This is a genomic window from Streptomyces sp. NPDC058295 (assembly GCF_042880655.1).
Lineage (GTDB): Bacteria > Actinomycetota > Actinomycetes > Streptomycetales > Streptomycetaceae > Streptomyces > Streptomyces coriariae.
Genome location: NZ_JBHVYO010000043.1, coordinates 1 through 55,328, shown reverse-complemented (window position 1 = coordinate 55,328; position 55,328 = coordinate 1). Strand labels below are relative to the sequence as shown.

The 55,328-nt window shown below is 72.7% G+C and carries 54 protein-coding genes and 1 pseudogene (1 of these 55 running past the window's edge); 27 read left to right on the top strand and 28 right to left on the bottom strand.

Features of this window, described 5'->3' with window-relative positions; translation table 11 throughout:
- Positions 1-90: the beginning of a GntR family transcriptional regulator gene (locus tag ACFVYS_RS34320; protein WP_314219552.1), read on the bottom strand. Its footprint begins 672 nt before the window's first position; only the first 90 of its 762 coding nucleotides appear in the window; its start codon is at positions 88-90; the stop codon falls past the left edge of the window.
- A 341-nt stretch (positions 91-431) separates the two neighbouring features.
- Here ACFVYS_RS34320 and ACFVYS_RS34315 point away from each other — a divergent pair, with 341 nt between their 5' ends.
- Positions 432-1,262, top strand: coding sequence for an alpha/beta fold hydrolase (locus tag ACFVYS_RS34315; RefSeq protein WP_389508486.1), 831 nt, complete (start codon positions 432-434; stop codon positions 1,260-1,262).
- A gap of 5 nt (positions 1,263-1,267) precedes the next feature.
- Here the strand turns inward: ACFVYS_RS34315 and ACFVYS_RS34310 are convergent.
- Positions 1,268-2,233, bottom strand: a pseudogene (locus ACFVYS_RS34310) (EamA family transporter); the annotation flags it as partial.
- A 47-nt stretch (positions 2,234-2,280) separates the two neighbouring features.
- On the opposite strand from ACFVYS_RS34310, the gene ACFVYS_RS34305 reads away from it, so the two are divergent.
- The 3 genes from ACFVYS_RS34305 to ACFVYS_RS34295 all read left to right on the top strand — a co-directional run bounded on the left by ACFVYS_RS34305 (position 2,281) and on the right by ACFVYS_RS34295 (position 7,106).
- The gene (locus ACFVYS_RS34305; RefSeq protein WP_389508484.1) at positions 2,281-3,717 is read left to right on the top strand and encodes a PLP-dependent aminotransferase family protein; all 1,437 of its coding nucleotides are present in this window, start codon (positions 2,281-2,283) and stop codon (positions 3,715-3,717) included.
- A 194-nt stretch (positions 3,718-3,911) separates the two neighbouring features.
- Positions 3,912-5,498 (top strand): alkaline phosphatase D family protein, encoded by a 1,587-nt coding sequence (locus ACFVYS_RS34300; RefSeq protein WP_389508482.1) that lies wholly within the window; start codon positions 3,912-3,914, stop codon positions 5,496-5,498.
- A gap of 231 nt (positions 5,499-5,729) precedes the next feature.
- A complete protein-coding gene (locus ACFVYS_RS34295) occupies positions 5,730-7,106 on the top strand; it encodes a GNAT family N-acetyltransferase (protein WP_389508502.1) in 1,377 nt (458 codons plus the stop codon).
- Between the two features lie 200 nt (positions 7,107-7,306).
- On the opposite strand, the gene ACFVYS_RS34290 is transcribed toward ACFVYS_RS34295, so the two are convergent.
- Complete coding sequence (locus ACFVYS_RS34290) at positions 7,307-8,530, bottom strand: trans-sulfuration enzyme family protein (RefSeq protein WP_389508480.1); 1,224 nt, start codon at positions 8,528-8,530, stop codon at positions 7,307-7,309.
- Between the two features lie 60 nt (positions 8,531-8,590).
- On the opposite strand from ACFVYS_RS34290, the gene ACFVYS_RS34285 reads away from it, so the two are divergent.
- Positions 8,591-9,082 carry an Lrp/AsnC family transcriptional regulator gene (locus ACFVYS_RS34285; protein ID WP_054240412.1) on the top strand — a complete coding sequence of 164 codons (492 nt, stop codon included), beginning with the start codon at positions 8,591-8,593 and terminating at the stop codon, positions 9,080-9,082.
- A gap of 33 nt (positions 9,083-9,115) precedes the next feature.
- A complete protein-coding gene (locus ACFVYS_RS34280) occupies positions 9,116-10,807 on the top strand; it encodes a DUF885 domain-containing protein (RefSeq protein WP_389508478.1) in 1,692 nt (563 codons plus the stop codon).
- Positions 10,808-10,864: 57 nt separating this feature from the next.
- Here the strand turns inward: ACFVYS_RS34280 and ACFVYS_RS34275 are convergent, their stop codons facing one another.
- Positions 10,865-11,380 (bottom strand): rhodanese-like domain-containing protein, encoded by a 516-nt coding sequence (locus tag ACFVYS_RS34275; protein ID WP_389508476.1) that lies wholly within the window; start codon positions 11,378-11,380, stop codon positions 10,865-10,867.
- A 151-nt stretch (positions 11,381-11,531) separates the two neighbouring features.
- On the opposite strand from ACFVYS_RS34275, the gene ACFVYS_RS34270 reads away from it, so the two are divergent.
- Positions 11,532-11,978 carry an Lrp/AsnC family transcriptional regulator gene (locus ACFVYS_RS34270; RefSeq protein WP_054240409.1) on the top strand — a complete coding sequence of 149 codons (447 nt, stop codon included), beginning with the start codon at positions 11,532-11,534 and terminating at the stop codon, positions 11,976-11,978.
- On the opposite strand, the gene ACFVYS_RS34265 is transcribed toward ACFVYS_RS34270, so the two are convergent.
- The 3 genes from ACFVYS_RS34265 to ACFVYS_RS34255 form a co-directional block, all read right to left on the bottom strand.
- Entirely contained in the window at positions 11,939-14,962 is a 3,024-nt protein-coding gene (locus ACFVYS_RS34265; protein ID WP_389508474.1) for an AAA family ATPase, read from the bottom strand. The two genes, ACFVYS_RS34270 and ACFVYS_RS34265, sit on opposite strands and share 40 nt — an antisense overlap.
- Positions 14,959-16,122: an exonuclease SbcCD subunit D gene (locus ACFVYS_RS34260; RefSeq protein ID WP_389508472.1), complete on the bottom strand. Its 1,164-nt coding sequence runs from the start codon at positions 16,120-16,122 to the stop codon at positions 14,959-14,961. Before ACFVYS_RS34260 ends, ACFVYS_RS34265 begins: the two co-directional genes overlap by 4 nt.
- Positions 16,123-16,271: 149 nt before the next feature.
- Entirely contained in the window at positions 16,272-16,898 is a 627-nt protein-coding gene (locus ACFVYS_RS34255) for a YigZ family protein (protein ID WP_389508470.1), read from the bottom strand.
- 121 nt (positions 16,899-17,019) lie between these two features.
- Here ACFVYS_RS34255 and ACFVYS_RS34250 point away from each other — a divergent pair, with 121 nt between their 5' ends.
- Entirely contained in the window at positions 17,020-18,987 is a 1,968-nt protein-coding gene (locus ACFVYS_RS34250) for an amino acid transporter (RefSeq protein ID WP_389508468.1), read from the top strand.
- On the opposite strand, the gene ACFVYS_RS34245 is transcribed toward ACFVYS_RS34250, so the two are convergent.
- Together ACFVYS_RS34245 and ACFVYS_RS34240 are read right to left on the bottom strand one after the other, a co-directional pair.
- Positions 18,984-19,535: a SixA phosphatase family protein gene (locus ACFVYS_RS34245; protein WP_389508466.1), complete on the bottom strand. Its 552-nt coding sequence runs from the start codon at positions 19,533-19,535 to the stop codon at positions 18,984-18,986. The genes ACFVYS_RS34250 and ACFVYS_RS34245 overlap by 4 nt on opposite strands.
- Entirely contained in the window at positions 19,532-20,290 is a 759-nt protein-coding gene (locus tag ACFVYS_RS34240) for a hypothetical protein (RefSeq protein WP_389508464.1), read from the bottom strand. Before ACFVYS_RS34240 ends, ACFVYS_RS34245 begins: the two co-directional genes overlap by 4 nt.
- Before the next feature lie 112 nt (positions 20,291-20,402).
- Here ACFVYS_RS34240 and ACFVYS_RS34235 point away from each other — a divergent pair, with 112 nt between their 5' ends.
- Positions 20,403-20,810, top strand: coding sequence for a CoA-binding protein (locus ACFVYS_RS34235; protein ID WP_020131683.1), 408 nt, complete (start codon positions 20,403-20,405; stop codon positions 20,808-20,810).
- 50 nt (positions 20,811-20,860) lie between these two features.
- Positions 20,861-22,069 carry a 4-hydroxybenzoate 3-monooxygenase gene (locus ACFVYS_RS34230; RefSeq protein WP_389508462.1) on the top strand — a complete coding sequence of 403 codons (1,209 nt, stop codon included), beginning with the start codon at positions 20,861-20,863 and terminating at the stop codon, positions 22,067-22,069.
- 4 nt (positions 22,070-22,073) lie between these two features.
- On the opposite strand, the gene ACFVYS_RS34225 is transcribed toward ACFVYS_RS34230, so the two are convergent.
- Positions 22,074-22,433, bottom strand: coding sequence for a metalloregulator ArsR/SmtB family transcription factor (locus ACFVYS_RS34225; RefSeq protein ID WP_037736240.1), 360 nt, complete (start codon positions 22,431-22,433; stop codon positions 22,074-22,076).
- A 61-nt stretch (positions 22,434-22,494) separates the two neighbouring features.
- Between ACFVYS_RS34225 and ACFVYS_RS34220 the strand changes: the two genes are divergently transcribed.
- Positions 22,495-23,607 (top strand): cation diffusion facilitator family transporter, encoded by a 1,113-nt coding sequence (locus tag ACFVYS_RS34220; protein ID WP_389508460.1) that lies wholly within the window; start codon positions 22,495-22,497, stop codon positions 23,605-23,607.
- Between the two features lie 2 nt (positions 23,608-23,609).
- Here the strand turns inward: ACFVYS_RS34220 and ACFVYS_RS34215 are convergent, their stop codons facing one another.
- Together ACFVYS_RS34215 and ACFVYS_RS34210 are read right to left on the bottom strand one after the other, a co-directional pair.
- On the bottom strand, positions 23,610-24,167 hold the full coding sequence (locus ACFVYS_RS34215; protein WP_389508458.1) for a YbaK/EbsC family protein: 558 nt from the start codon (positions 24,165-24,167) through the stop codon (positions 23,610-23,612).
- A gap of 43 nt (positions 24,168-24,210) precedes the next feature.
- Positions 24,211-24,783 carry a helix-turn-helix domain-containing protein gene (locus tag ACFVYS_RS34210; protein WP_389508456.1) on the bottom strand — a complete coding sequence of 191 codons (573 nt, stop codon included), beginning with the start codon at positions 24,781-24,783 and terminating at the stop codon, positions 24,211-24,213.
- A gap of 106 nt (positions 24,784-24,889) precedes the next feature.
- Between ACFVYS_RS34210 and ACFVYS_RS34205 the strand changes: the two genes are divergently transcribed.
- Positions 24,890-25,747, top strand: coding sequence for a DMT family transporter (locus tag ACFVYS_RS34205; protein ID WP_389508454.1), 858 nt, complete (start codon positions 24,890-24,892; stop codon positions 25,745-25,747).
- 1 nt (position 25,748) lies between these two features.
- On the opposite strand, the gene ACFVYS_RS34200 is transcribed toward ACFVYS_RS34205, so the two are convergent.
- Positions 25,749-26,540, bottom strand: a complete 792-nt coding sequence (locus tag ACFVYS_RS34200; RefSeq protein WP_389508453.1) for an acyltransferase — start codon at positions 26,538-26,540, stop codon at positions 25,749-25,751.
- A gap of 76 nt (positions 26,541-26,616) precedes the next feature.
- Between ACFVYS_RS34200 and ACFVYS_RS34195 the strand changes: the two genes are divergently transcribed.
- A complete protein-coding gene (locus ACFVYS_RS34195; protein ID WP_389508451.1) occupies positions 26,617-27,144 on the top strand; it encodes a gamma carbonic anhydrase family protein in 528 nt (175 codons plus the stop codon).
- Between the two features lie 10 nt (positions 27,145-27,154).
- Here the strand turns inward: ACFVYS_RS34195 and ACFVYS_RS34190 are convergent, their stop codons facing one another.
- Positions 27,155-27,808 (bottom strand): DedA family protein, encoded by a 654-nt coding sequence (locus tag ACFVYS_RS34190; protein WP_362271667.1) that lies wholly within the window; start codon positions 27,806-27,808, stop codon positions 27,155-27,157.
- 203 nt (positions 27,809-28,011) lie between these two features.
- Between ACFVYS_RS34190 and ACFVYS_RS34185 the strand changes: the two genes are divergently transcribed.
- Entirely contained in the window at positions 28,012-28,425 is a 414-nt protein-coding gene (locus tag ACFVYS_RS34185) for a hypothetical protein (protein WP_389508449.1), read from the top strand.
- 91 nt (positions 28,426-28,516) lie between these two features.
- Here ACFVYS_RS34185 and ACFVYS_RS34180 read toward each other — a convergent pair whose 3' ends face one another.
- The gene (locus ACFVYS_RS34180) at positions 28,517-30,445 is read right to left on the bottom strand and encodes an RICIN domain-containing protein (RefSeq protein ID WP_389508447.1); all 1,929 of its coding nucleotides are present in this window, start codon (positions 30,443-30,445) and stop codon (positions 28,517-28,519) included.
- A 396-nt stretch (positions 30,446-30,841) separates the two neighbouring features.
- Between ACFVYS_RS34180 and galU the strand changes: the two genes are divergently transcribed.
- Positions 30,842-31,780 (top strand): UTP--glucose-1-phosphate uridylyltransferase GalU, encoded by a 939-nt coding sequence (gene galU / locus ACFVYS_RS34175; protein WP_389508446.1) that lies wholly within the window; start codon positions 30,842-30,844, stop codon positions 31,778-31,780.
- Between the two features lie 113 nt (positions 31,781-31,893).
- Here galU and ACFVYS_RS34170 read toward each other — a convergent pair whose 3' ends face one another.
- Complete coding sequence (locus ACFVYS_RS34170) at positions 31,894-32,331, bottom strand: DUF4442 domain-containing protein (protein ID WP_020131696.1); 438 nt, start codon at positions 32,329-32,331, stop codon at positions 31,894-31,896.
- Positions 32,332-32,594: 263 nt separating this feature from the next.
- Between ACFVYS_RS34170 and ACFVYS_RS34165 the strand changes: the two genes are divergently transcribed.
- Positions 32,595-33,644: a hypothetical protein gene (locus ACFVYS_RS34165; protein WP_389508444.1), complete on the top strand. Its 1,050-nt coding sequence runs from the start codon at positions 32,595-32,597 to the stop codon at positions 33,642-33,644.
- A 151-nt stretch (positions 33,645-33,795) separates the two neighbouring features.
- On the opposite strand, the gene ACFVYS_RS34160 is transcribed toward ACFVYS_RS34165, so the two are convergent.
- Positions 33,796-34,587: a spermidine synthase gene (locus tag ACFVYS_RS34160; RefSeq protein WP_389508500.1), complete on the bottom strand. Its 792-nt coding sequence runs from the start codon at positions 34,585-34,587 to the stop codon at positions 33,796-33,798.
- Positions 34,588-34,729: 142 nt separating this feature from the next.
- Positions 34,730-35,911 carry an elongation factor Tu gene (tuf, locus tag ACFVYS_RS34155; protein ID WP_389508442.1) on the bottom strand — a complete coding sequence of 394 codons (1,182 nt, stop codon included), beginning with the start codon at positions 35,909-35,911 and terminating at the stop codon, positions 34,730-34,732.
- Positions 35,912-36,177: 266 nt separating this feature from the next.
- Here tuf and ACFVYS_RS34150 point away from each other — a divergent pair, with 266 nt between their 5' ends.
- Positions 36,178-36,738, top strand: a complete 561-nt coding sequence (locus ACFVYS_RS34150) for a hypothetical protein (protein ID WP_389508441.1) — start codon at positions 36,178-36,180, stop codon at positions 36,736-36,738.
- Positions 36,739-36,742: 4 nt separating this feature from the next.
- Here ACFVYS_RS34150 and ACFVYS_RS34145 read toward each other — a convergent pair whose 3' ends face one another.
- Positions 36,743-37,471 carry a DNA alkylation repair protein gene (locus ACFVYS_RS34145; RefSeq protein ID WP_389508439.1) on the bottom strand — a complete coding sequence of 243 codons (729 nt, stop codon included), beginning with the start codon at positions 37,469-37,471 and terminating at the stop codon, positions 36,743-36,745.
- 49 nt (positions 37,472-37,520) lie between these two features.
- Here ACFVYS_RS34145 and ACFVYS_RS34140 point away from each other — a divergent pair, with 49 nt between their 5' ends.
- The gene (locus ACFVYS_RS34140) at positions 37,521-38,330 is read left to right on the top strand and encodes a TVP38/TMEM64 family protein (RefSeq protein WP_389508437.1); all 810 of its coding nucleotides are present in this window, start codon (positions 37,521-37,523) and stop codon (positions 38,328-38,330) included.
- A 57-nt stretch (positions 38,331-38,387) separates the two neighbouring features.
- Here the strand turns inward: ACFVYS_RS34140 and ACFVYS_RS34135 are convergent, their stop codons facing one another.
- Positions 38,388-39,557: a thiolase family protein gene (locus tag ACFVYS_RS34135; RefSeq protein ID WP_389508435.1), complete on the bottom strand. Its 1,170-nt coding sequence runs from the start codon at positions 39,555-39,557 to the stop codon at positions 38,388-38,390.
- Between the two features lie 134 nt (positions 39,558-39,691).
- On the opposite strand from ACFVYS_RS34135, the gene ACFVYS_RS34130 reads away from it, so the two are divergent.
- On the top strand, positions 39,692-40,162 hold the full coding sequence (locus tag ACFVYS_RS34130) for a winged helix-turn-helix transcriptional regulator (RefSeq protein WP_389508434.1): 471 nt from the start codon (positions 39,692-39,694) through the stop codon (positions 40,160-40,162).
- 211 nt (positions 40,163-40,373) lie between these two features.
- Here the strand turns inward: ACFVYS_RS34130 and ACFVYS_RS34125 are convergent, their stop codons facing one another.
- The 4 genes from ACFVYS_RS34125 to ACFVYS_RS34110 all read right to left on the bottom strand — a co-directional run bounded on the left by ACFVYS_RS34125 (position 40,374) and on the right by ACFVYS_RS34110 (position 44,080).
- Positions 40,374-40,592, bottom strand: a complete 219-nt coding sequence (locus tag ACFVYS_RS34125) for a hypothetical protein (protein WP_389508432.1) — start codon at positions 40,590-40,592, stop codon at positions 40,374-40,376.
- A gap of 613 nt (positions 40,593-41,205) precedes the next feature.
- A complete protein-coding gene (locus ACFVYS_RS34120; protein WP_389508431.1) occupies positions 41,206-41,922 on the bottom strand; it encodes a cupin domain-containing protein in 717 nt (238 codons plus the stop codon).
- Positions 41,916-42,845, bottom strand: a complete 930-nt coding sequence (locus ACFVYS_RS34115; protein WP_389508429.1) for a PmoA family protein — start codon at positions 42,843-42,845, stop codon at positions 41,916-41,918. Before ACFVYS_RS34115 ends, ACFVYS_RS34120 begins: the two co-directional genes overlap by 7 nt.
- Positions 42,842-44,080 (bottom strand): Gfo/Idh/MocA family protein, encoded by a 1,239-nt coding sequence (locus ACFVYS_RS34110; RefSeq protein ID WP_389508427.1) that lies wholly within the window; start codon positions 44,078-44,080, stop codon positions 42,842-42,844. Before ACFVYS_RS34110 ends, ACFVYS_RS34115 begins: the two co-directional genes overlap by 4 nt.
- 425 nt (positions 44,081-44,505) lie before the next feature.
- Here ACFVYS_RS34110 and ACFVYS_RS34105 point away from each other — a divergent pair, with 425 nt between their 5' ends.
- The 6 genes from ACFVYS_RS34105 to lnt all read left to right on the top strand — a co-directional run bounded on the left by ACFVYS_RS34105 (position 44,506) and on the right by lnt (position 49,928).
- On the top strand, positions 44,506-45,381 hold the full coding sequence (locus ACFVYS_RS34105; protein WP_389508425.1) for an undecaprenyl-diphosphate phosphatase: 876 nt from the start codon (positions 44,506-44,508) through the stop codon (positions 45,379-45,381).
- 171 nt (positions 45,382-45,552) lie between these two features.
- Positions 45,553-45,732 (top strand): hypothetical protein, encoded by a 180-nt coding sequence (locus ACFVYS_RS34100; protein ID WP_389508423.1) that lies wholly within the window; start codon positions 45,553-45,555, stop codon positions 45,730-45,732.
- A gap of 92 nt (positions 45,733-45,824) precedes the next feature.
- Positions 45,825-46,880 carry a hypothetical protein gene (locus tag ACFVYS_RS34095; protein ID WP_389508421.1) on the top strand — a complete coding sequence of 352 codons (1,056 nt, stop codon included), beginning with the start codon at positions 45,825-45,827 and terminating at the stop codon, positions 46,878-46,880.
- Positions 46,881-47,007: 127 nt separating this feature from the next.
- Positions 47,008-47,541 (top strand): GNAT family N-acetyltransferase, encoded by a 534-nt coding sequence (locus ACFVYS_RS34090; RefSeq protein WP_389508419.1) that lies wholly within the window; start codon positions 47,008-47,010, stop codon positions 47,539-47,541.
- 131 nt (positions 47,542-47,672) lie between these two features.
- Positions 47,673-48,140, top strand: coding sequence for a nuclear transport factor 2 family protein (locus tag ACFVYS_RS34085; protein ID WP_389508418.1), 468 nt, complete (start codon positions 47,673-47,675; stop codon positions 48,138-48,140).
- Between the two features lie 216 nt (positions 48,141-48,356).
- Positions 48,357-49,928: an apolipoprotein N-acyltransferase gene (gene lnt / locus ACFVYS_RS34080; RefSeq protein ID WP_389508416.1), complete on the top strand. Its 1,572-nt coding sequence runs from the start codon at positions 48,357-48,359 to the stop codon at positions 49,926-49,928.
- On the opposite strand, the gene ACFVYS_RS34075 is transcribed toward lnt, so the two are convergent.
- On the bottom strand, positions 49,846-50,757 hold the full coding sequence (locus ACFVYS_RS34075) for a Gfo/Idh/MocA family protein (protein ID WP_389508415.1): 912 nt from the start codon (positions 50,755-50,757) through the stop codon (positions 49,846-49,848). The two genes, lnt and ACFVYS_RS34075, sit on opposite strands and share 83 nt — an antisense overlap.
- Positions 50,758-50,988: 231 nt before the next feature.
- Between ACFVYS_RS34075 and ACFVYS_RS34070 the strand changes: the two genes are divergently transcribed.
- Positions 50,989-51,501: a DinB family protein gene (locus ACFVYS_RS34070; RefSeq protein WP_389508413.1), complete on the top strand. Its 513-nt coding sequence runs from the start codon at positions 50,989-50,991 to the stop codon at positions 51,499-51,501.
- Between the two features lie 111 nt (positions 51,502-51,612).
- Positions 51,613-52,104, top strand: a complete 492-nt coding sequence (locus ACFVYS_RS34065) for a hypothetical protein (RefSeq protein WP_389508411.1) — start codon at positions 51,613-51,615, stop codon at positions 52,102-52,104.
- Between the two features lie 77 nt (positions 52,105-52,181).
- Here the strand turns inward: ACFVYS_RS34065 and ACFVYS_RS34060 are convergent, their stop codons facing one another.
- The 3 genes from ACFVYS_RS34060 to ACFVYS_RS34050 form a co-directional block, all read right to left on the bottom strand.
- On the bottom strand, positions 52,182-52,682 hold the full coding sequence (locus tag ACFVYS_RS34060; RefSeq protein WP_389508409.1) for a hypothetical protein: 501 nt from the start codon (positions 52,680-52,682) through the stop codon (positions 52,182-52,184).
- A 117-nt stretch (positions 52,683-52,799) separates the two neighbouring features.
- Positions 52,800-53,492, bottom strand: a complete 693-nt coding sequence (ung, locus tag ACFVYS_RS34055; protein WP_389508407.1) for a uracil-DNA glycosylase — start codon at positions 53,490-53,492, stop codon at positions 52,800-52,802.
- A gap of 92 nt (positions 53,493-53,584) precedes the next feature.
- Positions 53,585-55,168, bottom strand: a complete 1,584-nt coding sequence (locus ACFVYS_RS34050) for an ABC transporter substrate-binding protein (RefSeq protein WP_389508405.1) — start codon at positions 55,166-55,168, stop codon at positions 53,585-53,587.
- Between the last annotated feature and the right edge of the window lie 160 nt (positions 55,169-55,328).

The following is a 55,328-nucleotide window of genomic DNA, read 5'->3' as shown; positions in this document are numbered from 1 at the left end:
GGTGAATTCCGAGTCGAGTGCCTCGCTGAGCACGGTCTTGAGATGCCAGTACTTCGGTTCCGGTACCGATTCCAGCTGCGTGGTCCCCACCCTGTCCTCCGCAATCGCCGTGGTCCGGCGGCGTTTTTCGCGCCCTTGTTTATTAAAGGTTGTTGTACTTCTCTGCGACCATAGGGCGGCCCCCACCCTTGGTCAAGACCAATCCTCGGTCCCTCTGGAGGACGACAGGTGTCCGACAGAAAAGCGTTCACGGCGCGTTCGTACGGGCGCGTCTTCGTGACACTCCGGCAAGGTCCGCTTAGTAAAGGGCGCCCCGAGGAGGAGGGGTCGTGCGGTTCACTCTCAGGGGCTACCCGTCGGTAGCTATTGCTGACAAGCTGTCTACGGCGTCCGCCGGCCGGTCCACGGCCCGTCCAGTCGAGGAGCTCCTCATGTCCGCCACCGTCTCCTTCACGGTCCCCTCCCCCAGTGGCCCGCTGCCCGTCACCGTCTCCTACGCGCGCGCGGGCCGGGGCGAGCCGCTGCTCCTGCTGCACGGCATCGGACACCACCGGCAGGCCTGGGACCCGGTGGTGGACATCCTCGCCGCCGAACGCGAGGTCATCGCCGTGGACCTGCCCGGCTTCGGCGTGTCCCCGCCCCTGCCGGACGGACTGGCCTACGACCTGCCCACGACGGCCGCCGTGTTCGCCGCCTTCTGCGAAGCGCTGGAGCTCGACCGACCCCATGTCGCGGGCAACTCCCTCGGCGGACTGCTCGCCCTGGAACTCGGCCGCGAGAAGCTCGCACGGTCCGTCACCGCGCTGTCCCCCGCCGGGTTCTGGTCACAGGCCGAGCGCCGCTACGCCTTCGGCGTCCTGCTCACGATGCGCCAGATCTCGCGCCGGATGCCGCTGCCCCTCGTCGAGCGGATGGCGCGCAGCGCGGCCGGCCGTACGGCCCTCACCAGCACCATCTACGCCCGCCCCAGCCGGCGTTCACCCGAGGCCGTGGTCTCCGAGACGCTGGCCCTGGCCCGGGCCACCGGGTTCGACCAGACCCTGCGGGCCGGCGCCACGGTCCGGTTCACCGACGACCTCCCCGGAGTACCGGTCACGCTCGGCTGGGGCACCCGCGACTGGCTGCTGGTGCGCCGCCAGGGCGTCCGGGCCAAGCGGATCATTCCCGCCGCGCGCCTGGTGCGGCTGCCCGGTTGCGGTCACGTCCCGATGAGCGACGACCCGGCGCTCGTCGCGCGCGTGATCCTCGACGGCAGCCGCTGACGTCCTGGGGGCACGCCGCAACACCCCGGCCCCCAGGGCGACTCCGGCCCCGACAAGGGCGCTCCCCACGCCCTGGGCGGGGCCGTAGGAGCCCGTTCCGACGAGCGGGGCGGTGCAGGCCGCCGCCACCGGGATGAGCCCGGAGAAGAGCGTGGCGCGCTCCGCGCCGATCCGCTGCATGCCCATGTACCAGCACACGAAGCCGACGACGGTGACGACGGCCGCCTGCCACAGCAGCGCGGCGGCCTCCGTGCCGTCCGGCCGCCGCAGCCACGCGCCGCCGTCGATCAGCAGACCGGTCGCCGCGGCCTCGGCCGGCGGCGCCGCCCCCCCCGGGGGGGGCAGCGGCCGGGGGCCGGCCACGCGCCGCGTACCAAACGCAGCCCGGGCGCCGGGCCCGCGCCCGCGGCGACCGCACACACCGTGGCGGACAGCAGCCGTGGCCCGAGAACCCGCAGGACGGGCACGGCCAGCACCGCGAAGCCGACCTCCCCGGCCAGCGCGCAGACCGAGTAGGCGATGCCCGCGCCGTCCGTGCGCCCCCACCCCTGCACCGTGAACGCGCCGACGGCCACCAGCGACGCCCCGGCCAGCACCGGACGGCGGGGCCGCCGTCCCTCCAACAGCGGGACGACGACCGCCACGACGACGGGCGCGCAGCCCACGAGTACGCCGGGGACGGCGGGTTCCGCCGAGCGCTCGGCGGCCAGCACCGCCACGTTGAAGCCGACCATCCCGACGGCCGCGAGCAGCGCCAGGCGCAGCCACAGCCGGCGGGACAGCGCGCGCAGCCGGAGCCCGGCCCCCGCCCCCACCAGGGGCACGAGCAGCAGACAGGCGAGGCCGTAGCGCAGGGCCTGGCCGCCCGCGTACGGATAGTCGCCGAGGACGCTGTTGGCGGTGAACGATCCTCCGACGAGGAGGCAGGCGAGCGCGGCGAGCAGGGACCCGCGCAGGGTGGTCGCGTTCATGAAAGTGACGCTAGGAGCGGCGGCGGTCCCGGTTAAGGTCCACTTCCATGACGCCATCGGGGACCAATCCCGGCCCGCGGCCCGGGTCGGCAGCCTGGGAACTGCTGCTGCCGGCCGTCTCGGCCCCGCCGCGCGCGCGTGGCCGCGCGCTCCAGGCCGCTCTGCGCGACGCGGTGCGCTCGGGACGGCTCGCGCAGGGCACCCGCCTGCCGTCGAGCCGCGATCTCGCCGCCGATCTCGGCGTCTCGCGCGGGCTGGTGACGGAGGCGTACGAGCAGTTGACGGCCGAGGGCTACCTGCGCAGCGGCCGCGGCGCGGGAACCTGGGTGAGCGGCGCCGTCCGGGCGGCCCGGCCACGCGCGCGGGACCTCGCTCCGCGGGCCCCGGGGACACCGGCCGACTTCGTGCCGGGCACCCCGGACCTGTCGCTGTTCCCGCGCGCCGCCTGGGCCGCCGCGCAGCGGGGTGTGCTGGCCGAGCTGCCCCACCACGATCTCGGCTATCCCGACCCGCGCGGGCTGCCCCGGCTGCGCACCGCGCTCGCCGGACTCCTCGCCCGCCGCCGGGGCGTGGTCGCCGACCCGGAGCGCCTCGTCATCGTCTCCGGGGTGGCCCAGGCGACGGCGCTGCTCGGGCTCGCGCTGCACGCGCGCGGGACGGACACCGTCGGCGTCGAGGACCCCGGGAGCCCCCGGCACAGCGCTCTGTACGCGGCGGCGGGTGTCACCGCCGTACCGCTGGCGCTCGACACCGAGGGGCTGGCCGTGGATCCGCTCAGGTCGTCCGGGGTACGGGCCGTGGTGACGACGCCCGCGCACCAGTTCCCCACCGGGATCGCGTACTCCGCGCGGCGGCGCGCCGAACTGCTCGACTGGGCGAGGTCCGTGGACGGTTTCGTGGTCGAGGACGACTACGACGGCGACTTCCGTTACGACCGCGCTCCCGTGGGCGCGCTCCAGGGCCTGGACCCCGAGCGCGTGGCCTACACCGGGTCGGTCAGCAAGTCGCTCGCACCGGGACTGCGGCTCGGCTGGCTGCTCGTTCCCGAGGCGCTGGCCGAGGAGGTCGTGGAGCGCAAGCGGACGATGGACCTCGGCCATCCCACGCTCGACCAGGCGCTGTTCGCCCGGTTCGTGGAGCGCGGCGACTACGACCGTCAGCTGCGCCGCTGCCAGCGGGCCTACCGGGAGCGCCGGGACGCGCTGGTGGGCGCGCTCGGGGAGCACTTCCCCGGGGCGCGGGTGTCCGGGATCGCGGCGGGGCTGCATGTCATCGCCGAGTTTCCGGGACGGTACGGGCCGCGGGAACGGTTCCTCGCGCGGACGGCCGCGGCGGGCGTCGAGGTGCGTGCGCTGGCGGAGTACGCACACGCGCGTGCCGTGCGGGACGCGCGCATCCGTCTCGTCCTCGGCTACGCGCAGATGTCGCCCGCGCGCATCCGGGACGGCGTACGGCTGATGGCGGAGGCCGTCGCGGGCGGGTGACACCGACGGGCGACACGGGCAGGTGACACGGATGGGCGATACCGACGGGCGATACGGGCGGGTGACGCAGGCCGTGCGCGTCGGATCCCGGGTGCGCGCGGTCAGTTGTTCACTTGTGGTTTCCGTGTGCGCTGCGGCGCACCAGTAGTTGTGGCTGTGCACACCGGCCGGTTCCCGCCCCTGGAGGCCCTTCCATGTCACCCAGTCCGTTTCCCGGGCGCCGCAGCGTCCTGCGCGGCTCGCTCGCCGCTTCCGCGGCCCTGACCCTGCCCGCCGCCGTCGGCGCGGCACCCGCTTTCGCGCTGTCCGGGCGGCCCAAGGCGGGTTGGGGTGTGCAGGCCGGGGACGTGACCTCCGACTCCGGGCTGGTGTGGGTGCGCTCCGACCGTCCGGCGCGGATGGTCGTCGAGACCGCGGCCACCGAGTCGTTCCGCGGGGCCCGCCGCTGGCACGGTCCGCTGCTCGGCGCCGGTACGGACTTCACCGGCACCACCCGGCTGCACGGGCTGCCCGCCGGCGAGCAGATCCACTACCGGGTGCTCCTCGCCGACCCGGACGACCCGCGGCGCACCGGGGAGCCGGTGACCGGTACCTTCCGCACCGCGCCCCTCGGGCGTCGGCACGGCGTGCGCTTCCTGTGGTCGGGAGACCTCGCGGGCCAGGGCTGGGGCATCAACCCCGAGCTCGGCGGTTACCGCATCTACGACGCGATGGCGAAGCTCGATCCCGACTTCTTCCTGTGCAGCGGCGACAACATCTACGCCGACGGCCCGATCGCGGCGACCCAGGCGCTGCCCGACGGCACCCTCTGGCGCAACGTCACCACCGAGGAGAAGTCCAAGGTCGCCGAGACGCTCGCCGAGTTCCGCGGCAACTTCCGCTACAACCTGCTCGACGAGAACCTGCGCCGCTTCAACGCTCAGGTGCCGTCCGTCATCCAGTGGGACGACCACGAGGTCCGCAACAACTGGTACCCCGGCGAGGTGATCGCCGACTCCGACGCCCGCTACACGGAGAAGAGCGTCGACGTGCTCGCGGGGCGCGCCCGGCGGGCGTTCGGCGAGTACTTCCCGATCTCGACCCTGCGTCCGGGCGCGAAGGAGGGCCGGGTCCACCGGGTCGTGCGCCACGGGCCGCTGCTGGACGTGTTCGTGCTGGACATGCGGACGTACCGCAACGCCAACTCGCCGGACGACCAGCTCGTGGACCCGCAGGGCATCCTCGGCGCCGAGCAGCTGGAGTGGCTGAAGCGGGAGCTCTCCCGGTCGCGCGCGGTGTGGAAGGTGATCGCCGCCGACATGCCGCTCGGCCTGGTGGTGCCCGACGCCACCGAGGGCAGGGCGAACATCGAGGCCGTCGCGCAGGGCGACCCGGGCGCGCCGCTGGGCCGTGAGCTGCAGATCGCCGAGCTGCTGCGGTACATCAAGCACCGCCGGATCACCGGCACGGTGTGGCTGACGGCCGACGTCCACCACACCTCCGCGCAGCACTACCAGCCCTCGCGGGCCGCGTTCGGCGACTTCGAGCCGTTCTGGGAGTTCGTCTCCGGCCCGCTCAACGCGGGCGCCTTCCCGGCCAGCGCGCTGGACAACACCTTCGGTCCGGAGCGGGTGTTCGTGAAGGCGCCGACCGCGTCGAACGTGTCGCCCGCCGGCGGCTACCAGTTCTTCGGCGAGGTCGACATCGACGGCGGCAGCGGGGAGCTGACGGTGCGTCTGCGCGAGCAGGACGGGACCGTGCTGTTCACACAGGTGCTCCAGCCGGGACGGGTCGGCCAGTAGTCCGCGTCCCGTACCCTCGGACACGTGCCGCGCACCGGCGTCATCCCCTGGTGCGCGGCACAGTCGTGACACCCCGTACGCGGCGTGATCGTAGAAGAATTAACAAAACGGGCATTGGTAACCTTTACCCATCAGTCACAAACCGTTCGTGATCACGCAACACCGTTCCTCCACAGTGGCTGCATGACTCGAGACATGTCTGATGTGACGCGTGCGAAACGCGGACGCCCTGTGCACCACTGGCGACGGGACGTGGTGGAACTCGCCGCGCTGTTCACCGCGGTCGCGGTGGCCGACGGGGTGGCGAACCTGGTCGGCCACGGACCCGACGGTCCGGCGCTGCTGGCCGTCTCCGCGGCCTTGCTCGTCGCTACGGCCGGTTTCCACACCTGGTGGGCACGGCGCCACGGTCACGCGCCCCCCACAGGCGATACCGACGCCCGGCCGCGCTCCGAGGAGCCGCAGGCCGGGCCGTCCGAACTCCCCTCCCAGGTCGCCGAGGAGAGCGCCCTGTGGCGGATGCGGACGACGGTGAAGGACGCCCCGGGGTCACTGGCCGCGCTCTGCGCGGCGCTCGCCGGCCACCGGGTGGACATCCTGAGCCTGCAGACGCACCCGCTGGGCGAGGAGACCGTGGACGAGTTCCTGCTGCGCGCCCCGGGCGCCCTTTCGGCGGCCGAGATCACCCGGGCCGTGGCACGGGCGGGCGGCAACGGCACCTGGATCGAGCGGGCCGACGCCCACGACCTGGTGGACGCGCCGACCCGGGTCCTCGGCCTGGCCACCCGAACGGCTCTCGACGCGGCTGAACTACCCTTGGCACTGCGTCAGTTGCTGGGCCGCTGCACGATCCGTTCGCTGCCCGCCGCGCCGGGTGGCAGCGGCCGTGGGCAGGAGGGCGTGCCCGTGGAGGGCGTACTGGAGGACACCGTGATGCGCCTGCGGGCGCCGGAAGGCGGAGTGATCACCGTGGAGCGGCCGTATCTGCCGTTCACCCCGACCGAGTTCGCCCGCGCGCGTGCGCTGGTGGAGCTGGACGCCCGGCTCGGCCCGCGGGTGCCGCGCGGCCAGGACGTACTGACGCTGCCCGAGGGCAACGCCATCACCGTGCGCCGGGCCGAGCCCGGCGACCTGGCGGCGGCCAAGGCGATGCACGACCGGTGCTCCTCGCGCACGCTGGGGATGCGCTACCACGGGCCCGTCGGCGACGCCGACCGCTATCTCAGGCACCTGCTCAGCCCCCGCTTCGGCCGCACCCTCGCCGTGCAGACCCCGTCGGGGCGGGTCGTCGGCCTCGGTCACCTGCTGTGGGACGGCGACGAGACGGAGGTCGCCCTGCTGATCGAGGACCAGTGGCAGCGGCGCGGCATCGGCGCCGAACTGCTCGGCCGGCTGGTGGCGATGGCCGTCGAGGCGGGCTGCGAGAGCGTCTACGCCGTGACGCAGGCATCCAACACCGGCATGGTCGCCGCCATGCGCGGGCTCGGCCTGCCCCTCGACTACCAGATCGAGGAGGGCACCCTGGTCATCACCGCACGCCTGGACGGCGCCGCGAGCCGGGCGCGGGCAGGCTCCGGGCGGTACGACGAGCGCGTCGCACGCGACTGAGTCACGCAGCACCACGCGGCCCGGCGGTGCGACCACACCGCCGGGCCGTCCGCATACGGACCGCCGTTCACGGACCGCCGTTCACGGACCGCCGTGCCCCGACTGCCGTACACGAACTGCCGCACCCGCATCGCCGTATCCGGACCGCGCTACACGGACCGCCGCACCCGCATCGCCGCCTATCGGTTCGCCGCCCGCGGTCACACGACGGCGGCTCCGCGCCCCGCCGGGGCGGCCGTGGCGTCCGCCGCGCCGAGTGCCCCGCGCAGGTCGTCCCACAGGTCCTCGACGTCCTCCAGACCGACCGAGAGCCGCAGCAGCCGGTCGCTCACGCCCGCGCCCCGGCGCTCGTGCGCGTCCACGATGCGATGGCTGATGGACGCCGGGTGCTGGATGAGGGTGTCGACGCTGCCCAGACTGACGGCCGGGGTGATCAGCCGGACCCCCGCGATCACCTCGTGCGGGTCGCCGTGGACCTCGAAGGCGATCATCGCGCCGCCGATCCGCGGATAGTGGACGCGGGCCACCCGCGGGTCGGCGGCCAGCCGCCGGGCCAGGTCGGCGGCGGTCGCGGAAGCGGCCCGCACCCGCACCGGGAGCGTCGACAGGCCCCGCAACAGCAGATAGCCGGCCAGCGGATGCAGGACGCCGCCGGTGGCGAACCGTATCTGCCTAAGCCGGCCGGCGAACTCCTCGTCGCAGGCGACCACGCCCCCCAGCACGTCCCCGTGTCCGCCCAGGTACTTGGTGGCGCTGTGCAGGACGAGCCGCGCGCCCCGCTCGGCGGGTCGCTGGAGCACGGGCGTCGCGAAGGTGTTGTCCGCGAGCAGCGGGACCGAGCCGCAGGCGTGGGCGACAGCCCGCAGGTCGACCTCGGCGAGCGTCGGGTTGGCCGGCGTTTCGACCATGACGAGACCGGTGTCCGGGCGCAGCGCGTCGGCGATCCCGGCCGGGTCGGTCCAGGTGACCTCCGAGCCGAGCAGCCCGGCGGTCAGCAGGTGGTCGCTGCACCCGTAGAGAGGGCGCACGGCGACAACGTGCCGCAGCCCCGTCGAAGCACGCGCGAGCAGCACCGCGCTGAGCGCCGCCATCCCGCTGGCGAACGCGACCGCGCTCTCGGTGCCTTCGAGACGGGCGAGGGCCGTCTCGAAACGGGCGACCGTCGGGTTGCCCAGCCGGCCGTAGACGGGCGGTCCCTCCGGCTCCGCGCCCGTCGTGGCGAACGCGTCGATGCGGGCGGCCTCGCCACGGCTGTCGAACGACGGGTAGGTGGTGGACAGGTCGATCGGCGGGGCGTGCAGGCCCTGGCGGGCCAGGTCGTCCCGCCCGGCGTGCACGGCCTCGGTGGCCAGTGCGCGGGGCGCTCTCGACGCGGGTCGGCGTACGTCGTCGTACGCGTGCGTGCTCGCTGAGGCTGAGTCCATGGATCGCAGGGTGAACATCGAACGGGGTCGTGTAATCGAACACCGTGCTACGTTCGGCCAATGGCTGAATCCGTCGTACTGGACCCGGTCGATCTCCAGCTGCTGCGGCTGCTCCAGAACGACGCCCGGACCACCTACCGCGACCTCGCGGCGCAGGTCGGGGTCGCGCCGTCGACGTGTCTGGACCGGGTGACGCGGCTGCGCCGCTCGGGTGTGATCCTCGGTCATCAGCTGCGGCTCGATCCGGCCAAACTGGGGCGTGGCCTCCAGGCACTGCTGTCGGTACAGGTCAGGCCGCACCGGCGGGAGTTGGTGGGGCCCTTCGTGGAGCGGATCCGGGGGCTGCCGGAGGCGCTCACCGTCTTCCACCTCACCGGGCCCGACGACTATCTCGTCCATGTCGCCGTCGCGGACATGGCGGATCTGCAGCGGCTGGTGCTGGACGAGTTCACCTCGCAGCGGGAGGTGGCCCGGGTCGAGACGCGGCTGATCTTCCAGCAGTGGGAGTGCGGACCGCTGCTGCCGCCGACGACTTCGGGACAAACCGCGTGACGTGCGCCACTGCCTCGTACGAGGATGGAGCCCATGTCACAGACCAGCAGCCCGCTTCCCCGCGAGGTCGCCGACGCGTATGTCGACGACCTCATCGCCCTCGACCCGGTGACCGGCACCTACCTCGGCGTACAGGAGAGTTCGAGCCGTCTGCCCGACTACTCGCCCGCCGGCCTGGAGGCGCTCGCGCAGCTCGCGCGGGACACCCTGGCCCGGCTCGACGAGGCGGAGCGGAGGCCCGGCGCGGAAAGTGACATCGAGCGCCGGTGCGCACGCCTGCTGCGCGAGCGCCTGACCGCGGAACTCGGCGTGCTCGAGACCCACGAGGGACTGCGCCTTGTGGGCAACATGGCCACGCCTCCGCACAACGTGCGCGAGGTGTTCACCGTGACGCCCACCGAGACCGAAGCGGACTGGGCGGCGGTCGCCGAGCGGCTGCGCGGGGTGCCGGCGGCCCTCGCGGGCTACCGGGAGTCCCTGGCGCTGGGCCTGGAGCGCAAGCTGTACGCGGCGCCGCGGCCGACCGTCACGTTCGTCGGACAGCTCACCGAGTGGTCGGACACGGACGGCGAGGGCCGCGGCTGGTTCGAGGACTTCGTGTCCACCGGGCCGGACGCCCTGCGCGCCGAGCTGGACGAGGCCGCCCGCACGGCGACCGCGGCCGTCGTGGAGCTGCGGGACTGGATGCGGGACGTCTACGCGCCGACGATCGAGGGCGCGCCGAACACGATCGGCCGGGAGCGGTACGCCCGTGCGTCGCGCTACTTCAACGGCACCGATCTCGACCTCGACGAGGCGTACGCGTACGGCTGGGCGGAGTACCACCGGCTGCTCGCCGAGATGAAGAAGGAGGCCGAGAAGGTCCTGCCGGGGGCGGAGACCCCCTGGGTGGCGCTGGCCCATCTCGACGAGCACGGCGCGCACATCGACGGCGTCGACGAGGTCCGCGACTGGCTCCAGGGCCTGATGGACCAGGCGATCGAGCAGCTCGACGGCACGCACTTCGAACTCGCCGACCGGGTACGGAAGGTGGAGTCGCGGATCGCCCCGCCCGGCGGCGCGGCCGCCCCGTACTACACGCCTCCGACGGAGGACTTCTCGCGGCCGGGCCGCACCTGGCTGCCGACGATGGGGCAGACCCGCTTCCCGGTCTACGACCTCGTCTCGACCTGGTACCACGAGGGCGTCCCCGGTCACCACCTCCAGCTGGCGCAGTGGGCGCACATCGCCGGGAACCTCTCCCGTTACCAGGCCTCCGTAGGGCTCGTCAGCGCCAACGTCGAGGGCTGGGCGCTGTACGCGGAACGGCTGATGGACGAGCTCGGCTTCCTCACCGACGCGGAGCAGCGGCTCGGTTACCTGGACGCGCAGATGATGCGGGCGGTGCGGGTCATCGTCGACATCGGCATGCACCTGGAGCTGGAGATCCCGGCGGACTCCCCCTTCCACCCCGGCGAGCGCTGGACCCCGGAACTGGCCGAGGAGTTCTTCGGCGGGCACAGCAGCCGCCCCGCGGACTACGTGGAGAGCGAGCTGACCCGCTATCTGACCATGCCCGGCCAGGCCATCGGCTACAAGCTCGGCGAACGGGCCTGGCTGCTGGGCCGGGAGAAGGCCCGCGAGCGCCACGGGGATGCCTTCGACCTCAAGTCCTGGCACATGGCGGCCCTTTCGCAGGGCTCGCTGGGCCTGGACGACCTGGTGGACGAGCTGGCACAGCTCTGAGACTCGATGCGGGGCCGGCACGGCGGGCCGTCGCCGCGCCGGCCCCGAACGGGCTGGTCAGCAGCCGCAGTTCTCCGCGTCGACGGGCGCCGTGAGCGGATCGGCGGCGCGGCGCTCGGCGCCCTCCCAGGTCTCGTACGCGAAGCCCTCCCGCGCCCAGTACTCGAAGCCACCGAGCATCTCCTTGACCCGGTAACCGAGTTCGGCGAGCGCCAGGGCGGCGCGGGTGGCGCCGTTGCAGCCGGGCCCCCAGCAGTATGTGACGACCGGCACGTCCCGGTCGAGGAGCCGCGCGGCCTGCTCGGCGATGAGCGCGGTGGGCAGGTGGACGGCGCCCGGGATGTGACCCTGGTCCCAGGACTCGGTGGAACGGCAGTCCAGGACGACGAAGCCGGGGTCACCGCCCGCGGCGAGTGCCGCCGCCACGTCGGAGACGTCGGCGTGGAAGGCGAGGCTCGCCCGGAAGTGGGCGGCGGCCTCGGCCGGGGCCGCGGGGGCGACGCGCAGGACGGGGTTGACCGTGGTCGCGGCGGCCGTGCCGGTCATGGCGGTGAGCGGGGTCATGGGGGTCATCGCGGGGGCCCTCCCGTGGGGTTCCGGCTGGTCACTGCTTTCGGCGAGCTTTCGGTGAGCAGAAATCTACGACCGGCGATCCCTCTCCCTGAAGAGGCGTTCCCCGGCCTGAACCTTGCCCCGCCGGGGATTCCCCTGCTATCTCTCGCTCATGACCGCGTATTCCCCGGACGCCACCGACTGGCGCATTCTCGAGGTCCTCCAGCGCGAGGGCCGGGCCAGTTTCGCCGACCTGGCACGTGCCGTGGCGATGTCGGCGAGCGCCGTCACCGAGCGGGTGCGGCGGCTGGAGGAGGCGGGTGTGATCCAGGGGTACGCGGCCGTGGTGGACCCCGAGCGGCTGGGGTTGCCGATCCTGGCCTTCGTGCGGCTGCGCTACCCCAACGGCAACTACAAGCCGTTCCACGACCTGGTGGCCGTCACGCCCGAGATCCTGGAGGCACACCACGTGACGGGCGACGACTGCTTCGTGATCAAGGTCACCGCCCGTTCTATGCGGCACCTCGAAGAGGTGTCGGGCAAGATCGGCGCGCTGGGGTCGGTGACGACCAGCGTCGTCTATTCGTCGCCGCTCCCCAGGCGGCCGCTGGGCCGGTAGCCCCGCTGCCGCACCAGTGACCCCGATCTCCCCTTGACGACCTCCAGCTGGGCGTGGATCCGCCGCCGCAGGTCGGCGACATGGCTGACGATGCCGACGCTGCGGTCGCGTTCGCGCAGCGAGTCGAGGACGTCGAGGACCTCGTCGAGGGTCTGGTCGTCGAGGCTGCCGAACCCCTCGTCGATGAAGAGGGTGTCGAGGCGGACCCCGCCCGCCTCGTCGGTCACGACGTCGGCGAGACCGAGGGCGAGGGCGAGCGAGGCGAAGAAGGTCTCGCCGCCCGACAGCGTGGCCGTGTCCCGCTCGCGCCCGGTCCAGGCGTCGACGACGTGCAGTCCGAGCCCGCTGCGGCCGCGCCCGGCCCGGTCGTCGGAGTGCACCAGGGTGTAGCGCCCCGAGGACATGCGCTGGAGACGGACGGTCGCGGCGGCGGCCACCTGCTCCAGCCGTGCGGCCAGCACGTACGCCTCCAGGCGCATCTTGCGCTCGTTGTCGGCGGAGGTGCCGGCGGTGAGACCGGCCAGCCGGGCCACCCGGTCGTACTCCTCCCGCAGCGGCCCGAGCCGACGGACGCCGTCGCTCGCGCGCGCGGAGAGCTGGTCGAGTTCGGCACAGCGGCGGGCGGCGGCGTCCTGGGCGGAGGCGGCCGTGCGCAGCCGCTCGGCCGCGGCGGCCGCCGCCTGTTCCGCGGCCGCGAGGTCGGCGGGCGGCAGCTGGGCCGCCGCCACGGTGTCGGGTTCGGCGAGGACGGCCCGTACGGCGGCCTCCTCGGTCTGCCGGGCGTCCAGCCGCCGTTGCAGCTCACGGTGGGCGGTGTCGTCGAGGAGGGCGTCGGCGGCGGCCCGCGGGGTGTCGAAGCCGGCCCGGAACGCGGCTTCGTCGAGGCGCCCGTCGGCTGCCTTGAGACGCTCGGCGCTTCCTTCGGCGACGCGGACGGAGTCGGCCGCTTCGGTGAGCCGTGCCGCCAGCCCCTCCAGTTCGGCGGCCCGCGCGGCGACGCTCTCCGCGGACCCCCGGGCCTGCCTCAACTCCTCCTCCAGGGCGACCCGTTCGCGCTCCAGGCGCTCCCGGTGGCCCACCCGGGACGCGGTCCGCACCGCGGCTTCGCGCTGCGCCGCCGTACGGCGCTCATGCTCCTGCTCGGCATGGCGCAGCTCCTCCCGCGCGGGGTGCAGCGCGGAGGCCTCCCGGCGCGCCCGCGCGTAGCTCTCCTCGCCCTCCTGGGCCTCGGCGGCGAGCCGGTCCGTCGGGGTGTCGCCCGCCTCGGCGGTCGCGGCGGCGAGCGCCTCGCGCACGAGGCCGAGTTCGCGTTCGTCCTGGGCGTGCCGTTCCTCCGCGCGCCGGGAGGCGGTGAGCGCCCCTTCCTCGGTCTCACGGTCGACGTGCCCCGCGACCTTGCGGGCGGGCGCGGGGTGCTCGGTGGCGCCGCAGACGGCGCACGGTGTCCCGTCGGCGAGGGTGGCGGCCAGTTCGGCGGCGATGCCGTTCAGGCGCTGTTCCTTGAGGTCGAGCCAGTGCGCGCGGGCCGTCTGCGCCTGCTCGCCGGAGGCGAGGGCCTTGCGCTGCGCGGCCTCCAGATCGCGGGCCAGCTCGTCGCGCAGCCGGGCCGCCTTCAGGCGCCGCTGCATGGGCTCGCGCCGGCCGTCGAGCTGTTCGGCGCGGGCGGCGGCCTCCTGGGCGCCCTCGATGCGGGCCCGGAGACCCGCGCGGACGGCCTCCCAGTCCGCGAGCCAGGCCTCGGTCTCCGTCAGGACGTCCTCGTCGTCGCGCTCCCGCCGGTCCAGGTCGGCCCGCTCGGCGACGAGACCGGCCAGCCGCCGCTCGCCCCGGCGGGCCGATTCCAGCCCGCCCAGTTCCTCGGCGGTCCGGCGGGCCGCGGCGGCGAGCCCGGCGGCGCCGGCTTCCGCGAACCGCCGCGGCAGCAGATCCCGCGCGCGTGCCGCGCGCGCCGAGGCCCTGGTGTGCTCGGTGTCGGCGGCCTCGCGCAGCTCCAGCGCCGGCGCCACCGACTCGGCCTTGCGCGCCCGCTCCATCCGCGCCTGCGCGTCCCGATGGTCGCCCGCCCGCTCCTCCAGCACGGCGGCTCGCTCGCGCGCGTCGGCGAACCGCCGCTGGAGCCGGGCCCGTTCGCGTACGTCCGTCAGGGCGTGCTCGGCGGCCGCCTGCGCGGACTCTGCGGCGAGGCGGCCGCAGTGGGCGGTGGTCAGCAGCTCACGGGAGGTGCTGCGAGCGACGGCGGCCGCGGCCAGCACCGCCTCGGCGAGCCCGGGATCCCCCGGGTCGAGCTCGGGCAGCTCCATGGCGTCCCCTGCGACCTGCTGCATCCGGTGGGCGTCGGCGAGCAGCGCGGAGTCGCCCTCACGCACGCGTGCCTCGGTGGTGCGGCGGCGTTCGACGAGGCGCTTCTCGACCTCGGCGAACCGCCGGGTGTCGAAGAGGCGGCCGAGGAGCCGGCCGCGCGCCTCGGCGTCGGCCCGCAGGAAACGGGCGAAGTCGCCCTGGGGCAGCAGCACGACCTGGCAGAACTGCTCGCGGCTCATACCGAGCAGCTGGGTGATCTCCTCGCCGATCTCCTGGTGCGAGCGGCTGAGGTCCTTCCAGGCGCCGGCGGCCGCGTCGTACTCGCGCAGCCAGCTCTGCGCCTTCTCGACCGTCGTGCCCGTGCCACGCTTCTTGGGCCGCTCCCAGGGCGGCTGCCGGGTGACCTCCAGCCGGCGTCCCGCGACGGTGAGTTCGAGGGTGACCTCGGTGCGGGTGCCGGGTGCCGCGTGGTCGCTGCGCAGGGTCAGGCCCTGGCCGCTCTGCCGGGCGCCGGGCACTGAGCCGTACAGCGCGTAGCAGACGGCGTCCAGGACGGAGGTCTTGCCGGCGCCCGTCGGCCCGTGCAGCAGGAAGATCCCGGCGGCGGAGAGGTCGTCGAAGTCGACGCTCTGAGGGTCGCCGAAGGGGCCGAAGGCCGTCAGGCCGAGCCGGTGCAGCCTCACCGCGCCACCTCCCGTACCGCGTCGTCCGCGCGCACCGCGTCGAAGGCGTCCCGCAGCACGCCCTGCTCACGTGCGTCGGGGCCGGCTCCGCGCACATGGGCCACGAAGTCCTCGGCGATCTCCTGGTCGCTGCGGTCGGCCAGGCGCCGGGCGTACGACACCTCGGGGTCGTCGGGTGCGCGCTCGGGGGCGAAGACGAGGCTGAGCGTGTGCGGGAAGCGCTGGATGAGCCGGGCCATGGGGTCGGCCGGGCGGGCGGCGTCGGTGAGCGTCGCCTCGACCCACGCCTCCTCGTGGCGCGTGAGGGCGGGGTCGGCGAGCAGCTCCTCCAGCGGGCCGCGGACCCGGGCCAGCGCGCGCGGCACCGGGCAGTCGATCCGCTCGGCCTCGACCTCCCCGTCGGCGCCGAGGTCGACGAGCCACATGGTCTTGCGGTGCTCGCTCTCCGAGAAGGAATACGGCAGCGGGGAGCCGGAGTAGCGCACGCGCGCGGTGATGGTCTGGCAGCCGTGCAGGTGTCCCAGTGCGGTGTAGTCGACGCCGTCGAAGACCCCGGCGGGTACCGAGGCGACCCCGCCGACGGTGATGTCCCGCTCGCTGTCGCTGGGCTCGCCGCCGGTGACGAAGGCATGGGCGAGGACGACGGAACGCGTCCCGCGCGCGCGTGCGGCGAGGTCTGCGCGGACCCGGTCCATCGCGGCGGCCAGCACGGTCTCGTGGCCGGCCTTGTCCACGGCGAACTCGTCCTTCACCAGGGCGGGTTCGAGATAGGGCAGGCCGTAGAACGCCACGTCCCCATGGGCGTCGGCGAGCACCACGGGCGTCCCGGCGGCGGACGGGTCGGTGCGCAGATGGATACCGGCCCGCCCGATCAGCCCGGCTCCGACCCCGAGCCGGCGGGCCGAGTCGTGGTTCCCGGAGATCATCACCGTGGGCACGCCGAGGGCGGCGAGCCGGTGCAGCGCGTCGTCGAACAGTTCGACCGCGGCGAGCGGAGGCACCGCGCGGTCGTACACGTCTCCCGACACGACCACCGCGTCGACCTCGCGCTCACGCACGGTCGCGACGAGGTGACCGATGAACTCGGCCTGGGCGCCGAGCATGTTCACCCGGTGGAACGCCCGGCCGAGATGCCAGTCGGAAGTGTGCAGGAGCCTCATGATCCCCGAGATTAACGGCCGGGTCTGACATCACGGGCGGTTACTCCCGTATCGCACCGTCACGTCGACCGGCATAAAGGGGTGTTACGGACATTCCGTCCACGCGTTCGCCGAGCGTGTGACGAATCACCGAGTCGGACGCCTACGCCTCACGCGTCCCCGTAGGCCTCTCCGCCCAGCTCGAAGCGCGCCGTCCCCGCCGTCGCGTCCGCGAGCCAGGCGCGGAAGGCGCCCACGTCGGTGTCCGGCAGGCCGATCTCGATGGTCACCTCCTCGCCGTAGCGGACGTCGCGTACCGCGCGGCCCGTCGAGTGCAGGTCGTTCTGGACCTTGCCGGCGCGCTGGTGGTCCACGGTCACCGTGGCCAGCCGGAAGCGGCGGCGGGTGAGCGTGCCGAGGGTGTCGAGGGCCTCGCCGACGGCACCGCCGTAGGCCCGGATGAGGCCGCCCGCGCCGAGCTTGACCCCGCCGTAGTAACGGGTGACGACGGCGACGACGTACCGCATGTCGCGGCGCAGCAGCATCTGGAGCATCGGGACGCCCGCCGTGCCGCCGGGTTCGCCGTCGTCGCTCGCCTTCTGGACGGAGGCGTCGGCGCCGATGACGTACGCCCAGCAGTTGTGGGTGGCGTCGGCGTGCTCCTTGCGGACGGTAGCGATGAAGTCCTGGGCCTCCTGCTCGGTGGCCGCGGGGGCGAGGGCGCACAGGAAGCGGGAGCGGTTGACCTCGGTCTCGTGCACGCCCGCGTGGGAGACCGTGCGGTACTCGTCCTGCATCCGACCAGCCTATGCGGTGATCGCTGAGTCGCCGTCGCCGGAGGGTCGGGCGACGATGTGCGCAACGACCGAGGGTGGTGACCGTGGAACGTGGCCCGACCGATCGCGGGGAGCGCGCAGCATGACCGGCACCCGGGTGAAGGGGAGCGGCGCGGGTCCGGCGTCCTCCCGATGGCGGGCGTGGCTCCTGGAGGGGCTCAGCGAGCAGACCGCCCGTCATCCGGGCCCGCACGCCACCCCGCAGGCGGAGGAGGAGGGCCACCGCTGGTGGCGGGTGATGTGCCTGACCGGTGTCGACTACTTCTCCACGCTCGGCTACCAGCCGGGGATCGCCGCCCTCGCGGCCGGTCTGCTGTCCCCGCTCGCGACGCTCGTGCTGATCGCGCTGACGCTGCTCGGCGCGCTGCCGGTGTACCGCCGGGTGGCGCACGAGAGCCCGCACGGCGAGGGCTCGATCGCCATGCTGGAGCGGCTGCTGCCGTGGTGGTCGGGGAAGATCCTCGTGCTGGTGCTGCTGGGGTTCGCGGCCACCGACTTCATGATCACGATCACCCTGTCGTCCGCGGACGCCGCCGCGCACGTCGTGGAGAACCCGTTCGCCCCGCACTGGATGACCGACGGCAACGAGTGGATCACCCTGCTGCTGGTCGGCGCGCTGGGCGCGGTGTTCCTCAAGGGGTTCCGGGAGGCCATCGGCATCGCGGTGCCGATGGTGGCGTCCTATCTCGCGCTGAACGTCGTGGTGCTCGGCGTCTCCGCCTGGGAGATCCTCACCCACCCCGTGCGGATCGGCGACTGGACCGCTGCCATGACCGCCGAGCACTCCTCGCCGTGGGTCATGGTCGGCGTGGCTGTGCTGGTCTTCCCGAAGCTGGCGCTCGGCATGTCCGGCTTCGAGACCGGAGTGGCGGTGATGCCGCAGGTCAAGGGTGATCCGACGGACACCTGGGAGGAGCCGAGGGGGCGGGTGCGGGACACCCGGAAGCTGCTCACCACGGCCGCGCTGATCATGAGCTGCTTTCTGTTGCTGTCCAGTCTGGCGACGACGATCCTCATCCCTCAGGACGACTTCGAGAGCGGTGGCCCGGCGAACGGCCGGGCGCTGGCCTATCTCGCGCACGAGCATCTGGGCGAGGCCTTCGGCACGGTGTACGACGTCTCCACGATCGCGATCCTGTGGTTCGCGGGCGCCTCCGCGCTGGCCGGTCTGCTGAACCTCGTCCCGCGCTATCTGCCCCGCTACGGCATGGCACCCGAATGGACGCGCGCGGTGCGCCCCCTGGTGCTGGTGTTCATGGCGGCCGCCGTCTGCATCACCCTGTGGTTCAACGCGAACGTCGACGCCCAGAGCGGCGCCTACGCGACCGGGGTACTGGTGCTGATGCTGTCGGCGGCGTTCGCGTCGACCGTGGCGGTGCACCGGCGGGGCCGCCGCCGGGCCGCGCTCGGCTTCGGAGCGATCACGGCCGTCTTCGCCTACACGCTCGTCGCGAACGTCATCGAGCGACCGGACGGCATCAGGATCGCGGGGATCTTCATCTTCGCCATCCTGGTCACGTCGTTCGCCTCACGGGTGCGCCGCGCCTTCGAACTGCGCGCCGCCGAGGTCACCTTCGACGAGGTGGCGGCCCGGTTCGTCGACGGGGCCGCGCGGCACGGACCCCTCCAGCTCATCGCCAACGAGCCGCGCGAACACAGCACGCGCGCGTACCGCTCCAGGGAGTGGGAGCAACGCGAGCACACCCCGATCCCCGGCGGCGGTCCGGTGCTCTTCCTGGAGGTGTTCGTGCGGGACTCCTCCGACTTCACGGCGGACGTCACCGTGCGCGGCGACGAGAAGCACGGGGTCCGCCGGCTGCGCGTCTCCGGTCCCACGGTGCCCAATGCCATCGCCGCGATCCTGCTGGCCCTGCGCGACCGCACCGGTCAGGTGCCGCACGCGTACTTCAGCTGGACCGAGGGCAACCCGGTCGGCCATCTGATCCGGTTCCTCGTCTTCGGCGACGGCGAGGTCGCGCCGGTCACCCGCGAGGTGCTGCGCCGCGCGGAGCCCGATCCGGGGCGGCGGCCGCGCGTGCACGTCGGCTAGCCCTCCTGCGGTTTCCGGCCTCTCGGCACGGTCGTCGAGGTCAGCAGGGCCGTGCCCGGCGCCAGGGACCGCCAACCGGTCCCGTACCAGGCCAGGACGGCGATCGCCGATGTCGGGAACTTCAGCCGCACCTGGTCCAGGGCGTCGCCCGGACCGTCCCCGGCCAGGTCGAGGACCAGTTCCTCCAGGCCGGGGTTGTGCCCGACCAGCAGCAGTGTCCCGACCTCGGCGGGCGTCTCGTGGACGACCGCGAGGAGCCCGCGGACGTCGGCCCCGTAGAGCCGCGGGTCGAAGCGCACGGGGGGCGGGGCGTGCCATTCGGCGGCGGCCAGTTCCCAGGTCCCGCGGGCGCGGGCGGCGGTCGAGCACAGGGCGAGGTCCGGGAGGCAGCCGGCTTCGGCGAGCGCCCGGCCCGCGGCCGGAGCGTCCCGGAGGCCGCGCGGGGCGAGCGGCCGCTCGTGGTCGGGGACGCCCTCCGGCCAGGCCGACTTGGCGTGCCGCAGCACCACCAGCCGGCGCGGGGGTGTCCCCCCGCCGGACCCGTTCACGCCGGAGCTCCGAGGTCGCGGGTGAGTTCGAGACCGAGGAGGCGGTCGGCGTAGGCGTAGCTCTCGAAGCGGGCGCCGTCCGGCAGCTCGGGCCCGGCGGCCTCCAGCGACCGCAGTACCCGCAGCACCTCGGGCAGGTCCAGGTCGTCCTCCCAGGCGGTACGCAGCCGTCCGCGCACCGCGTCGGGAACCGGCCGCGAGGGCTGCCGCGCCCACTCGGCGACGGCTCGCCGCCAGCCCGCGAGGGTGGCCCGGGCCTCGCCCAGCGCGTCCGCGTCGAGTCGCAGGGGCCGGGTGCGGGGCTGGGCGAGAAGGGCCAGCCGCAGGACGGCGAAGTCGGGGTCCGTTCCCCCGGGGACCAGGCCCCGCCCCGGTCCCCCGGGCACCGCGCCCTCCGCCGGCGCGACGGCGACACACACCCCGTCGGGGAGCCGGCCGCCCTCCTCCACCACGTGCAGGATCTGCGCCTCGCCCACTCCGGCGCCCGCGCCGAGGTCGCGGCCGTCCTCGAAGGGGTGCATGCCGAGGGCGGTGGCGCCCGCCCGGAGTTCCGCCTGATCGCGTTCGCCGGACAGCAGCGCCCACACGGGCGTGCCGCCGAGTTCCAGCGCGCGGACGAGCAGATCGGCGACGAGGAGGACCCGGAGCGACCCGGCCCCGTACCCCGAGGCGTGCGCCTCCACCCGGGTCAGGCCACGGCGGACAGGGGCGGCGACGACTTGTTCGCCGGTTCGGGCGTCGATGAGGCTCAGCACGAGGCGAGCCTAGGCGGGCGGGCGCGACTTCGCAGGCAGGGGCCGGAATCAGGGTGCGGCGCGAGCTGTTGCAGTCGAGGACTGTTCCTTTTCGATCTCAAGGAGGCCGCCGGTGCACGGCGACGAGGCAACGATCCGCAGGATCCTCACCGGACTCGGCGACACCTGGGCCGTCGTGGGCCTGTCGACGAACCGCGGGCGGGCGGCCTACGGGGTCGCGGAGGTGCTCCAGCGCTTCGGCAAGCGGGTCGTGCCCGTCCACCCGAAGGCGGAGACGGTGCACGGGGAGCAGGGGTACGCGTCCCTCGCGGACATCCCCTTCGAGGTGGACGTCGTCGACGTCTTCGTCAACGGCGAACTCGCGGGGGCCGTGGCGGACGAGGCGGTGGCCAAGGGCGCGAAGGCGGTGTGGTTCCAGCTCGGCGTCGTCGACGAGGCGGCCTACGACCGGACCCGGGCGGCGGGCCTGGAGATGGTCATGGACCGCTGCCCGGCGATCGAGATTCCCCGGCTGGGCTGACCGGCCGGTGTTCTCCGGGCCGGGTCGCGGAGCCCGCCCATAATGTGCGGGTGACCACCGACTCCCCTTCCCCCCACCACACTCCCGTCGTCGTCGTGGGCGCGGGCCCCGCGGGTCTCACCGTCGGCAACATCCTGCGGGCCGCGTCCGTCGACTGCGTCGTCCTGGAGACGGAGAGCCGTGAGTTCATCGAACGGCGGCCGCGCGCCGGAGTCCTCGAGGAGCGGGCCGTCCAAGGACTGCGGCAACGGGGGCTGGCGCAGAACCTGTCGGCGCGGGCCCAGCGGCACTCCGCGTGCGAGTTCCGCTTCGGCGGCGAGCGGTACCGCTTCTCCTACACCGAGCTGACGGGCCATCACCACTGGGTGTATCCGCAGCCGTTGCTGGTGACGGATCTCGTCCACGAGTACGTCGACGTACGAGGCGGCGACGCCCGCTTCTCGGTGCGCGACGTCGAGCTGCACGACCTCGACACCGCTCGCCCCTCGGTGGCGTACACCTGCCCCGACACCGCTGAACGGCAGGTGCTGACCTGTGACTTCGTGGTCGGCGCAGACGGGGCGCGCGGGGTCAGCAGGGCCGCGCTGGTGCCGGAGCGGGCCCGGATCGCGCGGCACGACTACGGCATAGGCTGGCTGGCGCTGCTCGCCGAGGCGCCGCCGTCCTCCGACTGCGTCCTGTTCGGTGTCCATCCGAACGGGTTCGCCGGGCACATGGCCCGCAGCCCCGAGGTGACCCGGTACTACCTCCAGTGCCCGCCCCGCGACGACCCGGAGAACTGGTCCCACGACCGCGTCTGGTCCGAGCTGCACCAGCGCCTCGAGGGCGCGGGGGCCCCGCCGCTCACCGAGGGGCGGCTGATCGAGAAGCGCGTGCTGGACATGCACGACTACGTGGTCGAACCGATGACGTACGGGCGGCTCTTCCTGGCCGGGGACTCGGCCCATCTCGTCGCGCCCATCGCCGCGAAGGGCATGAACCTCGCACTGCACGACGCGTTCCTGCTGGGCGACGCGCTGGTCGCCCGGCTCGACGGCGGTGACGGCGACGGCCTGGACGACTACTCGCGGACGTGTCTGCGCCGGGTGTGGGACTACCAGGAGTTCTCGCAGTGGCTGTCCGAGGTCTACCACGGGCCCGCGGCGGGTGACCCGTTCCGCGCGGGCACGGCCTTCGCCCGGCTGCGTCGCCTGTTCACGTCTCCCGCCGCCGCTGCCGCCTTCGCGGAGCGGTACCTGGGGACGGCCGAGCACTACTGATGGGTCAGTCGTGCGGCGGCTCGTCCCCGAGCCGGTGGTCCGCCACGTTCAGCGCCTCGTCCACCAGGCGGCGCAGATGGCCGTCGGAGAGCGAGTAGACCACTCGGCGGCCCTCCTTGCGGGTGTTCACCAGCCCGGCCAGCCGCAGCCGCGCCAGATGCTGGCTGACCGCCGGCCGGGCCGCTCCGACGCCTTCCGTCAGGGTCGTCACGTCGGCCTCGCCGGCGGTCAGCGCGTGCAGCAGAGCGAGCCGGGTCCGGTCGCCGAGCAGGGCGAGAAGCTCGGCCGCGAGGGCGAACTGCTCCTCGCCGGGGGTGCGCGGATGCGCATGGTGCGCAGGTGATAGGTGCATGCGTGCGCTCATACGCACATAATGGCGGTGTGGACGGACGCGCGTCCACCTCGGCGCACCGGAAGGGATCGACGTGAGCGAGCGGCACGACCACGAGCACGGACACCGGCACGACCGCGGGCACCATCACGACCACGCCCACGAGCACCCGCACCACCACTCCGCCCCCTCCTCCTCTTCCCCGTCCCCCTCCCGCTCTCCGGGGCTGCGCCACCGCGTCGCCCACCTCCTCACCCCGCACTCGCACGAGAGCGCCGACAAGCTCGACCCGGCGCTGGAGTCCTCGGCCCGGGGCATGCGCGCGCTGTGGGTCTCGTTGGCCGTGCTGGGCGTGACGGCCGTCGCACAGGCGGTCGTGGTCGCGCTGTCCGGGTCGGTGGCGCTGCTCGGCGACACCGTGCACAACGCGGCGGACGCGCTGACGGCCGTACCGCTGGGCATCGCCTTCGTGCTGGGCAGGCGGGCGGCCACCCGCCGCTTCACCTACGGCTACGGGCGGGCGGAGGACCTGGCGGGCATCGCGATCGTGCTGACGATCGCCGCGTCGGCGGCCTTCGCGGGATGGACCGCGGTCGAGCGGCTGATGAACCCGCGCCCCGTCGAGCAGGTCGGCGCGGTCGCCGTGGCCGCGCTGGCCGGCTTCGCGGGCAACGAGTGGGTCGCGCGCTACCGCATCCGGGTCGGCCGTTCGATCGGCTCGGCCGCGCTGGTCGCGGACGGACTGCACGCCCGCACGGACGGGTTCACCTCGCTGGCGGTGCTGCTGGGCGCGGGCGGCTCGGCGCTGGGGTGGCAACTCGCGGACCCGGTCGTGGGGCTGGCGATCACGGCGGCGATCGCGCTGGTGCTGCGCGACGCGGCACGTGAGGTGTTCCGCCGGGTGATGGACGCCGTCGACCCGGCGCTGGTCGACCGGGCCGAGCATGCGCTGCGGGAGGTCGAAGGGGTGCGCGCGGTCGGCGAGTTGCGGCTGCGCTGGATCGGGCACCGGCTGCGGGCCGAGGTGGTGGTCGTCGTGGACGGCGAGGCGACGGTACGCGAGGCGCACGCGATCGCCGTGGCGGCCGAACACGCCCTGCTGCACGCCGTGCCGCGCCTGACGGCCGCGCTGGTCCATGCGGACCCGGCGCCGGTGCCGGGCGAGGACGACCCGCATCTGGCCCTCGCCCATCACACGGCGGCCTGAGCTCAGGCCACGCCGAGCCCCTCCAGCACCACCGCGCCCGGCAGTTCGGCGAACGCCTTGCCCGGCACCAGCAGCTTCCCGCGCCGGCGCCCGCTGCCCACCAGGACGTACGGCAGGTCGACGACGGCGGAGTCCACCAACACCGGCCAGTCGGCCGGGAGCCCGATCGGCGTGATGCCGCCGTACTCCATGCCGGTCTCCCCCACCGCCGTGTCCATCGCCGCGAACGAGGCCTTGCGGGCACCCAGTTGACGGCGCACGACCCCGTTGACGTCGACCCGGGTGGTGGACAGCACGACACACGCGGCAAGGGTCGTCCCGCCGCCCCGCTTGCCGGCGACCACCACGCAGTTGGCCGACTGCTCCAGCAGCTCCCGGCCGTAGTGCTCCACGAAGACGGCCGTGTCCGCCCACTGCGGGTCGGTGTCCACGTGGACGAACGCGTCGGCGGGCACTGTGCCGCTCCAGCGGCGTACGGCGTCGGCGACCGGGCCGACCAGCTCGTCGAGGCAGTCGGGGGCGGGCGTGGCGGTGTCGAAGTGTCCGATGGGTGCGCGCATGACCGCACGCTAACAAGAGCCGCCCGCCCGTGGCCGCACCGTCTCAGTGCACCGGCGGCACCGAGACGGCCATCACCATCTCCATCGGCACCTCGCCCCGGTTGCCGTAGACATGCGGGACGTTGGCCTCGAACGAGGCGCTCGCGCCGGTCGGGACGCGATGCTCCTCGCTGTCCACGGTGAGCGTGAGTTCGCCCGCGGTGACGTGCACGAGCTCGACCGTGCCGACGGGGTGGGGTTCCGAGAGGCTGCTCTCCCCCGGCATCAGCAGCCAGTCCCACATCTCCAGCGGCCCGGGCGCCTCCCTGCCGGCGAGCAGCCGGTTGTAGCTGCCGGCGTCGGTGTGCCACAGCCGTACCGCCTGATCGGCCGGGACGATACGGACCTTCGCGCCTCGTTCGTAGTCGAGGAGGGTGGTGACGCTGATGCCGAGCGCGTCACCGATCTTGACGACCGTGCCGATGCTCGGATTGGTGCGGGCCTGCTCGATCTGGATGAGCATCCCGCGGCTGACACCGGCCCGGGCGGCGAGCACGTCCAGCGTGAAGCCGCGCACCGCGCGCCAGTGCTTGACGTTGCGCGCCAGGGACTGGGTCAGGAGTTCGAGGTCCGACACATTCCGTCCACTTCGGGAGTCCAATATTCTGGATGCCAGGATTCACTTCCCTGTACTACCGTGGGGTGCACCTGATCGTGCACCGAACTGTACTGCGAGGGACCCCGTGACAGCACTCTTCGCCCTGGCCACCAGCCTGCTGTGGGGCCTGGCCGACTTCGGTGGCGGGTTACTCACGCGACGGGCCCCGGCGCTCACCGTGGTCGTGGTCTCGCAGTCGATCGCGGCCGTCGTCCTCGGCGCGATCGTGGTCGCCACCGGTGGCTGGAGCGAGGCCGGTCCCCGCCTGTGGTTCGCGGTCGCGGCCGGCCTGGTGGGCCCGGTCGCCCTGTTCTCCTTCTACCAGGCGCTGGCGCTCGGCCCCATGGGCGTCGTCTCCCCCCTGGCCACCCTCAGCGTGGCCGTCCCGGTCTCCGTCGGGCTGGTCCTCGGCGAGCGTCCGGGACTCGTCCAGGTGGCGGGCATCGCGGTCGCGGTGGTGGGGATCGTCCTCGCGGGCGGCCCGCAGCTGAGGGGCGCCCCCGTGCAGCGCCGGGCCGTCCTGCTCACCCTGGTCGCGGCGCTCGGCTTCGGCACGGTGTTCGTCCTGATCACCGAGGCGTCCACGACCGTCACCGGCCTGTTCCTCGCCCTGTTCGTGCAGCGCGTGACCAACGTGGCCACCGGCGGTGCGGCGCTGTACCTGGCCGTCCGGCGCGGGGCGCCCGCGCTTCCCGAGGGCGGCCTGGCCTGGGCCGCCCTGCCGGCCTACGGGTTCGTCGGGCTGGCCGACGTCGCCGCGAACGGCACCTACGCCGTCGCCGCCCAGCACGGCCCGGTCACGGTGGCCGCGGTGCTCGCCTCGCTCTACCCGGTGGTGACCGCCCTCGCCGCGCGCGGCTTCCTGCGGGAGCGGTTGCGCGCGGTCCAGGCGGCGGGCGCGGGCCTCGCCCTGGTGGGCACGCTGCTGCTGGCGGCCGGGTGACCTAGGGTTCCAGCCGGGCGAGCGCCGCCGCCGTCTCCTCGTCCAGTTCCGACAGCGCGACCAGCTGGTCCGAGGTGACCCCGTCCGGGATCGGCACCGGCGCCGGGGTGCGCAGCGGCGGCTGCCAGCCCTCGGCGGGCGTCCAGCGCCGTACGACCTTGGCGGGCGCCCCCGCGACGACGCTGTGGTCGGGCACCGTGCCGCGCACCACCGCCCCGGCCGCGACGACGACGTTCCGTCCGATCCGCGCACCCGGCAGGATCACGGCCCCGGTGCCGATCCAGCACCCGGGACCGATCTCCACGGGCTCCATGCGGGGCCACTGCTTGCCGATGGGCTCGTGCGGATCGTCATAGGAGTGGTTCGTGGACGTGACGTAGACATACGGGCCGAAGTAGCAGTCGCTGCCGATGGTGACCGTGGTGTCGGCGATGACATGGCTGCCCCGGCCGAGCACCACGCCGTCGCCGAGCCGCAGGATCGGGTCCGGGCCGAGGTCCAGGTCGGGCATCAGACCGGCGGTCAGGGTGACCTGTTCACCGACGATGCAGTGCGCGCCGAGGTGGATCCAGGGCTCCCCGAAGACCGTGCCGAGCGGGAAGGCGAGCCGGGTGCCCCGGCCGATCGAGCCGAAGCGGAAGCGTCCGGGGTGCTCCGCGGTGACGGAGCCCGTGCGCTGCACCCACGCCCAGCCGGCGTGGACGGCGCGCTGCACCAGTCGGCGCCGCCGTGACGAGAACGTGTTCCAGGGCTTCGGCACCCGCTCACCGTACTCAGCGCGCGGTGCGGCCATGCGCCCAAGGCCCTGTGATCTTCGCCCCACCCGGTGGCGTACGGTGCGGTGGAACGACCGAGACGAGGAGACGGTGATGACGCACAAGGCGCTGATCGTGGGCATCGGCGGCAGGGAACCGAAGGTCGACGCCGAGGCGTTCGTGGCGCCGACGGCCTCGGTGATCGGGGACGTGACGCTGGAGGCGGGCGCGAGCGTCTGGTACGGGGCCGTCGTGCGCGGCGACGTGGAGCGGATCACCGTCCGGGCCGGCGCCAACATCCAGGACAACGTGACGCTGCACGCCGACCCCGGCTTTCCGGTGACGATCGGCGAGCGGGTCTCCGTCGGCCACAACGCCGTCGTGCACGGGGCGACGGTCGGCGACGACTGCCTCATCGGGATGGGGGCGACCGTGCTCAACGGGGCGGTGATCGGGGCGGGTTCGCTGGTCGCCGCGCAGGCGCTCGTGCCCCAGGGGATGGAGGTCCCGCCGGGATCACTGGTCGCGGGCGTACCGGCCAAGGTCAAGCGGGAGTTGAGCGAGGAGGAGCGGCAGGGTGTGACCCTGAACGGCACGCTCTACGCGGACCTGGCCAAGGCCCACGGGAAGGTGTACGAGTAGGGCGGTCCGCCTACTCGGCGGCGGCGGGCACGGTCTCCGCTTCGGCCTCCTGCGAAGCGCTCTGCATCTTCTTCGCCTTGCGCTTGATGATCAGCATCGACGTCAGGCCGATCAGCACCGCCGCCACCAGGCCCAGGTACGAGAACTTCTTCAGCCACGACTCCGCCACGACACCCACGTAGTAGATGACGGCCGTCGTGCCACCCGCCCAGGCGATGCCGCCGAGGACGTTGGCGACGAGGAACTTCCAGTACGGCATGTGCAGCACGCCCGCGAGCGGGCCGGCGAAGATACGCAGCAGGGCGACGAACCGGCCGAAGAAGACGGCCCACATGCCCCACTTCTCGAAGGACCGCTCGGCGGTGGCGATATGGCCCTCGCCGAAGTGCCGGGGGAACTTCCCACCGAGCCAGGCGAGCAGTGGGCGTCCGCCCTTGCGGCCGATGGCGTAGCCGATGGAGTCGCCGATCACGGCCCCCGCGGTGGCGCACGCGCCGAGCACGACGGGGTTGATGCCGCCGTGCTGGGAGGACAGCAGCGCGGCCGAGACCAGGACGATCTCGCCCGGCAGCGGGATGCCGAGGCTCTCGAGTCCGATCACCAGCCCGACGAGGGCGTAGACGGCGGCCGCGGGCACCGTGTCGAGCCATTCCTGCACGTGCACCGCGGGTTCCTCCCGTTTGACGTCCCTGGGCAGCCTTGCCTTCCCGGAAGCCTACCGGGTCGGCCGGGCCCGGCCCGTCGCGTGGTGTAGACGGCTGCACCACGGATCCGGGGGCGGGGTCCCTCGTGACGACGGCGCGGTCACGTGATCGTGGTGGAGGAAGAACCCACCATGCCCTCCAGCGTTTTCGAAAGGACCCCGTCATGGCTGTGAACCGCCGACGCGGACGCCGCACTGCCGTCCTCGCCACCGCCGCGGCAGCGTTCGCGCTGACCGCCGGCCTGCTCACCGGCTGCGAGTTCGACGACTCCGTCGACTGCCTCTCGAACGCCGACGACATCACGGACAGCATCACGGCGATCAACAAGGCCGGAGCCGATGCCATCGAGGATCCGACGAGGACCGAGGACTCCATCGACACCATCGAGAAGAACCTGGACAAGATCAACGGGAGGTCGGAGGAGGGCTCGTCCGACGACGGCAAGGTCGGCAAGGCGGTCGACAAGCTCCAACAGGCCGTCGAGGACTACCAGCAGGACGTCCTCGACGGCGGGCGGCCCGACTCCGCCGAGATCGACAAGGCGGCCGCGGAGCTGCGGGACGTCTGCACCTCGTAGTCAGGCGGTCGTCCGCGCGCGAGGGCGGCGCGCGAGGAGAGAAGGAAGGAGGGGCCACTCCCCTCGTGCGGCCCCTCCTTCCGGTCCAGGCTCAGTGACCGAGGGACCCGGTCACGTCCGCGACGGCCTTCCCCAGCGCGTCGGACACCGCGGCGGGCGCCGGGAGCGCGTCGAGGAGCGTGGCGGGGACGGCCGGAGGCGCGGCCGGAGCGGTCGGCGGGTCGCAGCACCGCACCTGGGCGACCCTCGTCTCGAACTCCGGCGCGGGAGCCGTCTCGGCGGGCACCGGTGCGACGTCCGGGGCGAGGGGCCGGTCACCGCGCGGCGCCGGGAGGTCCGGGGAGCCGGAGGTGCCCGGAACGGGCTGCTCCGCCGTACTGCGCGGCTCCGGAGGGGGCGCCCCCGGCGCCGCCGCGGCCGTGTCGAACACCCACCGCTGTCCGCCGGAGCCGTCCCGCTCGGTGACGACCACGGCCGCTCCCGGCTTGCCGGCGGCGCGCGCGACGACCAGTGCGTCGTCCCGCCGCAGCAGGAGTTCCCCGCGGACGGTCAGGTCGAAGAACGTCTCGCCGGCGTGCACCAGGCAGCTGACCAGGGCTGTCGTCCGGTGGGCCGGGTCCGCGCCCAGGCAGAGCGTCGGGTCGGCCGCGCTGCGCAGCAGCCCGTCGTCCTGGTACGACCACTGCTGGGACGCGGACTGCGAGCACCCCGCGAGGACGATTCCCGCACCGGGCCGGGCCAGGTCGCGGGCGGCGTCCAGGCAGAGTTCCGTGTCCGGGCTGCGCAGCCTGCCGTGCGCGACCTCGGCGGACCGGGACGCGGAGGCGGCGGACGGGGATCCGGAGGGCGAGGGGTCGTCGGAGCCGCCGGGCAGACCCCGCCCGCCGGTGGCCGGGGTGCTGTTCCCGCCGACGGCTGCGCCCCAGGTGGCCCCGGGGGCGGGGACACCGTTGTCATCGGACCAGCTCTTGGCCACGAGGACGGTCGCGATCAGCGCGAGCGAGGTCAGGCCCACACCCACCAGCACAGCTTTCGGCCGCCTGCCCGGCAGTTCGAGCAGTCCCGCCGAGGTCGTGCGGTGCCGGCCGCCTCCCACGGGCGGGCGCTGCGCGGCGGGCCCGGCCGACGCGGCGGGGCCGGCCGACGCGGCGGGGCCGGCCGACGCGGCGGCGGAGGCCGTGCGTCCGGGGCGCGCGTCCAGGTAGCGGCGGGCTCCCCAGCCCAGCACGGTCTCGACGAGCAGCACGTCGAGGCCGTCGTCGAAATGGCTGAGCTGTTCGGCGGCGTGCCGGCAGAAGCGGCAGTGCGCGAGATGCTGCCGGACATCGGGCAGCAGCGTTCCGCCGCGGCGCAGCGGAATGTCGAGGAGACGGTTGTAGAAGCGGCATTCGCTCGTCGGCGCGAGTTCGCGGTGGGCGCGTACACAGCCCGCTCGGAATTGTTCCCGCGCCTGTTCCAGGGCGGCCGCCGCGGAGTGGTCGTCCACGCCGGACAGACCGGCCGGTACGGATATCGGGTCCGACTCCACCTCCGTGTGCCACAACAGGCATTGGGAGGCGGCCGGAAGCAACTGGAAAGACCGCTCGGCGAGTTGCCGCCTTTCTGCGGTCACCGCCCGGGCGGCACGCAGTCCGCGGCCGCCGACGGTTTTCCGCAGTTCCGGCAGAAGGTCGGCCACTCCGTCGGCGCCGGCCCATTCCCGGACCGTCTCCCGTACGGCGACGAGGAGTTGGGGACGCAGGGCGCCGCCGGTGCGCCCGTCCGCGAGCCGGCCCAGTACCTCGTGGAACGCGGCGGCGGCCACGAGCCGCGCCGTGTCCTCGGTGCCGGCCAGGCAGACGGTCGCGTAGTCGTGGGCCGCCCGCCAGTGACGGGCGAACAGCAGGGCGACCGCGCGGGCACGCCCGTCGTCACCGGCGGGCCGGGCGGCCAGCAGGGCGGCGAGCTGGGGATCGGAATCCCCGGGGGTCCAGCCGGGGCGGGGCGGGTAGGGCGGGCGTGGGGGGTTGGGGGATTGCACGGAACCATTTCCTTCCAAGCCGACGAACGGCACGGAAAAGCACGGTGTCGGAAAGCAGGTGCCTGATTGGTTCATACCTTTGGCCTGACCAGGCACGTTGGCCTGATCCGGCCCATCCGTAAGGGGAGGCTCACCTTCGCACACGCGCCTCACGGGAAACAAGCAGTTCGAGTGACCCAAGTTCAAAGTGCGGGAATTTCAGATAAGTTACCGGCGGTATCCGCACCCGCATTCGGAAGGTGCCCGGATCCCCGGACTCAACTTGTGTACGCGCAAAGCCGGATGGCACACGGAATCTCCAACTTCCGGCCCGGAGCGGCCGGCCGTCCGGCGGAGGGGCGGCCCACAGGAATCTCAGAGGTGACTCTCGGGGTACTCCCATCCCCGTGGGCCACCATGATCCGCATGAGCGCCCCCCACTCCGCAACCAGCGTCCGCAAAGCAGTCGTCCCGGCCGCCGGCCTCGGTACCCGCTTCCTGCCCGCCACCAAGGCGACGCCGAAGGAGATGCTGCCGGTCGTCGACAAGCCGGCCATCCAGTACGTCGTCGAGGAGGCGGCGGCCGCGGGTCTGGACGACGTCCTGATGGTCACCGGCCGGCACAAGCGGGCCATCGAGGACCACTTCGACCACGCCTTCGAACTGGAGCAGGCGCTCGCCGCCAAGGGCGACACCGTCCGGCTGGACGCGGTGCGCGATCCGGCCCGGCTCGCCGACATCCACCACATCCGGCAGGGTGACCCGCTCGGGCTCGGTCACGCGGTGCTCTGCGCCCGCAACCACGTCGGCGACCAGCCGTTCGCGGTGCTGCTGGGCGACGACCTCATCGACCCGCGGGAGACCCTGCTCAGCAGGATGCTCGAGGTCCGCGACCGGTACGCCGGCAGTGTGGTCGCCCTGATGGAGGTCCCCCCGGAGCAGGTCCACCTCTACGGCTGCGCGGCCGTGGAGCCGTCCGGCGAGGACGGGGTGGTACGCGTCACCGGTCTGGTGGAGAAACCCTCGCGCGAGGACGCGCCCAGCCGGTACGCGGTCATCGGACGGTACGTCCTGGACCCGGCCGTCTTCGACGTCCTGGAGCGCACGGCACCCGGCCGCGGCGGCGAGATCCAGCTCACCGACGCCCTCCAGGAACTCGCGGCGGGCGGCACGGTGCACGGCGTGATCTTCTCGGGCCGCCGCTACGACACGGGCGACAAGGCGGACTATCTGCGCACGGTCGTCCGCCTGGCCTGCGAACGGCCCGACCTGGGGCCGGAGTTCGTCGCCTGGCTGAAGGAGTTCGTGGCGGGCCTGGAGGACGGTGACGCGGCCCGGGAACAGCTGGCGGCCTGACCGGCGGGTGGAGGGCGGCGGGCGGAGGGTGGCGGGCGGCGCCCCACAGGGCCCCGAGGTCGCCGTGACCGGGGCCGCCGCACTCCCGGGCCGCCGCGCGGCCGCTCGGCCGATCAGCTGTTGGGACGCAGGGTCCAGGTCACCGTCATCTCGCCGGTGACGGCCCCGTCGGCGCGGCGGATCTCGATCGCGACCGGAAACTCGGGCCGCTCCCCCGCGTCGAGCTGCGCGACGACCTCGGCGGCCGGGCGGCCCAGCGTGGCTGTGGCGGTGACCGCCCCCATGGCCAGCTTGCGGTAGGCGATCTCGGCGCCGACGGCGAGGGGTACGGCGCGGGAGAGCTGGTCGCCGAACGCGGCGAGGACGATCGCCCCGCTGGCGGACTCGCCGAGCGTGAACATCGCCCCGGCGTGCGGCCCGCCCACGTGGTTGTGGAACTCGCTCTGGTCGGGCAGGGCGACCACGGCCTTCTCCGGACCGGCCTCGAGGAACTCGAGGTTCAGGGTCCGGGCCATGGGCACGGTGGCGGCGAGCATCTCGCCGATGGACATCTGGTCTGCGCTCATGACCACGATGTTACCTGTGAGTAGCTTGAGCTGACCAGACTTGAGCTGACCAGACCGGTGTGCCGGTCGCCGCACCACCGCGCGGTCCTCCGGCGTCCAGGGCGGTCGCCGAGGGGGTCCCGGATGCCGCAATCCGGAAGTTCGGGGACAGAGCGCGCGCATGCCGGGCCCCCGCTTCCTGATTCGGTACGTCCCTGACAAGGGGCGGTGACCGAATCGTGTCCCGGACGGCACTAGTGTTTCTGGCCATGTGGCCAGGACAGCAGCCGCCCGGGGGAGAGCAGAACCCGCAGGCGCAGAACAATCCGTACCAGCAGCCGGGATACCAGCAGCCGAATCCGTATCAGCAGCCCGGCTACCAGCAACAGCCCGACCAGCAGCCGAACCCCTATGCGCAGCAACCGCAGTGGGGCGCCCCGTCGCCCGCGGGCGCGCCCACCCCGCCGCCCGGCGGAGGCGGCTCGGACGGTGGCAACCGGACGAAACTGATCGCGATCGTCGCGGCCATGGCCGTCGTCGTGGCCGCCGGTGTCACCGGGTTCCTGGTGCTGGGCGGCGACGATGACGACCCGGTCGACGCGAGCAAGGGCAGCGCGAGCCCCACGGTCTCCACGTCCGGCTCCGCCTCGGCTTCCGGCTCCTCTTCGACCGGCACCGACGACAACCCGCGCAGCAACGAGACCGCGAAGGCGACCATCGCCGGCTGGAAGGTCGTGGTCAATCCCAAGTGGGGCATCGCCTTCGACGTTCCGGCGGAGTGGGAGGTCCAGTCGCCGGGGCTCAGCCAGGGCTTCGAGTGGGAGGACAAGGAGCAGTCCGACGGCTACGACCAGATCCTCCAGGGGGGTACGGCCGAGTTCAAGTCGAAGTGGTGCTCCACGGACTCCGACAAGGACGGCAAGACCGAGGACACCGCGCTGGCCGTGGTCGGCAGCAAGGGCGCCGAAGGCGCGAAGAGCACCGACGAGATCGCCATCAACACGCCCGCCTGGTGGGTCTTCGGCGGCTACACCGAGCCGGACAAGAAGAGCCTGACCTTCGAGAAGAAGGCCACCGCCTTCACGACCGCCTCCGGCATCGTGGGCAGTTACGCCTGGGCCCAGTCGACGAACACGCCCCAGAAGGGCAAGTGCGACAGCGACGGCAAGGCGATCACGTTCGGCTTCAAGAACTCCAACGGCGACTACGTGTCGTGGAACCTGTACGGGGCCAAGGGCGTGAAGGACGAACTCCCGAAGGCCACGATCATGCAGATCCTCAGCACCGTACGGCTGAACGGGACACCGACGCAGAACTAGCCGCCACCGGGTCACCGGCCGCGCCGCCGCTCACCGGGTCACCGGTCGCGCTCCGCGGCCCCCGCGAGGACGGCCGGCCGGTGACCGGTCGGCGGTTCCCCGCAGGGCGCCCGCGGCGCTGTGGCGGTACCCGCCGCTCGGCCGACGCCGCTCAGCCGATGCCGAACGCGCCCTCGGGTGGTTCGGGGGACGGTACGGCGTCCTCGTCCCGTACCGGGTGGGCGTCGCCGATGAAGCGGCGCAGGCCTGGGCCGTGCTCGACCCGGGCCGGGAAGGCGTCGGAGGCGGTGCGGCGGGCCAGGGTGCTCACGTCGAGCGGACGGTGCGCGGCGACGAGCACCGCGTTGCCGAACCGGCGGCCGCGCAGTACGGCGGGCTCGGCGATGAGGGCGAGTTCCTCGAACACCGCGGCGAAGTTGGCGAGCTGGGACCGCAGGAAGCCGAACGGCGCCGCGTCGGCGAGGTTCGCCAGATAGACGCCGTCGCGGCGCAGGACCCGTCCGGCCTCCTGGGCGTAGGTCAGGGTCGTCAGATGGGCGGGGACGCGGGAGCCGCCGAAGACATCGGCGACGAGCGCGTCGGCGGAGCCGTCCGGAGCCGCCTCCAGCCAGTCCCGCGCGTCAGCGGCGTGCAGCGCGATGCCGGCCCCGGCCGGGACCGGCAGGTGCGCCGCGATCAGCTCCAGCAGCCCGCGGTCGAACTCGACGACGTCCTGCCGGGAACCCGGCCGGGTCGCGGCCAGGTACCGGGGCAGGGTGAGGGCGCCGCCGCCGAGATGCAGGACGTCCAGCGGCCGCCCCGCCTCGGCGACGGTGTCCAGGACGTGCCCGAGGCGCCGCGCGTACTCGAACTCCAGGTACGTCGGCTCGTCGAGGTCGACGTACGACTGCGGCGCCCCGTCGACGGTCAGCAGCCAGGCCCGCTCCCGGTCCACGTCGGGCATCAGCTTGGCCAGGCCGTGGTCGACGGCGCGGGAGACGGGTATGGGCTCGTCGTTCACCGTCCCATTGTGCCTGCGGGCCACGCCCCCGAAGGAGCACGGCCCGCAGGCCCTCGCGCACGTCGGCCCCGGGCACCGGCCGCCCTCACAGCACGGCTGTCACCGTTCCCGCCCCCACGGTCCGCCCGCCCTCGCGGATGGCGAAGCCGAGCCCGGGCTCCAGCGGAACCTCACGTCCCAGCTCGACGGTCATGGCCACCGTGTCGCCGGGCCGCGCGACCGGGGTCTCGCCCAGGTCCACGTCCCCGACGACGTCCGCCGTACGGATGTAGAACTGCGGCCGGTAGCCGGTCGAGACGGGCGTGGTCCGGCCGCCCTCCCGGCCGGACAGGACGTACACCCGGGCCGTGAAGCGCCGGCTGGGCACCACGCTCCCCGGCGCCACCACCACATGGCCCCGCCGGACGGCGTCCCGGGGCACGCCGCGCAGCAGCAGTGCCACGTTGTCCCCGGCCTGCGCCTCCTCCATCGGCTTCCCGAAGGTCTCGACGCCCGTCACCACGGTCTCGACACCGGCGCCGAGCACCTGCACCTGGTCGCCCAGGCGGAGCGTCCCGCGCTCCACCGCGCCGGTGACGACCGTCCCCCGGCCGGTGATGGTGAGCACGTTCTCCACGGGCAGCAGGAACGGCGCGTCCAGATACCGCTCGGGCATGGGCACATAGGTGTCTACCGCGTCGAGCAGCGCGTCGATCGACGCCGTCCAGCGGGGGTCGCCGGCCAGGGCCCGCAGTCCCGACACCCTGACGACGGGCGCGGAGTCGCCGCCGTAGCCGTGCTCGGTGAGGAGGTCGCGGACCTCCAGTTCGACCAGGTCGATCAACTCGGTGTCGTCCCCGTCGACGGCGGCGTCGGCCTTGTTGAGCGCGACCACGATGTGGTCGACGCCCACCTGCCGGGCGAGCAGGACGTGTTCGGCGGTCTGCGGCATGATCCCGTCGAGCGCGGAGACGACGAGGATCGCCCCGTCGAGCTGCGCGGCCCCGGTGACCATGTTCTTGACGTAGTCGGCGTGGCCCGGCATGTCCACGTGCGCGTAGTGCCGGGTGTCGGTCTCGTACTCGACGTGCGCGATGTTGATGGTGATGCCGCGCGCGGCCTCCTCCGGGGCCCGGTCGATACGGTCGAAGGGCACGAAGGCGCCGGTGCCGCGGTCGGCGAGGACCTTGGTGATGGCGGCGGTCAGGGTGGTCTTGCCGTGGTCCACGTGCCCCATGGTGCCGATGTTGAGGTGTGGTTTGGTCCGCACGTAAGCGGTCTTGGGCATGGCTGTACCTCGAAGCGTGTCCGTTGGAAGTGGGGACCCCGGCGAACTGACCGACCCTCCCCCTGCGGGGTCCGCCGGACGATCCGGAGAGGGTCAGCTTCGGGCGCCGTCGACAGCGGCCACGAGGAGTGGGACGGCAGCCTTCGGCGTATCCGCGACCGCGGATGCTGCGAGGAGGAAGGCGTACCGGAACATGGTGCCGATCATCGCCGACGGTTCGTTCGGCGTCGAATGGTTTTCGCCGGATGGGGAGGGTTACGGTCCTGATGACCGACATCAGCACGACGGAGTCGTGGGAGCGGTGGTGGGAGCTGCTGCCGGAGGGCGTCCGTGAGCAGGTCGACGGGTACGTCCTCCAGGACGCCATGATGCGGGCGATCCGCGCCGTCTGGGAGGCCGGCCGGGTTCACGGCGTCGGCGTCCACGAGGCGCAACTCGTCGTTCACCAACGCTATTCCCACCACGGTGACCGGATCGCCCGCACCCCCGACGATCCGCTGGACCTGGATTCGCTCGCCGCCCGTGCGGCCGGCGCGCCGGGCCGGGTGGTGGCGGTCGAGGTGGTCTGGGACGGGGACACGGTCCACGACTGGTTCGTGATCCTGTACGCCGTCACCGCCGACCCCGAGGGCGAGCAGCCGCTGGCCACGATCTACTGGCGCACGGCGGAACGGCACCTCGACGGTACGGATCCCGCCCTGCACCATCCCTGCGCGGCCGTCGCCGACAAGGTGGGCAGGGCCCTGGCCGCGCGCCTGGCGGTGCCCTTCCACTTCGCGAGCCCGGACACCCCGGACGACGAGGCACCCCGCCTGCGGCCCTCGTGAACCGCTAGGTCGTCTCGCCGATGTTCTTCAGTGCCTCACGCACCGTCAGCGGCGCGAGGCGTTCCCGTTCGCGGGTGACGAAGGCGCGGACGGCCGCCGGGTCGGTCTTGGCGTACTCGCGCAGGGACCAGCCGATGGCCTTGCGGACGAAGAAGTCCGGGTGGGCCGACTGGCGCAGGCAGTGGGCGAAGAGACGGTCGGTGTCGGTGCGTTCCTTGTAGCGGAGCTGGTGGAGCAGGGCGGTACGGGCGACCCACAGGTCCTCGTCGGCGATCCAGACGTCCATGTCGGCGCCGAGCCGGGGGTCGGCCGCGACGAGCGCGCCGACCACGTGTGCGGCGAGCAGGTCGACCGTGTCCCACCAGGACGTCGTGGTCACCAGCCGGCGTGCCACGGGCAGGAACGCCGACGACAGGCGTGGCGCGTACCGGCGCAGGTGGTCGACGGCGAAGTAGTGGTATTCGCGCTGCGGCAGCGCCCAGCAGCGCAGCGCGATCGCCGTGCAGTCGGCCTCGTCGGGGCGGGGCGTGCCCGCCAGGACGGTGCGGGACAGGGCCCGGCGGGCGGGGGTGGGGAGGCCCAGGAAGGGGGCCACGTCCTTCATGTACGTGCGCATGGCCGCCGCCCGGCCCGGGTCGGCCGCGGCGCCGTACGCGGTCGTCAGCCGCTCCAGCACGATGTCGGCGAGAACGCTGTCCGGCACGCCGATCGCGTCCGCACCTGTGACCGTCATGAGACGAACCATACGGCGATCACACACGTCCGTCGGTTAGTGTCGCGGGATGCTCGATGCCACCACCCGCTCTGGGGGCACCGCCACGGCCACTCCCCGGGCCACCGCCACGGAGTTCGTCGTCCCCACGCTCGCTCCCGTGCCCGTCATCGCGTCCGTCGCTGCGACGGTCGACGCTCCCGGCGGCCTCGCCGCGCGCTGCGCGAGAGTCGTGCGCTCGCCCTGGTCCCGTTTCGCGCTGCTGGTCACGCTGCTGGCGGGGGCCGCGTCGAGCGTGCTGCTCTTCGAGCCGCAGAAGCTCCTCGCGGACGGCTGGCCACCCCAGTTGGGCGGTGTCACGGCGGCCGCGGTCTTCGCGGTGGCGTACGGACTGTGCACGGTGGCGTTCGTGCCCCGACCGCTGCTGAACCTGGCAGCGGGCGCCCTCTTCGGTTCGCAGTGGGGCGTCGCCGCGGCGCTGGCGGGCACGGTGCTGGGGGCCGGGATCGCCTTCGGGCTCGGCCGGATCCTCGGGCAGGACGCGCTACGGCCGCTGCTGCGCGGACGGCTGCTCAAGGCGGCGGACGGCCAGCTGAGCCGGCACGGCATGCGCTCGATGCTGGCGGCCCGGCTGTTCCCGGGGGTACCGTTCTGGGCCGCGAACTACTGCGCCGCCGTCTCCCGCATGGGCTGGCTGTCCTTCCTGGTGGCGACCGCGCTGGGCTCGATCCCGAACACCGCCGCCTACGTCGTCGCCGGGGCCCGTGCCTCCTCCCCGACCTCGCCGGCCTTCCTGATCGCCATGGCCTGTATCGCCCTGCCGGCGGTGGTCGGCGCGGTGGTGGCCTGGCGCAAGCGCCACCACCTGCGCCGCCCGTAGCCGCCCGCCGTCACCCGAGGCCACCGGCTTCGCGGGTCCTGTCCGTCGGCCGGCCGGCTATACGGATTCCAGCACCATCGCGTTGGCGAGCCCGCCCGCCTCACACATCGTCTGCAGGGCGTAGCGGGCGCCGCGTTCCCGCATCGCGTGGACGAGCGTCGTCGTCAGCCGGGTGCCGCTCGCGCCGAGCGGGTGCCCGAGCGCGATCGCGCCGCCGTGCACATTGACCTTGTCGAGGTCCGCGCCGGTCTCCTGCCGCCAGGCCAGGACCACGCTGGAGAACGCCTCGTTGACCTCGAAGAGGTCGATGTCGTCGAGCCTCAGCCCGGCCCGGCGCAGCACCTTCTCTGTCGCCGGGATCACGCCGGTCAGCATCAGCAGCGGGTCCGAGCCGGTGACGGCGAAGCTGTGCAGTCTGGCGAGCGGGCGCAGACCGAGGCGGGCGGCGGTCTCGCCGGAGGTGATCAGCACGGCCGAGGCGCCGTCGTTGACCGGGCTGGCGTTGCCCGCGGTGACGTTCCACTCGATCTGCGGGAAACGCTCGGCGAATGCGGGGTCGTAGTAGGCGGGTCGGAGACCGGCGAGGATCTCGGGGGTGCTCCCGGGCCGTACGCACTCGTCGCGCGAGACGCCCTCCAGGGGCGCGACCTCGGCGTCGAAGAGCCCCTGTGTCCAGGCCTCGGCGGCCTTGCGGTGCGAGGAGACGGCGAAACCGTCCATCTGCTCCCGTGTGATCGACCACTTGGCGGCGATGAGCTCGGAGCTGATGCCCTGCGGGACGAGTCCCTCCGGGTAGCGCACGGCGACGCCGGGACCGAAGGGGTCCTTGCCGGGCGGCACGTTGGACCACATCGGCACCCGGCTCATCGACTCGACACCACAGGCGACGACGAGGTCGTAGGCGCCGGAGATGACGCCTTGGGCCGCGAAGTGCACGGCCTGCTGGGAGGACCCGCACTGCCGGTCGACGGTGGTCGCGGGGACCGTCTCCGGGAAGCCCGCCGAGAGCAGCGCGTAGCGGGTGGTGTTCATGGCCTGCTCGCCGACCTGGTCGACGGTGCCGCCGATCACGTCGTCGATCAGCGCGGGATCGACGCCGGAGCGGTCGACGAGGGTGCGCAGGGTGTGGGCGAGGAGTTCGACGGGGTGGACGTGGGCGAGGGAGCCGTTCGGCTTGCCCTTGCCGATCGGGGTGCGTACGGCTTCGACGATGACTGCGTCACGCATGTGCGATGCCTCCATGACGAGCACGAGCAGGAAACTACTGGTGAGTAGGAAATCTGAACTCACCATAGCCCCGAGGGTTGGAAAATCCAACCGACCTCGATTTGTTTTTCCAACCCTCCCCTAGACTGGCCGTCATGGCCGCCTCCAAAGATCCGCGCCCCTGCTCGATCGCCGACACCCTCGCCCTCGTCGGCGAGAAGTACTCGCTGCTCGTCCTGCGGGAGGTGTGCCTCGGCAACACCCGCTTCGACCAGCTGGTGCGCAACATCGGCGCCCCGCGCGACATCCTGGCCACCCGGCTGCGCCGCCTCGTCGACGCCGGGATCCTGACCAAGCGCGTCTACAGCGAGCGGCCGCAGCGCTTCGAGTACCGGCCCACGGAGGCGGGGCGCGAACTGGAGCCGGTCCTGATGACCCTCATGGCGTGGGGCGACCGCCACCTCCGCGAGGACGACGACCGCCCCATGGTGCTCGCGCACGTCTGCGGCAACGAGCTGACCCCCGTGGTCACCTGCGCGGCCTGCGGCGACCAGGTCCGCCACGAGGACGTGAGCGCCCACCCGCAGGCCCCGGGCTGGACGGTGGCGGGCCCGTCGGCCGCCTGAAGCCGCCCCGCGCGGGCGGCGCGGCGATGGAGGCGTGCGCGGCCACCGTGCTCGCGGGCCGTGTCGTCCCGGGAGAGCGGGTGGCGCCGCGGGCCGGGCCACGCGGCGGTCGAGGTCACCGTGGTGCGCGGTGACCCGGCCTACCCGCCGAGAGCGCGGATCACCGGTCGGGAGTGCGACCGCACCCGCGGGCACCGCTCACGGGACGGCCTCAGGCTCCCAGCTTCCGGATCTGCGCGGTGACCAGCTCCGTCGGCACCTCCGCCGCCGAGCCGGTGCCGGCCGCGGTGTAGAACAGGACGACCGTGGCGCCGCTGCGCACGACCACGAACGCGTCCGCGCTGTCCCCCTGGGTCTCGAGGCCGAAGGCGACCGCTTCGTCGCCGGCGTCGGGGGCGGTGGCCGCCTTGGCGGTGGTACGCGCGGGCACGCCTCCCTCGTAGGCGGTGCACTTCTTAGGGCGGCGCGCAGGCCGTCGAGGACGCCCTCCGCGTCGGGCTGGTCGTAGGCCATGAGGCCGATGGTGGTGGCGGAACCCGCGGTGGGGCCGGCTCCCCCGAAGGCGAGGAGGCCGACGAACGCCTTGGGGCCCGGGTCGGGCGAGGCGGTGCGCATGTTCTCCAGCGGCTGGCAGTCCGCGGGCCGGGCGGTGGAATCGCCGTCGGGCTTCACGGGGAAGTCGGTGATCTGGTAGCCGTCCACGTCCCCGCCGACCAGCGCGGCGGACTTCAGCTGAGCCTCGCCGAGGGGTTCGGCGGGCGCCTCCGACGCGGCAGCCGGGACCGACGCCGATCCGGACCCGGAACCCGACCCGGATGAAGTCCCTTGTGCCGCCCCGGATTCCGTGGCCTTCGCATCGGAATCGCCGCCGCCCCCGCATCCGGCCACCAGAACCGCTGCGCACAGGGCCGCCGCCGTCACTCTGATCCGCACCCGCTGACTCCCCGCTCTCGGCATCGGTCGATTGGATCATTCCGGCGGAGAAGCCGCAGGAGGATCACGGAAACTACGTCAGCCGTCCCTCGTGCGCTGATGACCCCGCGCTATGGCAGCGCGTACACGTCCAGCCACCCGCACATCCCGAACTTGCCGTGGGCCGTGGGGTGTTCGGCCCGGACGGCGGCCTCGCCGAGGTGGGACACATCGCCGTCCGAGAGCCGGTCGAGCTGCTCGCCCGTGGCCTGCGCGGCCGCCCGCGCACCGCGGAGCCAGCGCTCACGCCACTCGGCCAGCCGGGGCTCCACCAGCGCGGCGGCGGACCGGTGGAACGCGGCCAGGGCGGCCGGACCGTCCGCCGCCTCGCGCAGCGCGCGGTAGCCCTCCAGCGCGAGGTCGCGCCGGGCACGGGCGATCCGGGCCTGCTCCTCCGGGGGAGCGTCGGCCGGGATCACGGTCGCGGCGGCGTACGTCTCGGGGTCGGTGAGGTACTCCGGCGGCAGGGTGAGCACGGCGTCGCCGGCCTCCGGCAGCCCGCTGTTCTGCATCAGCACGGTGATGCGCAGATCGTCCCCGTTGACGAGTCGGTGGACGGTGCCCGGCGTGAACCAGGCGACGTTGCCGGGCGTGAGGGGCGTGATCTCGTACCCGGACGCCGTCAGGGTCTGCACCGCCCCGTGCCCGGCCGTGACGACGTACCCCTCCGAACACGTCAGGTGCATATGAGGAGTTCCGCCGCGCAGACCGTCCGCGGCGGGCCAGTCGTACACGCGCAGGTGCGAGACGGCGACCCCGCCGGGTAGTCCCCCGTATCCGCTCACCACGGATGTGCCTCCAGGTACTTGGCGATCTCCTCCCGCTCCCAGGCGCCGTCGGCCACCACCACGCGGTAGCGGCGGGTGAGCGTGTCACCGGGGGCGAGCTCGAGCTCGTCGAAGAAGGACCAGGACGGGGCGATGCCCGCGAAGGGCTCGTTGCGGACGAACCAGTGTGCGGGGTGGGCCCCTCGGGCGCCGGAGTGGTCGTTCTCGGGAGCGTGCGCGAAGACGACGGTGGCATGACCGTCGGCACCGTCGTGCTCGCCGGAGAGGGCCAGCCAGGGGCTCTGCGAGGCCATCAGTCCGGGGCCCTCCCCGTCCGGGCCGATGATCCGGCCGTCGCGGAAGGCGCGCGGGCCCCGCCAGAACAGGCCCGTGTATCCGGCCAGTTCACGCCCGGCGGTGGTCGGGCTGCCGAAGCGGAGCGGCTCGTCCCTGCGGTTGGTGACGGCGCTGGTCCAGGTCAGCGCCCAGGAGCCGGTGTCCGGGTCGACGTCGTGCACCTCGATCCGGCGCGCCTCCTGCGCCCACAGCTCGCCGCTGTACGGATGCCAGGTCAGCCGCTCGGCGATGACGACCCGGCCGTCGGCCACCGACACCTCGTCGAAGCCGACGTGCGCCATCGAACCGACCCGCTCGGGGAGTTCGAGATACCCCTCGCCGTGCACATACGAGTTGCCGCCCCACAGGTTGGCGCCCGAGAGATGCGAGGCGGTCAGCGACAGCCCCTTGTGCCAGCGGTGGTCGTTGGGCCGGTAGTCGGTGACGACGTCACCGGCGAGGGTCCGCAGCGGGTGGATGTACGGCCTCGGCGCCTCCCACGCCACCTCGGGCCGGTAGACATAGGCGAGCAGCTCGACGCCGGTGGCCGAGTCGGTCACCGTGACCCGGTCGCCGTGCGCGTGGACGAGCCGCAGACCGCCGGTCACGCCGGCACCTCCGCGTTCTTCTCCGCGCTCGCGTTCGTCCCTGTCCCCGTCCCCGTACCGGTACCGGTCTCCGTCGCCGTCGCTGTCGTCATGGCGACCGTGGCCGGTGCCCAGCCGGGGGCACCGCCGTGCAGGGCCGTGTAATAGGGGTCGCCCGGCCCGATCTCGCCGCGTCGCACCGTCGTGTCGGTGAACGCCGACTTGTACAGCGCGCTGATCAGCTCCAGGCTGGTGCGCCCGTCCGCGCCGCTGCTGCGCGGCCGGCGGCCCGCGCGCATGCTCGCGACCAGCTCGCGCAGCTGCGCCAGGTGCGAGCTCGGGACATCGGCGCCGAAGTCCTGCCAGGCCGCCGCCAGGTCGCCGGAGACGTCCGGCGCGGGGGTGATGTGCCAGTTGGCGTTGGAGTGGCCGTAGAGGTGGGTGAGTTCGACGGTGGCGCGCTCGCAGTCGATACGGATGCGGCTGACCTCGTCGGGACTCAGGACACTGTTGACGACCGTCGCCATGGCCCCGCTCTCGAAGCGGACCAGGGCGGTGGAGACGTCCTCCGTCTCCACGTCGTGCACGAGCCGGCCGGCCATCGCGCGCACCTCGCTCCACGGGCCGAGGAGGTCGAGCAGCAGGTCCATCTGGTGGATGCCGTGACCCATCGCCGGGCCGCCGCCCTCGGTCTGCCAGCGCCCGCGCCAGGGCACGGCGTAGTAGGCGGTGTCGCGGTACCAGGTGGTCTGGCAGTGCGCGACCAGCGGCCGCCCGAGGGCCTGCTCGGCGAGCAGCCGCCGCACGTGCCGGGTCCCGGATCCGAAACGGTGCTGGAAGACGATCGCGGAGTACGGCCCCGCCGCCGCGCCCTCCTCCGCCTGCACGGCGTCGTAGTCGGCGAGGGTCGGCACCGGCGGCTTCTCGCACCACACCCAGGCGCCGGCCCGCAGCGCCGCCACGCTCTGCTCGCGGTGCAGGGTGGGCGGGGTGCAGATGGTCACCAGGTCGGGGCGCTGCTCCGCCAGCATCCGCTCCAGGTCGGTGTACGCGTGCGGAACCCCGCTCTGCGCGCAGAAGGCCTCGACGGCGGTGGCATCGATGTCAACGGCCGCCACGACCTCGGCCTCGCCCTCGGCGGCGAGCTGCTGGAGTGCGGGCAGATGGGAGCCGCGCCCGATCGCGCCGATACCGACGATGGCGGCCCGGACACGGCGGCCGTCGAGCGCGGCAGGCAGCGGAGTGGATGGGGGCATGGGCGTGATCAGCACTCCTCCGACGTACGGCCGAGCGGCCGGGGGGCCAGCAACCGAGGGGGAAGCGTGCAGTACCTGCACACAGCAAGCGCTTTCCCTTCGGCAGCAACGTATGCGGCGGCCGGGCGGCCGGTCAACCATGGGGACACCTGTCCGGCGTACCGATCCGCACGTGAGCCGCCTGGGGGAGGGCGCGGTGGGGTCGGGCGCGTGCGCGTCGCGTGAGGTTTCCCGTCGCTCGCGGGGAGGGGGCGGCCGCCGTCGGCGCACGAGCTCGCGTGGCGCCTGCGAAACCCCTGTGCCGGGCCTGTCATCCGGGAACGCTACGCTTCCCCCCGGCACACACCTGATCACCTGATCATCGCGCGCGACGGGCCGGCCGTCGCCGTCGCCCTCTCCGATCGGCACTTGGACTCCGTAACCTCATGTCTTGGTTTGAATCCCTCATCCTCGGACTCGTCCAGGGGCTGACCGAGTTCCTCCCCGTCTCCTCCAGCGCGCACCTGCGGCTGACCGCGGCGTTCTCCGGCTGGGAGGACCCCGGCGCCGCCTTCACGGCGATCACGCAGATCGGCACGGAAGCCGCGGTGCTGATCTACTTCCGCAAGGACATCGGCCGGATCATCTCGGCGTGGAGTCGATCGCTGTTCGACAAGACGCTGCGCAAGGACCACGACGCCCAGATGGGCTGGCTGGTGATCGTCGGCTCGATCCCGATCGGTGTGCTGGGCGTGACGCTCAAGGACCAGATCGAGGGCCCGTTCCGCGACCTGCGGATCACCGCCACGATGCTCGTCGTCGTCGGCATCGTGATCGGCATCGCCGACCGGCTGGCGGCCCGCGACGAGACGGGCGGGAAGCACCGCGCGCCCAAGCAGCGCAAGAACCTGGAGGACCTGGGCGTCAAGGACGGCCTGATCTTCGGCCTCTGCCAGGCCTGCGCGCTCATCCCCGGCGTCTCGCGTTCGGGCGCCACCATCAGCGGCGGCCTGTTCATGGGCTACAAGCGCGAGTCCGCGGCCCGTTACTCCTTCCTGCTGGCCATCCCGGCCGTACTGGCCTCCGGTGTCTTCGAGTTGAAGGACGCGGTGGAGGGCGGTCACGTGGCGTGGGGGCCGACGATGTTCGCGACGGTGATCGCCTTCGTCTCCGGATACGTGGTCATCGCCTGGTTCATGAAGTTCATCAGCACCAAGTCCTTCATGCCGTTCGTCTACTACCGCGTCGTGCTCGGCATCGTGATCATCGCCCTGGTCGCGACCGGCGCACTGAGCCCGCACGCGGCGGAGTCGGCGGGCTGACCGGCGCCGCTCCACTCCCCCGTGGGGCTGCGCGTCGCCGCACGGATCGGCCCTCTCGCCCGAACCGGCCGGAGGGCCGACGCAGTTGATCGATCAGCCGTGACCAAGCCCATAACCGCGCGCGTAGCCGTCCGGTAGCGCAGTGTCAGTGCTTGCGCCTAGGCTTGGCTCATGTCCCCCAACTCTGCGCCCTCTGGTTCCGTGCGGTCCGCCGCCGAGTTAAATGAGCGGATCCGGGCCCTTTGGCTGCGCGCGGGCGGTTCGCTCTCCGCCCAGGAGCGGGCAGAGTACGAGCTGCTGGTCGTGGAGTGGGCCATCGCGATCCGCGGCGAGGTCGTCAAGGCGGCCTGAGCCCAGGGCTCTCCCCTCCCTCGCCGCACACCTCCCCTTGACGCCCCCTCCCCCTCTTCTCCCCTCTCCCCCGTGTCGTTCCATGTCGCTCCGTGTCGCCCCGTGTCGGGACCGCGACCGTCCGTTACGCTCGCGTCGCCACAACGGTCACGATCTTCATGGAGGGCAGGACGGCGAGGATCAAGCGTGAGCGCCTCGTCAGAACGCTGACGTTCTGGCTGCGTCCCGCCTTCGCGTTGCGCGTCATCAGCCGGTTCCAGAAGATCGTGGGCTTCGACCGGTCGATGGCCCTGGCATCCAGCGCGTTGACCGCACTGGTGCCGCTCTCCATCCTCATCGGCGCCGTGGTGAGCAGCTTCGTGCACTACGACGCCGCGGAGCAGATCATCAAGCGCTACCACCTCACCGGCGCGGGCGCGACGGCTGTCAGCTCCCTCTTCTCCCCCGCGGAAGAGAGCAGTGCGAGCGTGGGCGTCTTCGGAGCCGTGTTCCTGACGATCTCGATCCTCAGTTTCGCCCGGGCGGCACAGCGCCTCGTCGAACAGACATGGGAACTCAGCCCGCTCAGCGTGCGCAACACCCGTAACGGCCTGTGGTGGGTCCTCGGCCTGGGCGGCTACGCACTGTGCACCGCCTCGCTCACCGCGCTCCTCGGCAAAGGCGAACTGGGACTGGTCGCCTCGGTGTGCGAGGTACCGGTGACCGCCGCGTTCCTCGTCTGGAGCGGACGGCTCCTGTCGGCGAAGCGCGTCGGCTGGCGGGACCTGGTGCCCTTCGGCATCACCGCCGCCGTCCTGACGGCGGCCTACTCGGTGGGCGCGGCCGTCTATCTGCCGCGTCTGTTCAACTCCTACGCCGCACGCTACGGCGTGGTGGGAGCGGTCTTCGCGATGATCTCCGCGCTCTTCGCCGTCATGCTGGTCATGGTCGGATCGTCCGCACTGGGGCGCGAGGTACGAGACGAACTCGACCGGATCCGTCAGGGTCACCGCCCCTCCGACCACGAGGTCCGACGGCAATGGGACGCCATGGTCGAGCAGACCCGCTCACGGTGGCGCACAGCACGGGGGCAGATTTCTCGCCGTCAGAACCACCAGACCGATCAGACCGATCAGACGCAACAGGCCAAGAACCCCGACGACCCCTGAGAGCCCCGCAACGACCTGAACGGGGCCGGGACGTGACCCGGACCGTCCGGCCGACGCCACTGACCGACCCGGGCGCCGGTCACCGCCGATTACCGGTGAGGGTCCCGCCACGGGCAGGATGGTCACCATGACCGAGATCCACACCCCCCGCCTCCTCCTCCGCCGCTGGAACGACGACGACCTCGTGCCGATGGCCGAGATCAACGCGGATCCGCACGTCATGCGCTGGGTCGACGACGGGTCGGTTCTCGACCTGGACCGGACGGCGGAGGCCATCGAGCGGTGGGAGGAGGAGTGGGACGAGGAGGGCTTCGGACTCTTCGCCGTGGAGCTGCTCGGCTCGGGCGAACTGGCCGGCTTCACGGGCCTGTCCGTGCCCGAGTTCCTGCCGGAGGTACGGCCCGACGTGGCGATCAGCTGGCGGTTCGGATCCCAGTTCTGGGGTCAGGGGTACGCGTCCGAGGCCGCCCACGCGACGCTGGAGTTCGCCCTCCAGGACCGCGGCCTGGACCGCGTCATCAGCATCAACCGGATCGGTGACGACGCCTCCGAGAACATCAGCCGCAAGCTCGGCATGACACCGGAACGCGAGACGGTGCACCCGGTGCACCGCTTCGCGTTGCACGTCCACGCCATCGACCTCACCGAGTTCGACGGGTGACGGAGCCTCGCACGGAGACCGCGTTCACGGCGCAGCGGCCCGACCGCACCTGCGTGCACGCGGGCACCGAATTACCGGATCGTTCCCGCACAGAGCTTGGCTGAGCAGCCCCCATGCCCAACACTCGGGCCATGACGCAGCGTGTGGAACTCGCCGCAGTGATGGACCGGCTGGCCGTGGACGGGTTGGTCACCGACTATGCGGTGGCGGTCGACGACGGTGACTGGACGGCGTATCGGGAACTGTTCACGTCGGACGGGCGGGCGGACTACCGCTCGGCCGGTGGTATCGAGGGGGACGCCGGGAACGTCGCCTCATGGCTCGCGGAGACCATGCGGGTGTTCGCGATGCGACAGCACCTCATCGTCAATCGCCAGGTGCGCTTCGGGGTCCTGGAGCAGGACACGGGCGACACGGCCCGGGTCCAGGCCGACTACATCAACCCGATGCGGCTGGCCGCCGCCGACCAGGACGACTCGGCGGGCGCGCCGGACTTCGTCTGTGGCGGCAGGTACTCCTTCGGTCTGCTGCGGACCGACGACGGGTGGCGGGTGCGCGAGGTCGTCGTCCGGGAGAAATGGCGGCGCCTGCCCGGCTGAGCCGCAAGCGGCGGCAGAGGCACGCGGCACCCAGCGGAAGACACCACGCGCGAGGCGGGGGCAGGAAGCAGGAAGCAGGAAGCAGGAAGCACCAGGGGCGCACACCGAGCGGAGGCGGTGGCGCCTCGCGAGGGCCGGGCCGAAATTCTTCCCCTGTCGGAGATCGTCCGACGCGCGCACACTGGAGGCACCCCTTCGGGGGTAGGGAGGTGCCGTATGAAGACGTTCGGACTCTGGCTCACCTCCCCCTGGCGGCGTACGGCCGTCGCGGCTCTCGCGGGCGCGCTGCCCGTGCTCGCGTTCCCCGCACCGGCCCTGTGGTGGTGGGCCTATCTCGCGCTCGTCCCATGGATCCTGCTCGCCCGCTCCGCGCCGACGGGGAGGCGGGCCGCGTACGACGGATGGAGCGGCGGGTTCGGTTTCATGCTCGCCATGCACCACTGGCTGCTGCCGAGCCTGCATGTGTTCACCCTGGTCATCGCCGCGCTGCTGGGCGCCCTGTGGGGGCCGTGGGCGTGGCTGGTCCGCCGGTTCCTCACCGCGGACGTGATCCCCAACCGCGGGCGGGTGTTCGCCGCGCTGTTGGTCCTGCCCTCGGGCTGGCTGGCGATCGAGCTCGTCCGCTCCTGGCAGGGGCTCGGCGGGCCGTGGGGCATGCTCGGGGCCAGTCAGTGGCAGGTGGAGCCCGCGCTGCGGCTCGCCTCCGTCGGCGGGGTGTGGCTGCTCAGCTTCCTGGTGGTGGCGGTCAACGTGTCGGCCGCCGTCCTGGTCTCCGTTCCGGCGTCACGGGCCCCGGCCGTCGCCGGTCTCGTGGCCACCGCCGCCACGGCCTCGGCCGCGTGGATGTGGGCGCCGCGCCCCGACACCGACGGACAGGCCCGGATCGCCGTCGTACAGCCGGGGGTGATCGACGGGCCCGACCGGCGCTTCGACCGCGAGGAGCAGTTGACCCGGCGGCTGGTCGGGCAGGACGTGGACCTGATCGTGTGGGGCGAGAGCAGCATCGGTTACGACCTCGACGACCGGCCCGACCTGGCCCGGCGCCTGGCGGAGTTGTCCCGCGTCACCGGCGCCGACATCCTCGTCAACGTCGACGCCCGCCGCTCCGACCGGCCCGGCATCTACAAGAGCTCGATGCTCATCGGGGCCGAAGGCCCGACCGGCGACCGGTACGACAAGATGCGGCTGGTTCCGTTCGGGGAGTACATACCGGCCCGCTCGCTGCTCGGCTGGGCCACCTCCGTCGGCAAGGCGGCCGGTGAGGACCGGCGGCGCGGCACCGAGCAGGTCCTGATGGACGCCGGGCACGGGCTGCGCATCGGACCGATGGTGTGCTTCGAGACCGCGTTCCCCGACATGAGCCGGCACCTGGCCGGGGACGGCGCGGACGTGCTGGTCGCGCAGTCGTCGACCTCCTCCTTCCAGCACAGCTGGGCGCCCGCGCAGCACGCCTCGCTGGGCGCGCTGCGCGCCGCGGAGACCGGGCGGCCGTTCGTCCACTCCACGCTCACCGGTGACTCGGCCGTGTACGACGCGCGTGGCCGGCGGGTGGGCTCGTGGCTGGGCACGGACGCGAGCACGACGGCCGTCTACGACGTCCCGCTCGCCGACGGCGTCACCCCGTACGTCCGCTACGGCGACTGGCCGGTCCACGGGGCGCTGCTGGTGCTGCTGGCCCTCGCGCTCACGGAGGGCGCGCGGACGGTCAGGCTGCGGCGGACTGCTCCCGCACCGCTCGTACCACCCGCTCGCACAGCTCATGAGTCGCCAGCGCGTCCCGGGCGCTGAGCACCTTGCCCGCGCGCACGGCGTCCAGGAAGGCGAGGACCGCCTGTTCGATGCCGCGCTGCCGGGCCACCGGCACCCAGTCGCCGCGCCGCCGCACGGTGGGCTGCCCCTTGTGGTCGATCACCTCGGCGAGGTTGACGACCTGACGCTTGGTGTCCTGCCCGGACACCTCGAGGATCTCCTCGTTGGAACCGCTGAGCCGGTTCATCACGCCGAGCGCGGTGAAGCCGGGGCCGGCGAGCTGGAGGACGACGTGGTGCAGCAGGCCGTCCTCGACGCGGGCGCGTACCGTCACGTCGTCGACCGGGCCGGGCGCCAGGAAGCGCAGTGTGTCCACGACGTGGATGAAGTCGTCGAGGATCATCGTGCGGGGCTGTTCGGGCAGTCCGACCCGGTTCTTCTGCATGAGGATCAGCTCGCGCGGGTGGTCGGCGCATTGCGCGTAGCCGGGCGCGAGGCGTCGGTTGAAGCCGACGGCCAGGGACACGTTCCGCGCTTCCGCGAGCGTGACGAGCCGCTCGGAGTCGGCGAATTCGTACGCGAGGGGCTTGTCCACGTACGTGGGGACGCCCGCCTCCAGCAGTCGGGAGACGATCTCGGGGTGGGCGGCGGTGGAGGCGTGCACGAAGGCCGCGTCGGGGCCGGCGGCGAGGAGCGCGTCGAGGTCGTGGTGGCGCTGCTCGCGGGGCAGGCGGAGGCCGTCGGCGACCCGGTCGAGGGTGGCCGGTGTGCGGGTCTGGAGGTGGAGCTCGATCCCGGGCAGCGCGCCGAGCACCGGCAGATACGCCTTCTGCGCGATGTCGCCGAGTCCGATGCAGCCGACCTTCACGGGCGCTCCCTCGCTAGCTGTCCCACGCTGCCCGGCCTACTGCCCGGCCTACCGTGTACGGCAGCATACGGGGCCCTTCCCCGGCCGCCGTCCGTCGGTCCGCGAGGTGCGCGGACGCCCGGCCCGGAGGCGGTGCGCGGGGATCCCCGGGGGTGTTCAGGGGCATGTCCGGCTGCCGCGTCGAGTGAAAACCCGTGGTGGCGGAGGGCTGCTCGGAGCCACCATGCGGGGATGACGACGCAGCGCACCGGACCCGCCCAGAACGCCGACGAACGCGCCATGCTGGAAGGTTGGCTGGACTACCACCGGCAGACCCTGGCGTGGAAGTGCGAGGGACTGACCGACGCCCAGCTGCGCACCGCCTCGGTGCCGCCGTCCGAGCTGTCCCTGATGGGTCTGGTGCGGCACATGGCCGATGTGGAGCGCAGTTGGTTCCGCAGGGTGCTCGTGGGCGACGGCGCGGGGCCGATCCACTACAGCGACCAGGATCCGGACGGCGAGTTCCATCTCACCGAGCGGGACACCTGGGCGGAGGCCCACGCCACCTGGCAGGCCGAGATCGAGGTCGCCCGGCGGCATGCGGCGGGCTTCGCCCTGGCCGAGCTCTCCCGCGGCCGGAGCAGGTTCACCGACGAGCCGTTCAGCCTGCGCTGGATCTACACCCACATGATCGAGGAGTACGCCCGCCACAACGGTCACGCCGACCTGATCCGGGAGCGCATCGACGGTTCCACCGGCGAGTGACGTCAGCGCGGGCGGGCCCGATCCCTCGTACGGGGTACGAGATCACCCGTGCGGGGCAACCTCCGCTTCTGCGCTGTTGCTCGGGCGGGCGGAACCAGCAGAGTTGCGCGGGTGCATCGAACGACGACGACTACCGCAACGCTCCTGGTCACCGTGGCCGTCTCGGCCCTCGCGGGATGTGTGACCGTCCAGCGCCCGGCCGCCCCCGGTCCCGTCCTGGCACCGTCCCGGCCGTCCGTGCCGCGGCCGGAGGGGCGGGCCGAGGTGCAGGTCGTCCAGGCGCCCGCCCGGGAGGCGCTGGAGATGGTCGGGCCGCCCCGTGAGCCGGAACGGGATGCACCGACGGCCCCGGCACAGCGGCGGCGGACGACGGCGCTGCCGGGGGCCGGCGGAGCCGGACAGCCGCCCTCGTCCCGTCCCCGCCCGCACCCCCTGCCGCCGCACCCGGAGGCCCGGCGGCAGGCGCTGCCCCGCGTGGCGATCCCGGACATCGAGAAGGAGGTGCGCAGGAACACCGATGTGTGCGCGCTCGGCAGGACGTACGGCGGATGGCAGGGTGACAGCCCGGAGGCGGCGATCTGCGAGCAGGCCTACGGGCGGTGAGGGTTCAGGTGCCGTGGACGTCGCAAGACGACCGCCCGGCCGCTCTCACCACTCCCGCGACGACGGCCACGCCGCTCTCACCACTCCCGCTCCCACTCGCCCCGTCCCTCCCACTCGCCTTCGCCTTCGCCCGGCCCCAGTCTCAGTTCCAGCCGACTGATCGCCGCCCGTACGCCGTCCCCGTAGCTGTCGTCCCTCAGTGCCACGGCCGCCGTACGGGCCCTGCGTACATGGGTACGGGCGGCCTCGGCCCGGCCGAGTTTGACGTAGTCCGCCGCCAGGTTGAGGTGCAGCGACGGATAGAGCGCCCGCACCTCGACCGAGCCGACGTGCTCCTCCGCCGCCGTCAGCGCCCGCAGATCCCACGCCAGCTCGTCCGAGGGATCGTCGTGGGTGTCGGCCAGGTAGTGGGCGAGGGTGCAGCGGTGCAGCGGTGCGCCGCCCTCGCCGATTTCCGTCCACAGGTCAAGGAGGCGGCGCCGGGCCTCCTCGCGGTCTCCCCCGTGGTGCAGCATCACGACCTGCCCGATCCGCGTCAGCAGGGCGTCCGACACCGTCTGCCCCTGTCGCTCCGCCACCACGGCCTCCTTGCGTCGTTGCGACGACGCTAGCCGCAGGCATCCGCAATCCCGGTCAGGCGGCACCGTGCCGGTCCGCGGAGGAACCGGCCCGGCGGCAGGTGCGGTCACCCGAGGTCAGACCTGGTCGGCCAGGTTCGGGACGGTCCAGTCGATCGGGTCGTGGCCCTGCTGTGCCACCGCCTCGTCGATCTGCGTGAACGGGCGGGAACCGAAGAACTTCTTCGCCGACAGCGGCGAGGGGTGGGCGCCCTTGACCACGATGTGCCGGGTCTCGTCGATGAGCGGGAGCTTCTTCTGCGCGTAGTTGCCCCACAGGACGAAGACGGCCGGGTCGGGCCGGTCGGCCACCGCGCGGATCACCGCGTCCGTGAACTTCTCCCAGCCCTTGCCCTTGTGCGAGTTCGCCTCGCCGGAGCGGACCGTGAGGACCGCGTTGAGCAGCAGCACGCCCTGCTGTGCCCACGGCATCAGGTAGCCGTTGTCCGGGATCGGCGTGCCCAGCTCCGCGTGCAGCTCCTTGTAGATGTTCCGCAGGGACGGCGGGATCTTCACTCCCGGCCGCACCGAGAAGCACAGGCCATGCCCCTGGCCCTCGCCGTGGTACGGGTCCTGGCCGAGGACGAGCACCTTCACCCGCTCGTACGGCGTCGCGTCGAGCGCGGCGAAGACCTCCTCGCGCGGGGGGTAGACGGGGCCGGCCGCCCGCTCCTCCTCGACGAACTCCGTCAGCTCCTTGAAGTAGGGCTGCTGGAGTTCGTCGCCCAGAACCCCGCGCCAGGACTCGGGCAGCATGGCGATGTCGGTCACGTCAACGTCCTCGGGTCGTGCGGTCACTTGCAGAGCACAGAACCTACAGGCGACCACTGACAACCGGCCCCGCGGACCGGTCCACCGACCGTCTACCAGCTGGTCTTCCGCGTCAGCTCCCACATCATCATGATCGTCGACGGGTCCAGGGACCGCTCGCCGCCCGAGACGTCCTCGGAGGAGGCCAGGTACTGCTTGCCCTGCCACAGCGGCAGCAGCCGGGCGTCGTCGACGAGGATCTGCTGGGCCTCCTCGAAGTCCTGCACCACGTTGGCACGGTCGCTCTCGCCGCGGGAGCGGGGCAGCAGCACCTGCGTGATCTCCTTCGCCGGGTAGGGCGTGCCGAGCGCGTTCTGATCGCCGACGAAGGGGGCGATGAAGTTGTCCGCGTCGGGGAAGTCGGGGGCCCAGCCGCGCCCGAACACCGGGTACTCGCCCTTCTGGTAGCCGACCACGTAGGTGTTCCAGGGGCGGCTCTTCAGCTTGACCGAGAACAGGCCCGAGGCGTCGAGCTGCCTCTTGATCTCCTTGAACTCCAGGGCGGTGTCGGAGCCGTAGCGGTCCGTGGTGTACCAGAGGGTGAGCGGCACGGTCTCGGTGATCCCCGCCTCGGTGAGGATCTTGCGGGCCTTGGCCTTGTCCGGGTCGCCGAAGGAGTCGAAGAAGCCGGTGGTGTGGCCGGTCAGGCCGGACGGGACCATGGAGTACAGCGGCTCGACCGTGTCCTTGTAGACCTCGTGGGCGATCGCGGCCCGGTCCACGATCTGGGCCACGGCCCGGCGTACGGCGACCTTGTCGGACCACGGGTCCTTGGGGTTGAACACCAGGTAGTTGATGTTGCTGCCGGCGCCCTCGATGAGCTGGAGGCCCTCGTTGGCGGGGGTCTTGCCGTCCAGGTCGACGATGTCGTCGGCGGCGAGACCCTGGTAGGTGATGTCGATGTCGTCGCCGCGCAGGGCCTTGACCATCTCGCCGGAGTCCTGGAAGTAGCGGATGGTCACCGCGTCGTTCCTGCGGTCGGCGAAGCCCTTGTAGTTGTCGTTCCGTACCAGTACGGCCTGCTTGCCCTCTTCGTAGGACTGCAGCCGGTACGGTCCGGAGCCGACGATCCCGTCGTCCTTGCGCAGGGCCTTCGCGGAGTAGTCCGCGGGGTCGACGAGGGACATGCCGGGGGTGGCGAGCACGAACGGGAAGGTGGCGTCGGGCTTGTTGAGCCGGAAGAGCACCACCTGGTCGCCCTTCGTCTCGACGCTGTCCAGGCTGCCCAGGAGTCCGTTGGGGCCGGTCTCGGCGTTGATCGTCCTGATCCGGTCGATCGAGTGCTTCACGGCCTTCGCGTCCAGCTTGTCGCCGTTCGAGAACTTGAGGCCGTCGCGCAGTTCGCACTTGTACGTGCGATTCGAATCGTCCGTGAATTCACAGGACTTGGCGGCGTCCGGCTGGGGACTCGTCGCTCCGTTGGGGTAGCTCAGCAACGTCTGGTAGATGTTGCGGAACAGCTCCCAGGAGCCGTCCCAGGCGGCGGCGGGATCGAGCGTGCTGGGAGCACTGGTGGTGCCCACGACGATCGGTCCGGCATCGTCGGAGCTTTCCTCTCCCAGGAGGCTGCATCCGGCCACCAGGGATATGGACACGATCGCCGCCATCTGCTGCAAGGATCGGTTCCGGTTGAACACGCGCACGCTCCTCGATCTGCCATGCCAAGGGTTGGCAGACCATACCGCAGCCCCAGGCGCCGTGAACCCGCGCCCTTGAAGCATTCTTGATCACTTCTGGGTGACTACGTTGTCATCGTCCGTGAGGCGCCCGAACGACGCCACGGGCGCCGTTTCCGTC

What these genes read in the sequence shown, in the direction of transcription:
- ACFVYS_RS34315 (WP_389508486.1), top strand. Translation starts at nt 432, where the DNA reads ATGTCCGCCACCGTCTCCTTCACGGTCCCCTCCCCCAGTGGCCCGCTG.
- ACFVYS_RS34305 (WP_389508484.1), top strand. Translation starts at nt 2,281, where the DNA reads ATGACGCCATCGGGGACCAATCCCGGCCCGCGGCCCGGGTCGGCAGCC.
- ACFVYS_RS34300 (WP_389508482.1), top strand. Translation starts at nt 3,912, where the DNA reads ATGTCACCCAGTCCGTTTCCCGGGCGCCGCAGCGTCCTGCGCGGCTCG.
- ACFVYS_RS34290 (WP_389508480.1), bottom strand. Translation starts at nt 8,530, where the DNA reads ATGGACTCAGCCTCAGCGAGCACGCACGCGTACGACGACGTACGCCGA.
- ACFVYS_RS34285 (WP_054240412.1), top strand. Translation starts at nt 8,591, where the DNA reads ATGGCTGAATCCGTCGTACTGGACCCGGTCGATCTCCAGCTGCTGCGG.
- ACFVYS_RS34280 (WP_389508478.1), top strand. Translation starts at nt 9,116, where the DNA reads ATGTCACAGACCAGCAGCCCGCTTCCCCGCGAGGTCGCCGACGCGTAT.
- ACFVYS_RS34275 (WP_389508476.1), bottom strand. Translation starts at nt 11,380, where the DNA reads ATGACCCCCATGACCCCGCTCACCGCCATGACCGGCACGGCCGCCGCG.
- ACFVYS_RS34270 (WP_054240409.1), top strand. Translation starts at nt 11,532, where the DNA reads ATGACCGCGTATTCCCCGGACGCCACCGACTGGCGCATTCTCGAGGTC.
- ACFVYS_RS34260 (WP_389508472.1), bottom strand. Translation starts at nt 16,122, where the DNA reads ATGAGGCTCCTGCACACTTCCGACTGGCATCTCGGCCGGGCGTTCCAC.
- ACFVYS_RS34255 (WP_389508470.1), bottom strand. Translation starts at nt 16,898, where the DNA reads ATGCAGGACGAGTACCGCACGGTCTCCCACGCGGGCGTGCACGAGACC.
- ACFVYS_RS34250 (WP_389508468.1), top strand. Translation starts at nt 17,020, where the DNA reads ATGACCGGCACCCGGGTGAAGGGGAGCGGCGCGGGTCCGGCGTCCTCC.
- ACFVYS_RS34225 (WP_037736240.1), bottom strand. Translation starts at nt 22,433, where the DNA reads ATGAGCGCACGCATGCACCTATCACCTGCGCACCATGCGCATCCGCGC.
- ACFVYS_RS34215 (WP_389508458.1), bottom strand. Translation starts at nt 24,167, where the DNA reads ATGCGCGCACCCATCGGACACTTCGACACCGCCACGCCCGCCCCCGAC.
- ACFVYS_RS34200 (WP_389508453.1), bottom strand. Translation starts at nt 26,540, where the DNA reads ATGGCCGCACCGCGCGCTGAGTACGGTGAGCGGGTGCCGAAGCCCTGG.
- ACFVYS_RS34195 (WP_389508451.1), top strand. Translation starts at nt 26,617, where the DNA reads ATGACGCACAAGGCGCTGATCGTGGGCATCGGCGGCAGGGAACCGAAG.
- ACFVYS_RS34185 (WP_389508449.1), top strand. Translation starts at nt 28,012, where the DNA reads ATGGCTGTGAACCGCCGACGCGGACGCCGCACTGCCGTCCTCGCCACC.
- galU (WP_389508446.1), top strand. Translation starts at nt 30,842, where the DNA reads ATGATCCGCATGAGCGCCCCCCACTCCGCAACCAGCGTCCGCAAAGCA.
- ACFVYS_RS34170 (WP_020131696.1), bottom strand. Translation starts at nt 32,331, where the DNA reads ATGTCCATCGGCGAGATGCTCGCCGCCACCGTGCCCATGGCCCGGACC.
- ACFVYS_RS34165 (WP_389508444.1), top strand. Translation starts at nt 32,595, where the DNA reads ATGTGGCCAGGACAGCAGCCGCCCGGGGGAGAGCAGAACCCGCAGGCG.
- ACFVYS_RS34160 (WP_389508500.1), bottom strand. Translation starts at nt 34,587, where the DNA reads ATGCCCGACGTGGACCGGGAGCGGGCCTGGCTGCTGACCGTCGACGGG.
- tuf (WP_389508442.1), bottom strand. Translation starts at nt 35,911, where the DNA reads ATGCCCAAGACCGCTTACGTGCGGACCAAACCACACCTCAACATCGGC.
- ACFVYS_RS34150 (WP_389508441.1), top strand. Translation starts at nt 36,178, where the DNA reads ATGACCGACATCAGCACGACGGAGTCGTGGGAGCGGTGGTGGGAGCTG.
- ACFVYS_RS34145 (WP_389508439.1), bottom strand. Translation starts at nt 37,471, where the DNA reads ATGACGGTCACAGGTGCGGACGCGATCGGCGTGCCGGACAGCGTTCTC.
- ACFVYS_RS34140 (WP_389508437.1), top strand. Translation starts at nt 37,521, where the DNA reads ATGCTCGATGCCACCACCCGCTCTGGGGGCACCGCCACGGCCACTCCC.
- ACFVYS_RS34135 (WP_389508435.1), bottom strand. Translation starts at nt 39,557, where the DNA reads ATGCGTGACGCAGTCATCGTCGAAGCCGTACGCACCCCGATCGGCAAG.
- ACFVYS_RS34130 (WP_389508434.1), top strand. Translation starts at nt 39,692, where the DNA reads ATGGCCGCCTCCAAAGATCCGCGCCCCTGCTCGATCGCCGACACCCTC.
- ACFVYS_RS34110 (WP_389508427.1), bottom strand. Translation starts at nt 44,080, where the DNA reads ATGCCCCCATCCACTCCGCTGCCTGCCGCGCTCGACGGCCGCCGTGTC.
- ACFVYS_RS34105 (WP_389508425.1), top strand. Translation starts at nt 44,506, where the DNA reads ATGTCTTGGTTTGAATCCCTCATCCTCGGACTCGTCCAGGGGCTGACC.
- ACFVYS_RS34100 (WP_389508423.1), top strand. Translation starts at nt 45,553, where the DNA reads ATGTCCCCCAACTCTGCGCCCTCTGGTTCCGTGCGGTCCGCCGCCGAG.
- ACFVYS_RS34090 (WP_389508419.1), top strand. Translation starts at nt 47,008, where the DNA reads ATGACCGAGATCCACACCCCCCGCCTCCTCCTCCGCCGCTGGAACGAC.
- ACFVYS_RS34085 (WP_389508418.1), top strand. Translation starts at nt 47,673, where the DNA reads ATGACGCAGCGTGTGGAACTCGCCGCAGTGATGGACCGGCTGGCCGTG.
- lnt (WP_389508416.1), top strand. Translation starts at nt 48,357, where the DNA reads ATGAAGACGTTCGGACTCTGGCTCACCTCCCCCTGGCGGCGTACGGCC.
- ACFVYS_RS34070 (WP_389508413.1), top strand. Translation starts at nt 50,989, where the DNA reads ATGACGACGCAGCGCACCGGACCCGCCCAGAACGCCGACGAACGCGCC.